General features: G+C 60.8%; 55 protein-coding genes and 1 pseudogene (1 of these 56 only partly in view). 34 read left to right on the forward strand and 22 right to left on the reverse strand.

Annotated elements, in window-relative coordinates; genetic code table 11:
* The 8 genes and pseudogenes from C1X29_RS23470 to C1X29_RS23505 all read left to right on the forward strand — a co-directional run.
* Positions 1-430: pseudogene (locus tag C1X29_RS23470) on the forward strand (terpene utilization protein AtuA); the annotation flags it as partial.
* A 12-nt stretch (positions 431-442) separates the two neighbouring features.
* Positions 443-1,312 carry an SDR family oxidoreductase gene (locus tag C1X29_RS23475; RefSeq protein WP_102718488.1) on the forward strand — a complete coding sequence of 290 codons (870 nt, stop codon included), beginning with the start codon at positions 443-445 and terminating at the stop codon, positions 1,310-1,312.
* Between the two features lie 3 nt (positions 1,313-1,315).
* Positions 1,316-2,932: a geranyl-CoA carboxylase subunit beta gene (atuC, locus tag C1X29_RS23480; RefSeq protein ID WP_102718489.1), complete on the forward strand. Its 1,617-nt coding sequence runs from the start codon at positions 1,316-1,318 to the stop codon at positions 2,930-2,932.
* Between the two features lie 29 nt (positions 2,933-2,961).
* Positions 2,962-4,119 (forward strand): citronellyl-CoA dehydrogenase, encoded by a 1,158-nt coding sequence (atuD, locus tag C1X29_RS23485; RefSeq protein ID WP_102718490.1) that lies wholly within the window; start codon positions 2,962-2,964, stop codon positions 4,117-4,119.
* On the forward strand, positions 4,116-4,913 hold the full coding sequence (locus tag C1X29_RS23490) for an enoyl-CoA hydratase/isomerase family protein (protein ID WP_102718491.1): 798 nt from the start codon (positions 4,116-4,118) through the stop codon (positions 4,911-4,913). Before atuD ends, C1X29_RS23490 begins: the two co-directional genes overlap by 4 nt.
* Positions 4,914-5,029: 116 nt before the next feature.
* The gene (locus tag C1X29_RS23495; RefSeq protein ID WP_102718492.1) at positions 5,030-6,991 is read left to right on the forward strand and encodes an acetyl/propionyl/methylcrotonyl-CoA carboxylase subunit alpha; all 1,962 of its coding nucleotides are present in this window, start codon (positions 5,030-5,032) and stop codon (positions 6,989-6,991) included.
* Between the two features lie 69 nt (positions 6,992-7,060).
* Positions 7,061-7,603, forward strand: coding sequence for an exonuclease domain-containing protein (locus C1X29_RS23500; RefSeq protein WP_011335265.1), 543 nt, complete (start codon positions 7,061-7,063; stop codon positions 7,601-7,603).
* Between the two features lie 82 nt (positions 7,604-7,685).
* Entirely contained in the window at positions 7,686-7,970 is a 285-nt protein-coding gene (locus C1X29_RS23505) for a pyrimidine/purine nucleoside phosphorylase (RefSeq protein WP_102686447.1), read from the forward strand.
* 71 nt (positions 7,971-8,041) lie between these two features.
* On the opposite strand, the gene C1X29_RS23510 is transcribed toward C1X29_RS23505, so the two are convergent.
* Both C1X29_RS23510 and C1X29_RS23515 read right to left on the reverse strand, forming a co-directional pair.
* Positions 8,042-8,848: an MOSC domain-containing protein gene (locus tag C1X29_RS23510; RefSeq protein ID WP_085744946.1), complete on the reverse strand. Its 807-nt coding sequence runs from the start codon at positions 8,846-8,848 to the stop codon at positions 8,042-8,044.
* 90 nt (positions 8,849-8,938) lie between these two features.
* Positions 8,939-9,874, reverse strand: coding sequence for a chemotaxis protein CheV (locus C1X29_RS23515; RefSeq protein ID WP_034155209.1), 936 nt, complete (start codon positions 9,872-9,874; stop codon positions 8,939-8,941).
* 451 nt (positions 9,875-10,325) lie between these two features.
* On the opposite strand from C1X29_RS23515, the gene C1X29_RS23520 reads away from it, so the two are divergent.
* The 3 genes from C1X29_RS23520 to C1X29_RS23530 all read left to right on the forward strand — a co-directional run bounded on the left by C1X29_RS23520 (position 10,326) and on the right by C1X29_RS23530 (position 12,828).
* Positions 10,326-10,796 carry a hypothetical protein gene (locus tag C1X29_RS23520; RefSeq protein WP_085744947.1) on the forward strand — a complete coding sequence of 157 codons (471 nt, stop codon included), beginning with the start codon at positions 10,326-10,328 and terminating at the stop codon, positions 10,794-10,796.
* Between the two features lie 482 nt (positions 10,797-11,278).
* Entirely contained in the window at positions 11,279-12,172 is an 894-nt protein-coding gene (locus C1X29_RS23525; protein ID WP_102718493.1) for a sensor histidine kinase, read from the forward strand.
* Positions 12,169-12,828 carry a response regulator transcription factor gene (locus C1X29_RS23530; protein WP_007955750.1) on the forward strand — a complete coding sequence of 220 codons (660 nt, stop codon included), beginning with the start codon at positions 12,169-12,171 and terminating at the stop codon, positions 12,826-12,828. The genes C1X29_RS23525 and C1X29_RS23530 overlap by 4 nt, the downstream gene beginning before the upstream one ends.
* Here the strand turns inward: C1X29_RS23530 and yegS are convergent.
* Positions 12,812-13,729, reverse strand: a complete 918-nt coding sequence (gene yegS, locus C1X29_RS23535) for a lipid kinase YegS (protein WP_085744949.1) — start codon at positions 13,727-13,729, stop codon at positions 12,812-12,814. The two genes, C1X29_RS23530 and yegS, sit on opposite strands and share 17 nt — an antisense overlap.
* Positions 13,730-14,043: 314 nt before the next feature.
* Here yegS and C1X29_RS29485 point away from each other — a divergent pair, with 314 nt between their 5' ends.
* Positions 14,044-14,352 carry a hypothetical protein gene (locus tag C1X29_RS29485; RefSeq protein WP_173892738.1) on the forward strand — a complete coding sequence of 103 codons (309 nt, stop codon included), beginning with the start codon at positions 14,044-14,046 and terminating at the stop codon, positions 14,350-14,352.
* Between the two features lie 56 nt (positions 14,353-14,408).
* Here the strand turns inward: C1X29_RS29485 and glp are convergent, their stop codons facing one another.
* On the reverse strand, positions 14,409-15,635 hold the full coding sequence (glp, locus tag C1X29_RS23545; RefSeq protein WP_102718494.1) for a gephyrin-like molybdotransferase Glp: 1,227 nt from the start codon (positions 15,633-15,635) through the stop codon (positions 14,409-14,411).
* Complete coding sequence (gene moaB / locus C1X29_RS23550) at positions 15,619-16,158, reverse strand: molybdenum cofactor biosynthesis protein B (protein ID WP_085744951.1); 540 nt, start codon at positions 16,156-16,158, stop codon at positions 15,619-15,621. The genes glp and moaB overlap by 17 nt, the downstream gene beginning before the upstream one ends.
* Positions 16,159-16,239: 81 nt before the next feature.
* Here moaB and mobA point away from each other — a divergent pair, with 81 nt between their 5' ends.
* Both mobA and C1X29_RS23560 read left to right on the forward strand, forming a co-directional pair.
* Positions 16,240-16,842, forward strand: a complete 603-nt coding sequence (gene mobA, locus C1X29_RS23555) for a molybdenum cofactor guanylyltransferase MobA (RefSeq protein WP_085744952.1) — start codon at positions 16,240-16,242, stop codon at positions 16,840-16,842.
* 78 nt (positions 16,843-16,920) lie between these two features.
* Positions 16,921-17,142, forward strand: a complete 222-nt coding sequence (locus tag C1X29_RS23560) for a YgdI/YgdR family lipoprotein (protein WP_039770418.1) — start codon at positions 16,921-16,923, stop codon at positions 17,140-17,142.
* 83 nt (positions 17,143-17,225) lie between these two features.
* Here the strand turns inward: C1X29_RS23560 and C1X29_RS23565 are convergent, their stop codons facing one another.
* The 3 genes from C1X29_RS23565 to C1X29_RS23575 form a co-directional block, all read right to left on the reverse strand.
* Positions 17,226-18,119 carry a pseudouridine synthase gene (locus C1X29_RS23565; RefSeq protein ID WP_102686453.1) on the reverse strand — a complete coding sequence of 298 codons (894 nt, stop codon included), beginning with the start codon at positions 18,117-18,119 and terminating at the stop codon, positions 17,226-17,228.
* Between the two features lie 68 nt (positions 18,120-18,187).
* Positions 18,188-18,505, reverse strand: coding sequence for a hypothetical protein (locus C1X29_RS23570; protein ID WP_064598282.1), 318 nt, complete (start codon positions 18,503-18,505; stop codon positions 18,188-18,190).
* Positions 18,506-18,669: 164 nt separating this feature from the next.
* Positions 18,670-18,906 (reverse strand): glutaredoxin family protein, encoded by a 237-nt coding sequence (locus C1X29_RS23575; RefSeq protein WP_007955734.1) that lies wholly within the window; start codon positions 18,904-18,906, stop codon positions 18,670-18,672.
* Between the two features lie 190 nt (positions 18,907-19,096).
* On the opposite strand from C1X29_RS23575, the gene C1X29_RS23580 reads away from it, so the two are divergent.
* Positions 19,097-20,809: a monovalent cation:proton antiporter-2 (CPA2) family protein gene (locus tag C1X29_RS23580; protein ID WP_102686454.1), complete on the forward strand. Its 1,713-nt coding sequence runs from the start codon at positions 19,097-19,099 to the stop codon at positions 20,807-20,809.
* On the opposite strand, the gene C1X29_RS23585 is transcribed toward C1X29_RS23580, so the two are convergent.
* Positions 20,806-22,014, reverse strand: coding sequence for an ammonium transporter (locus tag C1X29_RS23585; RefSeq protein ID WP_102686455.1), 1,209 nt, complete (start codon positions 22,012-22,014; stop codon positions 20,806-20,808). The two genes, C1X29_RS23580 and C1X29_RS23585, sit on opposite strands and share 4 nt — an antisense overlap.
* 317 nt (positions 22,015-22,331) lie before the next feature.
* On the opposite strand from C1X29_RS23585, the gene C1X29_RS23590 reads away from it, so the two are divergent.
* From C1X29_RS23590 to C1X29_RS23625, 8 genes are all read left to right on the forward strand, one after another.
* On the forward strand, positions 22,332-22,646 hold the full coding sequence (locus tag C1X29_RS23590) for a YqjD family protein (protein WP_085744956.1): 315 nt from the start codon (positions 22,332-22,334) through the stop codon (positions 22,644-22,646).
* A gap of 2 nt (positions 22,647-22,648) precedes the next feature.
* On the forward strand, positions 22,649-23,035 hold the full coding sequence (locus tag C1X29_RS23595) for a phage holin family protein (RefSeq protein ID WP_085744957.1): 387 nt from the start codon (positions 22,649-22,651) through the stop codon (positions 23,033-23,035).
* A complete protein-coding gene (locus C1X29_RS23600) occupies positions 23,032-23,370 on the forward strand; it encodes a hypothetical protein (protein ID WP_085744958.1) in 339 nt (112 codons plus the stop codon). The genes C1X29_RS23595 and C1X29_RS23600 overlap by 4 nt, the downstream gene beginning before the upstream one ends.
* Before the next feature lie 124 nt (positions 23,371-23,494).
* The gene (locus tag C1X29_RS23605; protein ID WP_102718495.1) at positions 23,495-24,658 is read left to right on the forward strand and encodes an EAL domain-containing protein; all 1,164 of its coding nucleotides are present in this window, start codon (positions 23,495-23,497) and stop codon (positions 24,656-24,658) included.
* A gap of 68 nt (positions 24,659-24,726) precedes the next feature.
* On the forward strand, positions 24,727-26,055 hold the full coding sequence (locus C1X29_RS23610; protein WP_085744960.1) for a deoxyguanosinetriphosphate triphosphohydrolase: 1,329 nt from the start codon (positions 24,727-24,729) through the stop codon (positions 26,053-26,055).
* A gap of 308 nt (positions 26,056-26,363) precedes the next feature.
* On the forward strand, positions 26,364-26,990 hold the full coding sequence (locus C1X29_RS23615) for a response regulator transcription factor (protein WP_007955724.1): 627 nt from the start codon (positions 26,364-26,366) through the stop codon (positions 26,988-26,990).
* An 8-nt stretch (positions 26,991-26,998) separates the two neighbouring features.
* On the forward strand, positions 26,999-30,643 hold the full coding sequence (locus C1X29_RS23620; RefSeq protein ID WP_085744961.1) for a transporter substrate-binding domain-containing protein: 3,645 nt from the start codon (positions 26,999-27,001) through the stop codon (positions 30,641-30,643).
* 48 nt (positions 30,644-30,691) lie between these two features.
* On the forward strand, positions 30,692-33,634 hold the full coding sequence (locus tag C1X29_RS23625; protein WP_102718496.1) for an HD domain-containing phosphohydrolase: 2,943 nt from the start codon (positions 30,692-30,694) through the stop codon (positions 33,632-33,634).
* Here C1X29_RS23625 and C1X29_RS23630 read toward each other — a convergent pair whose 3' ends face one another.
* Together C1X29_RS23630 and C1X29_RS23635 are read right to left on the reverse strand one after the other, a co-directional pair.
* Complete coding sequence (locus C1X29_RS23630; protein WP_011335287.1) at positions 33,635-34,117, reverse strand: GAF domain-containing protein; 483 nt, start codon at positions 34,115-34,117, stop codon at positions 33,635-33,637.
* Positions 34,114-35,004, reverse strand: a complete 891-nt coding sequence (locus C1X29_RS23635; RefSeq protein WP_007955716.1) for an ATP-binding protein — start codon at positions 35,002-35,004, stop codon at positions 34,114-34,116. The genes C1X29_RS23630 and C1X29_RS23635 overlap by 4 nt, the downstream gene beginning before the upstream one ends.
* Positions 35,005-35,170: 166 nt before the next feature.
* On the opposite strand from C1X29_RS23635, the gene C1X29_RS23640 reads away from it, so the two are divergent.
* Positions 35,171-37,492: a response regulator gene (locus tag C1X29_RS23640; RefSeq protein WP_085744963.1), complete on the forward strand. Its 2,322-nt coding sequence runs from the start codon at positions 35,171-35,173 to the stop codon at positions 37,490-37,492.
* Here the strand turns inward: C1X29_RS23640 and C1X29_RS23645 are convergent.
* The 3 genes from C1X29_RS23645 to msrB form a co-directional block, all read right to left on the reverse strand.
* A complete protein-coding gene (locus C1X29_RS23645) occupies positions 37,476-37,937 on the reverse strand; it encodes a MarR family winged helix-turn-helix transcriptional regulator (protein ID WP_085744964.1) in 462 nt (153 codons plus the stop codon). The two genes, C1X29_RS23640 and C1X29_RS23645, sit on opposite strands and share 17 nt — an antisense overlap.
* Positions 37,934-38,419 carry a glutathione peroxidase gene (locus tag C1X29_RS23650; RefSeq protein WP_085607138.1) on the reverse strand — a complete coding sequence of 162 codons (486 nt, stop codon included), beginning with the start codon at positions 38,417-38,419 and terminating at the stop codon, positions 37,934-37,936. The genes C1X29_RS23645 and C1X29_RS23650 overlap by 4 nt, the downstream gene beginning before the upstream one ends.
* A 102-nt stretch (positions 38,420-38,521) precedes the next feature.
* Positions 38,522-38,917 (reverse strand): peptide-methionine (R)-S-oxide reductase MsrB, encoded by a 396-nt coding sequence (msrB, locus tag C1X29_RS23655; RefSeq protein ID WP_064383288.1) that lies wholly within the window; start codon positions 38,915-38,917, stop codon positions 38,522-38,524.
* A gap of 225 nt (positions 38,918-39,142) precedes the next feature.
* On the opposite strand from msrB, the gene C1X29_RS23660 reads away from it, so the two are divergent.
* Both C1X29_RS23660 and htpX read left to right on the forward strand, forming a co-directional pair.
* Entirely contained in the window at positions 39,143-40,354 is a 1,212-nt protein-coding gene (locus tag C1X29_RS23660) for a pyridoxal phosphate-dependent aminotransferase (protein WP_007955711.1), read from the forward strand.
* A 303-nt stretch (positions 40,355-40,657) separates the two neighbouring features.
* Entirely contained in the window at positions 40,658-41,545 is an 888-nt protein-coding gene (htpX, locus tag C1X29_RS23665; RefSeq protein WP_007955710.1) for a protease HtpX, read from the forward strand.
* Positions 41,546-41,604: 59 nt separating this feature from the next.
* Here htpX and C1X29_RS23670 read toward each other — a convergent pair whose 3' ends face one another.
* A complete protein-coding gene (locus C1X29_RS23670) occupies positions 41,605-42,258 on the reverse strand; it encodes a thiopurine S-methyltransferase (protein ID WP_102718497.1) in 654 nt (217 codons plus the stop codon).
* A 102-nt stretch (positions 42,259-42,360) separates the two neighbouring features.
* Between C1X29_RS23670 and C1X29_RS23675 the strand changes: the two genes are divergently transcribed.
* On the forward strand, positions 42,361-43,128 hold the full coding sequence (locus tag C1X29_RS23675) for a class III extradiol ring-cleavage dioxygenase (protein ID WP_085744966.1): 768 nt from the start codon (positions 42,361-42,363) through the stop codon (positions 43,126-43,128).
* 77 nt (positions 43,129-43,205) lie between these two features.
* Here the strand turns inward: C1X29_RS23675 and C1X29_RS23680 are convergent, their stop codons facing one another.
* Positions 43,206-44,879 (reverse strand): DEAD/DEAH box helicase, encoded by a 1,674-nt coding sequence (locus C1X29_RS23680; RefSeq protein WP_085744967.1) that lies wholly within the window; start codon positions 44,877-44,879, stop codon positions 43,206-43,208.
* Between the two features lie 422 nt (positions 44,880-45,301).
* Between C1X29_RS23680 and C1X29_RS23690 the strand changes: the two genes are divergently transcribed.
* On the forward strand, positions 45,302-46,093 hold the full coding sequence (locus tag C1X29_RS23690; RefSeq protein WP_102718498.1) for a crotonase/enoyl-CoA hydratase family protein: 792 nt from the start codon (positions 45,302-45,304) through the stop codon (positions 46,091-46,093).
* Positions 46,094-46,096: 3 nt separating this feature from the next.
* On the opposite strand, the gene C1X29_RS23695 is transcribed toward C1X29_RS23690, so the two are convergent.
* The gene (locus tag C1X29_RS23695) at positions 46,097-46,852 is read right to left on the reverse strand and encodes a spermidine synthase (protein ID WP_007955705.1); all 756 of its coding nucleotides are present in this window, start codon (positions 46,850-46,852) and stop codon (positions 46,097-46,099) included.
* Positions 46,853-47,002: 150 nt separating this feature from the next.
* Between C1X29_RS23695 and C1X29_RS23700 the strand changes: the two genes are divergently transcribed.
* Entirely contained in the window at positions 47,003-48,349 is a 1,347-nt protein-coding gene (locus tag C1X29_RS23700; RefSeq protein ID WP_007955704.1) for a class II 3-deoxy-7-phosphoheptulonate synthase, read from the forward strand.
* On the opposite strand, the gene C1X29_RS23705 is transcribed toward C1X29_RS23700, so the two are convergent.
* Complete coding sequence (locus tag C1X29_RS23705) at positions 48,346-49,593, reverse strand: winged helix-turn-helix domain-containing protein (RefSeq protein ID WP_102718499.1); 1,248 nt, start codon at positions 49,591-49,593, stop codon at positions 48,346-48,348. The genes C1X29_RS23700 and C1X29_RS23705 overlap by 4 nt on opposite strands.
* 64 nt (positions 49,594-49,657) lie before the next feature.
* Positions 49,658-49,873 (reverse strand): DUF1127 domain-containing protein, encoded by a 216-nt coding sequence (locus C1X29_RS23710; protein ID WP_085744970.1) that lies wholly within the window; start codon positions 49,871-49,873, stop codon positions 49,658-49,660.
* 97 nt (positions 49,874-49,970) lie between these two features.
* Between C1X29_RS23710 and C1X29_RS23715 the strand changes: the two genes are divergently transcribed.
* Complete coding sequence (locus tag C1X29_RS23715) at positions 49,971-50,825, forward strand: LysR substrate-binding domain-containing protein (protein WP_007955701.1); 855 nt, start codon at positions 49,971-49,973, stop codon at positions 50,823-50,825.
* Here the strand turns inward: C1X29_RS23715 and C1X29_RS23720 are convergent.
* Positions 50,815-51,564 carry a sulfite exporter TauE/SafE family protein gene (locus C1X29_RS23720; RefSeq protein WP_102686458.1) on the reverse strand — a complete coding sequence of 250 codons (750 nt, stop codon included), beginning with the start codon at positions 51,562-51,564 and terminating at the stop codon, positions 50,815-50,817. The two genes, C1X29_RS23715 and C1X29_RS23720, sit on opposite strands and share 11 nt — an antisense overlap.
* A 112-nt stretch (positions 51,565-51,676) precedes the next feature.
* Here C1X29_RS23720 and C1X29_RS23725 point away from each other — a divergent pair, with 112 nt between their 5' ends.
* The 4 genes from C1X29_RS23725 (at position 51,677) to C1X29_RS23740 (ending at position 54,921) form a co-directional block, all read left to right on the forward strand.
* Complete coding sequence (locus C1X29_RS23725; RefSeq protein WP_011335300.1) at positions 51,677-52,633, forward strand: LysR family transcriptional regulator; 957 nt, start codon at positions 51,677-51,679, stop codon at positions 52,631-52,633.
* Positions 52,634-52,716: 83 nt separating this feature from the next.
* Positions 52,717-53,181: a MarR family winged helix-turn-helix transcriptional regulator gene (locus C1X29_RS23730; protein WP_085744972.1), complete on the forward strand. Its 465-nt coding sequence runs from the start codon at positions 52,717-52,719 to the stop codon at positions 53,179-53,181.
* 273 nt (positions 53,182-53,454) lie between these two features.
* Positions 53,455-53,874 carry an organic hydroperoxide resistance protein gene (locus C1X29_RS23735; protein ID WP_034155242.1) on the forward strand — a complete coding sequence of 140 codons (420 nt, stop codon included), beginning with the start codon at positions 53,455-53,457 and terminating at the stop codon, positions 53,872-53,874.
* A gap of 33 nt (positions 53,875-53,907) precedes the next feature.
* Positions 53,908-54,921, forward strand: coding sequence for an alpha/beta hydrolase (locus C1X29_RS23740; protein WP_085647565.1), 1,014 nt, complete (start codon positions 53,908-53,910; stop codon positions 54,919-54,921).
* Positions 54,922-54,986: 65 nt separating this feature from the next.
* On the opposite strand, the gene C1X29_RS23745 is transcribed toward C1X29_RS23740, so the two are convergent.
* Positions 54,987-55,556: an elongation factor P gene (locus C1X29_RS23745; RefSeq protein ID WP_007955690.1), complete on the reverse strand. Its 570-nt coding sequence runs from the start codon at positions 55,554-55,556 to the stop codon at positions 54,987-54,989.
* Positions 55,557-55,604: 48 nt separating this feature from the next.
* On the reverse strand, positions 55,605-56,409 hold the 3' portion of the coding sequence (earP, locus tag C1X29_RS23750) for an elongation factor P maturation arginine rhamnosyltransferase EarP (protein ID WP_102718500.1). 338 nt of this gene lie beyond the right edge of the window; only the last 805 of its 1,143 coding nucleotides appear in the window; the start codon falls outside the window, past its right edge; its stop codon occupies positions 55,605-55,607.

A 56,409-nucleotide genomic window follows, 5' to 3' on the forward strand; every position in this document is an offset into this window, starting at 1 on the left:
CACCCTGCCCGCCCCTGCAACACTCGACAGTCAGGATCTGCCCCTGCCCCACGAAACGCCCAAACCCCAGGGCCGCGCCGACGCGAGCGTGCCATTGGTGAAACTGGCCGTGGCGCGCTCCGGCGACAAGGGCAATCACAGCAACATCGGCGTCCTGCCGCGCCGTCCCGAATACCTGCCGTGGATCGCCGAAGCGCTGACCCCGGCGGTGGTCGTCGACTGGATGAGCCATGTCCTCGACCCGATTCACGGCCGGGTCGAGCGCTGGTATCTGCCGGGCACCCACAGCCTCAACTTCCTGCTGGAAAACGCCCTTGGTGGCGGCGGCGTGGCGAGCCTGCGCATCGACCCGCAAGGCAAGGCCTTCGCCCAGCAATTGCTGGAAATCCAGATCCCGGTGCCGCAGAGCATCGCCGAACAGTTCGACTAGAGGATTGGCACCATGGCGTTCGAATCGATTTTCCGGGCTGATCTGTTCAGCGGCCAGACCGTCATCGTCACCGGCGGCGGCAGTGGCATCGGGCGTTGCACCGCCCATGAACTGGCGGCGCTCGGGGCGACCGTGGTGCTGGTCGGACGCAAGCCGGAAAAGCTGCAAACCGTCGCCGCCGAAATTGCCGAGGACGGCGGTCGGGCGCACTGGAAGGCCTGCGATATCCGTGACGAAGAAGCGGTGAAGGCGCTGGTCAGCGAACTGATCCGCGAACACGGGCCGATCCACGGGCTGGTCAACAATGCCGGCGGCCAGTACCCGTCGCCCCTGGCCTCGATCAATCAGAAAGGTTTCGAAACCGTACTGCGGACCAATCTGGTCGGCGGCTTCCTGATGGCCCGGGAAGTGTTCAATCAATCGATGAGCAAACACGGCGGCAACATCGTCAACATGCTCGCCGAAATGTGGGGCGGCATGCCCGGCATGGGCCACTCCGGCGCTGCGCGTTCGGGCATGGACAACTTCACCAAAACGGCGGCGTTCGAATGGGGTTATGCCGGCGTTCGGGTGAATGCGGTGGCGCCGGGCTGGATCGCGTCCAGCGGCATGGACACTTACGAAGGCGCGTTCAAGGCCGTGATCCCGACCTTGCGCGAACACGTGCCGCTCAAGCGCATCGGCACCGAATCGGAGGTCAGCGCAGCGATCGTGTTTCTGCTCAGCCCGGCTGCCGCGTTCATCAGCGGCAGCACCTTGCGCATAGACGGCGCGGCCAGCCTGGGCAGTCGCGCCTGGCCGCTGCACAAGGCGACCCACAGCGAATCCTTCAACGGTTTTCACCGGGCCTATATGCCGGACGTTTTGAAGGACAAGGAGTAAGCCATGCCGCAGATCCAGTCCCAACTCGACCCGCACAGCGAAGCCTTCGCCCGCAACCGCGCAGCCATGCTCGCCGCCATCGAGCAAGTCCAGCAGCTCGAACAGAACCTGCTGAACAAGGCGGCCGAGGCTAAGCCGAAATTCGACAAACGTGGACAACTGTTGCCCCGTGAACGTCTGAATCTGTTGCTCGACCCCGGCGCGCCGTTCCTCGAACTGGCGAGCCTGGCCGGCTACAAACTCCACGACGACAAGGACGGCAGCTCGGCCGGTGGCGGCTTGATCGCCGGCATCGGTTACGTGTCCGGCGTGCGCGCCTTGATCGTGGCGAACAACAGCGCGATCAAGGGCGGGACGATTTCCCCGTCGGGTCTGAAAAAATCCCTGCGCCTGCAACAGATCGCCCAGGAAAACAAACTGCCGGTCATCACCCTCGCCGAAAGCGGCGGCGCCAACCTCAATTACGCGGCGGAGATTTTCGTCGAAGGCGCACGCAGCTTTGCCAATCAGGCGCGGATGTCGGCCATGGGGCTGCCGCAGATCACCGTGGTGCACGGTTCGGCCACCGCCGGTGGCGCGTATCAGCCGGGGCTGTCGGATTACGTGGTGGTGGTGCGCGGCAAGGCCAAGCTGTTTCTTGCCGGCCTGCCGTTGCTTAAAGCAGCGACCGGTGAAGTCGCCACCGACGAAGAACTGGGCGGCGCCGAGATGCACGCGCAAGTCGCCGGCACCGCAGAATACCTGGCCGAAAACGATGCCGACGGCGTGCGTCAGGTGCGGGAAATCGTCAGCCTGCTGAACTGGAACGAGCAAATACCGTGGCTGCCCGAGCCGCAATTCAAAGAGCCGCTGTACCCCATCGACGAACTGCTCGGCCTGATCCCGGACGACCCGAAAAAGCCCTACGACGTGCGCGAAATCATTGCGCGGATCGCCGACGAATCGCGCTTCCTGGAGTTCAAGGGCGAGTTCGATCAGCAGACCGTTTGCGGGCACCTGAAAATCCAGGGGCGCGCCTGCGGTTTCATCGGCAACAACGGCCCGATCACGCCCAACGGCGCGAGCAAAGCGGCGCAATTCATTCAACTCTGCGATCAGAGCCAGACACCGCTGCTGTTTTTCCACAACACCACCGGGTTCATGGTCGGCACCGAATCGGAACAGCACGGCGTGATCAAGCACGGCTCGAAACTGATCCAGGCCGTTGCCAATGCGCGGGTGCCGAAACTGACGATCGTGGTCGGCGGCTCCTACGGCGCGGGCAACTACGCGATGTGCGGACGCGGGCTTGATCCGCGCTTCATCTTCGCCTGGCCCAACAGCCGCACCGCCGTGATGGGTGGCGCCCAGGCCGGCAAGGTGTTGCGCATCGTCACCGAAGCCAAACAGCTCAAGGACGGCCTGGTGCCCGACCCGAAAATGCTCGACATGCTGGAGCAGGTCACCGCGCAGAAACTCGACAGCCAGTCCACTGCCCTCTACGGCAGCGCCAACCTGTGGGACGACGGGCTGATCGATCCGCGTGACACCCGCACCCTGCTCGGTTACCTGCTGGACATCTGCCACGAAGCCGACATCCGCACGCTGCAACCCAACAGCTTCGGCGTCAGCCGGTTCTGATCGCCACGGATTAAAGGAGAACAATAAAAATGATCTTCACCCCGGAACACGAAGCACTGCGCCGTACCGTCCGCCAGTTCGTCGAGCACGAGATCAATCCGCACGTCGATGAGTGGGAACAGGCCGGGCGTTTTCCGATCCACGAGATTTTCCGCAAGGCCGGCGACCTCGGTCTGCTGGGGATTTCCAAACCGGAAAAATTCGGCGGCATGGGCCTGGATTACAGCTATTCGATCGTCGCCGCCGAAGAGTTCGGCACCATCCATTGCGGCGGCATTCCGATGTCGATCGGCGTGCAGACCGACATGTGCACCCCGGCCCTCGCCCGCTTCGGTTCCGATGAATTGCGCGAAGAGTTTCTGCGCCCAGCCATCACTGGCGAGCAGGTCGGCTGCATCGGTGTCTCGGAAGTCGGCGCCGGCTCCGATGTCGCCGGGCTCAAGACCACCGCGCGCAAGGATGGCGACGACTACGTGATCAACGGCAGCAAAATGTGGATCACCAACTCGCCGAGCGCCGACTTCATCTGCCTGCTGGCCAACACTTCGGACGACAAACCGCACGTCAACAAGTCGCTGATCATGGTGCCGATGAACACGCCGGGCATCAGCCTCAGTTCGCACCTCGACAAGCTCGGCATGCGCAGTTCGGAAACCGCCCAGGTGTTTTTCGACAACGTGCGCGTGCCCCAGCGCAATCGCATCGGCCACGAAGGCGCCGGGTTCATGATGCAGATGCTGCAGTTCCAGGAGGAACGCCTGTTCGGCGCGGCGAACATGATCAAAGGCCTGGAATACTGCGTCGACAGCACCATCGAGTACTGCAAGGAACGCAAGACTTTCGGCAATGCGCTGATCGACAACCAGGTGATCCACTTCCGCCTCGCCGAATTGCAGACCGAAATCGAATGCCTGCGGGCGCTGGTCTATCAGGCCACCGAGCAATACGTGAAAGGCCAGGACGTCACCCGACTGGCCTCGATGGCCAAGCTCAAGGCCGGGCGTCTTGGCCGCGAAGTCAGTGACAGCTGCCTGCAATACTGGGGCGGCATGGGCTTCATGTGGGACAACCCGGTGGCCCGCGCCTACCGCGACGTGCGGCTGGTGTCGATTGGCGGCGGCGCCGACGAAATCATGCTGGGGATCATCTGCAAACTGATGGGCATCCTGCCGGGGAAAAAGAAATGAGCGCCCTGCCCGATTGCCAGACGCTGCTGCTGGAACGGCACAACGGCGTGTTGCACATCACCCTCAATCGCCCGGAAAGCCGCAATGCCATGAGCCTGCAAATGGTCGCCGAGTTGCGCGCCGTGCTGGCAGAGGTGCGCGATGACCGCAGCGTTCGCGCGCTGGTGCTCAGCGGTGCCGGCGGGCATTTCTGCGCCGGCGGCGATATCAAGGACATGGCCAACGCCCGCGCTCAGGGCAGCGATGCCTATCGCGAGTTGAACCGTGCCTTCGGGTCGTTGCTGGAAGAAGCGCAGCACACGCCGCAAGTGCTGATCACCGTGTTGCAGGGCGCGGTGCTCGGGGGCGGGTTCGGGCTGGCGTGTGTCAGCGATATCGCCATCGCCGATCATCAGGCGCAATTCGGTTTGCCGGAAACCAGCCTCGGCCTGCTGCCGGCACAGATCGCGCCGTTTGTTGTGCAGCGCATCGGCCTGACCGAGGCCCGCCGCCTGGCCCTGACCGCCGCCCGCTTCGACGGCCATCAGGCCCGACGTCTGGGGCTGGTGCATTTTGTCGAGCAGGATCCACAGGCGCTCGCCGAGCGACTGGATGAAGTGCTCGACCATGTCCTGTGCTGCGCCCCCGAAGCGAATGCCGTGACGAAAAAATTGCTGCTGGCCAGCGCCGGCCAGCCGTCGAGTGAACTGCTGGACGAAGCCGCGCAGTGGTTCAGCGCAGCGGTGACCGGTGCCGAAGGCATCGAAGGCACGATGGCGTTTGTGCAAAAGCGCAAACCGAGGTGGGCCCCTTAGAAGCATCGCGGGCAAGCCCGCTCCCACAGTTTTTGTGAGCACCACTGAATCCTGTGGGAGCGGGCTTCCCCGCGATGAGGCCCTTCAATCCACCGCCAACATTCAGGAAAACCACCATGCCCGCCCTCCACAAAATCCTGATCGCCAACCGCGGTGAAATCGCCTGCCGCATCCAGCGCACCGCCCAGGCGCTTGGCTATCGCACGGTCGCGGTGTTCAGCGACGCCGACGCCGACGCACTGCACGTGCAAATGGCCGATCAAGCGGTGAACATCGGCCCGGCGCCGGTGCAGCAGTCCTACCTGAACATCACGGCGATCCTCGACGCCGCCCGGCGCAGCGGTGCCGACGCGATCCATCCCGGCTACGGCTTTCTCTCGGAAAATGCCGAATTCGCCCGCGCCTGCGAACAGGCCGGCCTGACCTTCATCGGCCCCAGCGTCGAAGCCATCGAACTGATGGGCAGCAAACGACAGTCGAAAATCGCCATGCTCGCCGCCGGCGTCCCGTGCATCGCCGGCTATCAAGGCGCCGAGCAGGACGACGTGACGCTGACCCGCGAAGCCGAGCGCATCGGTTACCCGTTGATGATCAAGGCCAGCGCCGGCGGTGGCGGGCGCGGCATGCGTCTGGTGCACAGCGTCGAGGAATTGCCAGCGCAATTGCGCACGGCGCGCTCCGAAGCCTTGAACGGTTTCGGCAGCGACGAACTGATCCTCGAACAAGCGTTGATCGAACCGCGCCATGTCGAAGTGCAGCTGTTCGGCGATCATCACGGCAACCTGATCTACCTCGGGGAACGCGACTGTTCGATTCAGCGTCGGCACCAGAAAGTCATCGAAGAAGCACCCTGCCCGGTGATGACCGAAGAACTGCGCCAGGCAATGGGCGAAGCGGCGCTCAAGGCCGGGCGTGCGGTGAACTATGTCGGCGCCGGCACCGTGGAGTTTTTGCTAGATGCCGATGGCCGGTTCTACTTTCTGGAAATGAACACCCGGTTGCAGGTCGAGCACCCGGTGACTGAACTGATCACTGGGCTGGATCTGGTGGCGTGGCAGCTTTTGGTTGCCGAGGGCCAGCCTCTGCCGCTGTCGCAAGCGCAGGTCAAACTCGATGGCCACGCGATGGAAGTACGCCTCTACGCCGAAGATCCAGCCCAGGGTTTTCTTCCGCAGACCGGGCGTGTCGAAGCCTGGGCGCCGGCACTGAATCGCGGTGCGCGAATTGATCACGGCATGATCGAAGGCCAGTCGGTCTCACCGTTCTACGACCCGATGCTCGGCAAACTGATCGCCCACGGCGCGACCCGTGAAGAGGCCCGGCGCAAACTGTTGTGTGCGGTTCAGGACAGCGTGTTGCTGGGCGTGCATAGCAATCAGCGATTGCTCGCCAGCCTGTTGCAGCATCCGCAGTTCATCAGCGGAGAATTCGGCACTGGCTTCATCCCGCAGTTCTTCGCCGATCACGACTGCCTTCGCGCCTATTCGCCCAGTGCCGAAGAGCTGGCCGTGGCGGCGGTGCTGTTTTACCAATCTGTCGCACAGCAACACCGCGCCCCCTTGTCCGGATGGCGCAACAATGCCGGTGCGCCGTTGCTTTATCGCATCGGCCTCGACGCCCGCGACTGGAACGTGCAACTGCGCGCCAGTCCGGACAACACGTTTGCAGTGCAGGTCGCGGAGCGCGTCATCGAACTCAAACTCATCGAACACACCGTCGGGGCCGTGACACTGGAAATCGACGGCCTGCGACAGCGCCATGCCTATCGCCTGCGCGACGACCAGCTCTGGCTGTTCACCCACCCCGGCAGCCTGCACCTGGTGGATCGAACTCATGCTGTGATCGACAGTCAGACCAGCGTCAGTTCCGGCACGTTGAAAGCCCCGATGGATGGCGCCATCATCGATGTGCTTGTCAGCGAAGGCAGCCCGGTCAGCAAGGGCCAGCTGCTGGTGGTGCTGGAAGCGATGAAAATGGAGCACCCGCTCAAGGCCGGCATCGACGGCGTGCTCAAGCGGGTGCAGGTCAAGATCGGCGATCAGGTAAAAAATCGTCAGGTTCTGTTGCAGGTCGAGTAGTCGCCGCGCGCATCCGCAAGGTTTGACTACGCTCTGAATAATCAGGACGCGGAAATCAGGAACCCTGCGATGCCCCATTGGCTGGTCATAGATCTGGAAGCCACCACCGATGAGGGTGGCTGGCCGGTTACGGAAATGGAGATCATCGAGATCGGCGCGACCCTGGTTGATCGCGCCGGTCGCGAGCAGGATCACTTCCAGCGCTTCGTCAAACCGACGCGGCGTCCCTTGCTGACGCCGTTTTGCCGCGAACTCACGCACATCACCCAGGCCAACATCGACGCGGCCCAGCCGTTGAGTGAAGTGTGGCCTGCGTTCGAGCGCTGGCTCGGTCAGCACCAGACACGCCTTGAAGGCTGGGCGAGCTGGGGCGATTACGACCGCAAACAGTTGCTTCAGGAATGGCAGCGCCTGCAACTCGACAGCGCGCTGAGTCGGGTGCCGCACATGAACCTCAAACAGCGCTTTGCCAAGGCCCGACGCCTCGAACGGCCACTGGGCCTCAATGGCGCGTTGCAACTGGCGGGCATGCAATTCACCGGTCAACAACACCGGGCGCTGGAAGATGCGCGCAATACCGCCCGATTATTGCCGTTGGTGCTGCCGCTCTAGCGCAGGTGACGGCGCCATGAGCCTTGTGCATACTGGCCGACCCTTTTTGACCCTTTTAAGCCCTTTTCGAGAGGAATCGCCCATGTTTAAAGTCAACGAGTACTTCGACGGCACCGTCAAGTCGATCGCTTTTGGCACCGCTGAAGGCCCTGCGACCATCGGCGTCATGGCCCCGGGCGAATACGAATTCGGCACCAGCCAGCGTGAAATCATGCACGTGGTTTCGGGCGCACTGACCGTCAAACTGCCGGACAGCAGCGACTGGGAAACCTTCGCCGCCGGCAGCCAGTTCAACGTGCCAGCCAACAGCAAGTTCCAGCTGAAAGTGACCGTCGACACCGCTTACCTGTGCGAATACCGCGGCTGAAACCCCGGTTTCCTACGGCAATAAAAAATGCCCGTGTCCAAGGACACGGGCATTTTTCGTTTCAGAGCGGGTTATTCGAGAATTTCCACCGGCATGCCGACTTCAAGCCGGCCGTTGCCGTCGTTGACCAGGTTCTGGCCAAACATCGCGCCGTCGGCCTGGGCGCGAGTCTTCTGCAAGGTCGCCAGCGGTTCACGGTCAGCGCTGCGCTCACCTGTCTGCGGATCGATCGTGGTGAGAATGCACCGCGAGCAGGACTTGACCACGCGGAACTCGACATCGCCGATTCGAATCCGCTTCCAGCCATCCTCGGCGTAAGCATCACTGCCTTCGATCACCAGATTCGGCCGGAACCGCAGCATTTCCAGCGGACGCCCGACTTCCTGCGACAGGTGTTGCAGCGAGGCCTCACCAATCAGCAGCAGCGGGAAACCATCGGCGAATGCCACTTGATCGTCATCGTTGCCGTACCCGGCCTGGGTCGTCCGGGCACGATCCAGCGGCACTTGCACCAGTCGGGTCGGCTTGCCGATGAAATCGCTGACCCAGCGGGCCGCCTCTTCACCGGCATCCGGCACACGCAGGGTGTCACGCCAGATGGTTACGCCGCGCAGGTCATCGTCGCTGCCGGGCAGGGCGACATCGATTGCCGAATGCCCCGGCGCGCTGAGCGTCAGACCGCCGCTGGCATTCCACAATGCCGACAACTGGCTCATCTTCGCTTCGGCACGCTGGGTCAGGAACCGCCCGCTGGCCTCGTCCACCAGCATCCAGCGTCGGTCGCCCTCAAGCCCCAGTTTGTCCAGGCCGATCCCTTGCAGGACCTCGCCCTTGGCGGATTTCAACGGGTAACGATAAAGCGCGCTCAGACGCAGCATGGCCAGCTCCCTGGTGGGTCAAAAACGCCACCCTATACGAGCTTTGTCAGCGAATCAAAGGCTGACGCAGGGTCAGCCTCGACACGTTGATCAGGCCGGCACTTCGTCGAGCATCAGACGCTGGCGCACCACATCGACCAGCTTGTCCGGCTGGAACTTGGAGAGGAAGTTGTCGCAGCCGACCTTCTTCACCATCGAGTCGTTGAAACTGCCGGACAGCGAGGTGTGCAGCACCACATACAGGCCACGCAGGCGCGGGTCGTTGCGGATTTCGGTGGTCAGGCGATAGCCGTCCATTTCAGGCATTTCGGCGTCAGTGAAGATCATCAACAGCTTGTCGGTCATGTTCACCCCGGTGTCCGCCCAGGCCTTGAGCATGTTCAGGGCTTTCAGGCCGTCGCTGGCGATATGCATCTTCACGCCCAACTGACCTAGGGTGTCACGCAATTGCGAGAGCGCCACGTTGGAGTCGTCCACCAGCAACACTTCGCGACCGCGGGCGCGTTCCAGAACCGGATCGTCCAGTTTGTCGCGGGAGACCTTGGCGTTGTAAGGCACGATTTCGGCGAGGACTTTCTCGACGTCGATGATTTCCACCAGTTGATCGTCGACCTTGCTGATGGCCGTCAGGTAATGCTGACGACCGGCGCTGGTCGGCGGTGGCAGGATGGCTTCCCAGTTCATGTTGACGATGCGGTCCACGCCACCGACGAGGAACGCCTGTACCGAACGATTGTATTCAGTGACGATGATCGTGCTGTTCGGGCCAGGCACCAATGGCCGCATGCCGATCGCCTGGGACAGGTCGATCACCGGCAGCGTCTGCCCACGCAGGTTGACCACACCGCAGACAAACGGGTGACGCTGGGGCATCAGGGTCAGTTTCGGTAACTGCAGGACTTCCTGCACCTTGAACACGTTGATCGCGAACAATTGGCGTCCGGCCAGTCGAAACATGAGAATTTCCAGGCGATTCTCACCCACCAGTTGCGTGCGTTGGTCTACCGTGTCGAGAATGCCGGCCATCAATGACTCCTGGGCTTGTTCTGATGAATTCATTTGGGGGGTTATCGGCTGAATCTGACGGATCTTGATCCCGTCACAAATCACCAACAAAATGCCATGAGCAGGCATTGATGTCACATTAACATCATGCTTTACTGGCCCGGTGAAATCATCTGCTACATTCTCTTCGGCGCGACCTCGATTTGCGCGACAGGTTCCCGTGCCTAAGGGAATCCCCTAGTAACAATCAGGCCCAACCTGATATTCGCGATATCCAATAGCCATTAATGTGACGCCATTCTCATTGCATGAACGGAGTCAGGCTATTGTGTGCGATCGCAATTCAGTGGAAACACATCCTCTTGAAATCCCAGGTCTGTGCCAATGCACACCGGGGCGCGGTCTCGCGACGGTTCATGATCGTCGACACACACGGCATTCCCTCATCAGACATGACGTGGTGGAGATAAGCATGCCGAACGACCGTAGTGACTGGGCGCAGCGGTTCCCCGAATTTCTTGTCGAGGCTGAAACGCTCCTGGCCAAGTCTGAAGAATGCCTCAGTCACTTGCAGCTGATCAGCAATGACAAGGACGCCATCGACTGCATGCTCAGCACCCTCCTCAAACTGGCGAACAAGGCTGATGCCCTGGCGTTGGGGGCGGTGTCCGAATTCTCCCTGCACCTGCATGGCCTGCTCACCCAGGTTCAGGATCACGTGGATTTGCATGCGCAGGCCCTGGAAGCACTGAAAGACTGCTTCACCCTGATGGCCTGGCAACTGGAGCTGGTTGACCCAAGCACCGGCCAATTGGGCCTCGATGAAAGCGAGCAGGCGTCGCTGATTGAAGCCTTTGCCTGCCAGGTCGGACAGACTCACTTTCAAATGCCGCTCAATGGCAAGCCGATGTCCCTCGTCTCCTGGACGGAGCGCCAAGCGTAACCGAGCATACAGTGGGCTGTTCGGGCCCGTCAGTTCTCGCCGTCGAATGTCGCAATTGAATAGTTCATGCCTGCCTGCGACACCTCCCAATAAATAATTACGTGCGATGAATGCAGACTATCCTCTGCGGATGTCAGGGTTTTCCTGTGTAAAAGAAAACTTGTGGTGCATCGATAATTATCGAGTCGGGTACTTCAACTTTTCCATTATGGAACCCTCGTCCAACATGGCCTGTTTCCTGACTCTTTGGACATATAGCGCAAACGCGACCAACGGTATGTTAAGTGGTATTATGCCGCCCGTTAGTTGTTTCAGTTAATGGCATTGTGACTTCTATGAGCAGTCTCCACCGAAGTTGGCGCTCAATTATCGATCACTGAACCGTTTTGAAATCAACAACCTGAATGACAGTTTTCCAGACAGAGACCGCCAGCCCTTCTGACCGGTCTGCCCGCAGCGAACATCCATTGGCTCCATCCGCTATGTACGCCAGCCTCAAGTCAATCACCACATGGCCTCCCTCCCGAGAAAATGCCCGCAGGTTCACACTCCTGCTGTGCACGGCTTCGGCCTTGGGCAGTCTGTTGAGCTATGGCATCTCTGCGCCGTTGTCACTCGGCCTGCTGCTGATCAACGTGGCGGCTGCCGGTTGCGTCTGGACCCAACATCGTCTGTCGCGCAAATCCATCAAGTTCCAGCCTCAGGAACTCGCCGACCGTTTGCTGGAAGTCCAGGAAAACGAGCGCCATCGCCTGAGCCGTGAACTGCATGACGATATCGGCCAACTGCTGACCGCCGCCAAGCTGCAAAGCGAATGGCTCAAGCGTCGCTTGCCCGCGGACATGCAGGAACACTGTTCAGTACTTTGCGAGACGCTCGAAGAAACCCTTAACAAGGTTCGCGACGTTTCGGCCATTCTCAACCCGCGGCAACTGACCAGCCTTGGTCTGGAAGCGAGCCTGCGTGCGCACCTGCTCAAGGTGTTGACCAACACTTCGGTGCACTGGAGTCTGGACTGCCAGCAGCGCCTGAACGGAATCCCCGAAGAAATGGCCGTGGCCGCCTTTCGTATCACTCAGGAAGCGGTGACCAACATCCTTCGCCATGCGCAGGCCAAAAACCTGTTGATCCGCGTGCAACGCCTGCCGCAGGGCTTGACCCTGCTGATCAGCGATGATGGCCTGGGCTTTTCCCCGGCAGCGAATCCGGGTCGCGAAGGACAGCGGGGCATGGCCGGGATGGCCGAACGGATCGAGCAACTGGGCGGCACACTGAGCGTGACCAGCGAGCCGGGCAAAGGTACTCAAATCGAAGCACTATTCCCCTGGGCGCCCCGTGCACTCGAGCGGGCCAGTACGAATAAGGTTATGCGTTGACTTGTAACTTACTTCTGGTGGATGACCACTCGCTGATCAGGGCCGGCGTGCGCGCCCTGGTGCTGGATATTCCCGGTTATGCGGTCATCGGCGAGGCCAATGATGGCTCGCAGCTGCTCGAGATGGTCGAGCTGCTGTCTCCCGATATCGTATTGCTGGACATTTCCATGAAGGAAACCGGCGGCCTGGAAGCCTTGCAGCGGCTCAGACGGGTACGCCCGCACGCCAAAGTGCTGATCCTGTCGATGCACACCGACCCCGCGCTCATCATGCAGGCGCTGGAGTCCGGTGCGCACGGTTACCTGCTCAAGGACACCACGGCCACCGAGCTCGAACATGCACTGGAAGCGCTGCGCAACAACGAGCGCTACCTGAGTCCTGCCATCGCCCATACCGTGATCAATCAGGCGCTGACCCGCAATCTGAAGCAGCAGCCGGAAGTCGCCGAGTCGCACAACCTCACGGCACGCCAGCTGGAAATCCTGCGTTTGATCGTGCGCGGCAAATCCACGCGAGAAATCGCCAATGGCCTGGGCTTGAGCATCAAGACGGTCGAAACCCACCGGTCGCAGATCATGAAACGCCTGCAAATCTACGATGTGGCGGGCCTGGTGCTGTTCGCCGTGCGCGAACAGATCATCAGTCTGGACGACTGACCCGGGGCGTTGCGCCCAACAGCGGCGAGTCCTTGGGCAAATGCAAACGCAACGCCCCCGGGCGCGCCGCAAACCGCAGGCTGTCGCCCTCCAGTGGCTCACCGTCGAGATTGATGCAAAGCCCTTCGGCAACCTTGATTTCAACCCACGGCAAACGGGTACGCACGAACATGTTATCGATGCCAAATCCGTCGCTGAGCAGATTTTTCAGCGTGCCGACCAGCTCCTGTGGCGCTGGCAGAATGCTGATATCCAGAAGACCGTCGTCCACCAACGCTTCCGGGCACAACACATGCCCGCCGCCGGCCTGACGACCGTTGCCGATCCCCAGCGCCAGCAACTCGCCCTGCCAGTGAAAATCCGGCCCCTGCAATTCGCCGTAAGCGGCATGCAGCTCACTGAACCGCGATAAACCGGTGAACAGATAGGCCGCGCCGCCCAGCACTTTTTTCAGATCTTCCGAAGTGTTGGCGGTCACCTGGCTGCCGAACCCGCCGGTGGCCATGTTCAGGAAAATCTGCCCGCCGACCTCGCCCAGATCAATGTCATGGGCGGGTGCCTCAAGCAATTCGAGCGCCTCGGCCGGCTCCAGCGGAATGGCCGCCGCGCGGGAAAAATCGTTGGCGGTTCCCAGCGGCAACAGCACCAGGCTGGCCTTGCCCGGCTGCGCCGCCATTGCTTCGGCGATATCGCGCAGGGTGCCATCTCCGCCACCGGCAATGATCTGACTGTATCCCGCCGCCAGCGCCTCCTCCACCAGTCGCTGGGCATCGCCGGCCTCCCAGGTCAGGCGCACAGCCAGTTCCCAGCCCTGCTTGCGTTTGTTCTCGACAGCGGCACGAACCGCCTCGTTGAGTGCCTGCTTGCCATGCAGAATCAACAATGCCTTGCGTTCACTCATTGCTGTTACTCCCGGAATTGAATCAGTACGGGACATCTTGACCACCAACGCAGGTAAAAAAGTCACACGCCTTCTGATTAATTCCTGAGGCTCACACTGATCGTCCTACATGCCGGTACATTTTCGTACAGAACGTAAGGAATCGGCTCAATTGACCCAGCCCGGTCCTTGGTACAACGTGTGTCGGCGTCAGCAATCTTCAATTCAATTACACAAGGATGTGCATGTAATGAGTGCATACAGTTTCAGGTCTTACGAAAATTTGCATTCCGGCATTTGCCGACAGAACCCCATCGCATCAGGCGGGTGTTTCCATGCAAAGCCATGAAGCAAGATTATCCGTGAGTCCGGTTGCCTCTCTCTCCGAAAGTCGCGCCAGTCTTAAAGACGAATTCAAATGCAGCGCCAGAAGTACTGGAGAAAACGAAATGGAACCGCGCGTCACCGAGCTGGAAACTCACCTCAAGTACATTCGACGTGACATGGACGAAGTCAGAGGAGACGTCAAAGCCATCAAACATCGTCTTGCCTATTCGGCAGGCGCGACAGCGATGGTGCTCGGACTGTTGGGCTGGATTGCCAACAGCCGGTTCGATCAGCTCGTCACACTGCTCAGCCGTTGAACGGCTGAAAGGCACGCATCGTTTTGCGACGATGCCTGCCTTTCAAATGCCTGCAATCAACCGAGAAGCTCGCTGAGTGGAATGAATGGCACCTGGTCACCCTTGGCCAGGACTCGGCCTTCCTGCACCTCCACCAGACCCTCGGCCCAGGCAGCGCTGCGCAGAACGCCCGAACTCTGGTTGCGGTAGATAATCGCTTGCCCCTGCTCCAGACGTCCGCGCAGAAATTCACGGCGGTTACCGGCCTGAGGCCAGACAAATCCTGCGGGCACCGAAAACTTCAGCGGCTCGACATCCTGCACGCCTTGGCGACGCAACAGATAAGGTCGGGTCAACAAAGCAAAGGTCACCAGTGTCGAGGCCGGATTACCCGGTAACCCAATCACCGGGACACCGCGAAAATGCCCGACCGTCAGCGGCTTGCCGGGTTTGATCGCCAGCTTCCAGAGTGTCAGTTCGCCCTCTTCCCTCAATGCGATTCCGAGGAAATCCGCTTCCCCTACCGATACGCCACCGGTCGACAGGATCAGGTCTACATCCTGGAGCTCCCCAAGTCGCGTACGGGTGGTGGGCAAGTCATCAGGAAGAATACCGGCATCCACCACTTCACATCCCAGGCGCTGCAACCAGCTGCACAACAACACCCGGTTACTGTTGTAGATCTGTCCCGGCCCCAGTGTCGTGCCCGGCTCGACCAACTCGTCCCCCGTGGACAGCACCGCCACACGGACCTGGCGAATCACCTCGAGCCCAGCGCAACCCAGTGACGCGGCCAACCCCTGCTCGATCGGACCGAGCCGGGTTCCGGCAGGCAAGACCAGCTCGCCAACAGTCGTTTCCTGGCCTCGCGGGCGAATGTTTTGCCCGGTCACAATCGTCTCGATGAAACTCACACGTTCGTCGGCATGAATCTCGGCGTTTTCCTGCATCTCGACACAGTCGGCACCGGCAGGCACCGGCGCGCCGGTAAAGATCCGCGCACAGGTGCCTGGTTCCAAAGGCTTGGGCGCCTGTCCGGCGAAGATCTTCTGACTGACCGGCAACGGTTCGCCGGTCCAGTCGGCCAGATTCAACGCGTAACCGTCCATGGCGCTGTTCGGCCACGGCGGCAGATCCAGTGTCGAAATCAGATCCTGCGCCAGCACCCGCCCCTGAACATGCGCCAGTGGCAAAAACTCACTCTCGACAATCCGCGAGCTCTCGGCCATTTCCAGCAATCGCGCGAATGCCTCTTCGACGGGCATCAGGCTGCCGGTCTTGCCCGGCTTACCCACGGGATTCACAAGGCGCCGCCTGTTTCAAATGAGTGACGAAATTGCACGGGCGGTGGCGTGAGTCCAGTTGCTCGGCGAGGATGCCATCCCAACCGGTGCGCACTGCGTTGGTCGAGCCTGGCAGGCAGCAGACCAGCGTGCCATTGGCCAGTCCCGCCAAAGCCCGGGATTGCACGGTGGAGGTGCCGATGTCGGCCACCGAGATCTGGCGGAACAGCTCACCAAAGCCATCGACCTGTTTGTCCAGCAGGCAAGCGACCGCTTCCGGAGTGCTGTCACGGCCAGTAAAACCGGTGCCTCCGGTGATCAGCACGACTTGCACGACGTCTTCGGCAATCCAGTGGGCGACTTGCGCACGGATCTTGTACAGGTCATCTTTGAGCAGCACTCGCTGCGCCAGATAATGGCCGGCGGCCGTCAGCCGGTCGACGAAGACCTGGCCGGAGGTATCGGTTTCCAGGGTTCGGGTATCGCTGACCGTCAACACCGCGATATTAAGCGGCACGAAAGGTACATCAGCCTTGGCTTTCATAGGCTCGTCCAGTTGTAGAAGAAACAGCCCGGTGTTATATCACAGCGCCCCCTTTTTTCGCCGCCCCTGCAGAGAGCTGCCATGACTTCGAACTCGCCACTACCACCCTGCTCCATTCTGTTGCTGGCAGGTGGACGCGGCCAGCGGATGGGCGGCCAGGACAAGGGACTTGTGGAGTGGCACGGTGAACCACTGATCGCACATCTGCATCGCAAGGTTCGGCCGTTGACGGATGACCTGATCATCTCCTGCAACCGCAATCGTGAACGCTATGCGCCGTTCGCCGACCAATTGGTAAGCGATGACGAGGAGGACTTTCCCGGACCATTGGCCGGTATACGCGCCGGCTTGAAAGCCGCGCGCCACACCCACCTGCTGGTTCTGCCCTGTGATGTTCCGCGCATCGATATTGCGCTTCTGCACAGCATGCGCGAGGCGGCCAGTCTGAATTCTGAAAAACCTTTAATGTTGCGCCATGACGATCACTGGGAACCGCTACTTTGCGTGATCCCGGTGGCACTCCTGCCGGCATTCGAAAACGCCTGGAGCGCAGGAGAACGCAGCCCCGGCCGAGTGATGCGCAATCTTGATGCCCAGGCCCTGGTTTGCCCTGACAACGATCCACGCCTGGCCAATCTCAACACCCCTGAACTGTTGAGTTCGCACAACACTGTGTCAGACTGACAGCATTCAAGGAACTTGCACGCCTTGTATACGTCTCAAGCTCAGTAACCAAAAGAATTTCCCTTCGGAGACACACTCATGACTCAACGGACCCTCGCCACTTTCATGCTCGCACTGGGCCTCGCCACCCTCGCCGGTTGCGCTTCGCCAACAGTGATCACCTTGAATGACGGTCGCGAAATCCAGGCTGTCGACGCCCCTAAGTATGATGAAGATTCGGGCTTCTACGAGTTCGAACAACTGGACGGCAAGCACACTCGCATCAACAAGGATCAGGTCCGCACAGTCAAAGAGCTGTAAGTCTTCAGTTCGACAGCGGATACAGAAAAGCCCGCAATATGCGGGCTTTTTCGTGTCTGGCAGAAAAGGGTCGATACCCGGAATCACCAGTCCAGCGTGATTCGGCTTTCAAATTCGCGCACCTGCCCCGTGACCGGATCGATGAATCGCAATCCCTGCGCCAGCAGTTTGAGCGGATTGGCGTAGTCATCTTCAACGTCCTTGAGCACTTCAGGGTAGAACGGATCATTGCAGATGCTCGCCCCCAGCGCCGTCATGTGCACCCGTAGCTGATGCTTCTTGCCAGTTACCGGGTACAGGCCGTAGCGCCAGAGTTCGCCGTTCTTTTCACGAACCTCCACCGCCGTTTCGGTGTTACTCACACCCGGTCCTTCCTGCATGCGGAAAAACGGTTCGCCGTCGACCATGCGACTCTTGTGCACCAACGGAAAGTCCAACTCGGGCAGCGCGGCCGCAATGGCTTCATAGCGTTTTTCGATCTGCCGAGTCGGGAACAGTGACTGATACGCCGACCGCGTCTGTGGGTTGGCCGAAAAAATCACCAGCCCGGCCGTGTGCCGGTCAATCCGGTGCAGCGGCACCAGATGGGGATTGTCCAGGCGCCGGATCAATCGGCGAAGCAACGTCTGTTCCACGTACTCGCCTGCCGGGGTCACCGGCAGGAAATGCGGCTTGTCCGCCACCACCAGATGGTCATCCGCATACAGGATCGACTCGACCACCGGGATCGGCTTTTCATCCGGCACTTCACGGAAATAGTGAATGCGCAGCCCTTCCTTGTAGGGCAAGTCCAACGCAATCGGCTGACCCTGACCGTCGAGCACCCGGCCCCGGGCGATCCGATCCAGCCATTGATCGCGCCCGATGGCATTGAAATGCTCACACAGGCAGTCGAGCACTGTCCGCCAGCTACCGGGGGGCAGATACAGCGTGCTGGCCTGATTCTGTGCGGCGGAAAACGTTGATGTGCTGGACATACGAAAACTCTAACCTTCAAAGCAGAGCGGCATTATCCAACACCGGACGCAGCAGACCTAGCGCGGAATCAGGCGGGGATCGATTTGAGCGCTGCTGCCTCGGTGAATTCCTTCAGCCAGCGAAGTACATCAACGGCTTCCCAGCGACCTGGGTCATACAAAGCGTACAAAAGCCCCTGATAACCGACCACATCCAGTTGCTTGTGATAGCCGGCGCGCTGGAACAACGCCTCGATCTCGGCAAAGCAGGTGTTGAAATGCAGCTTGTTGAAGGGAGTCTTGCCTTCCGTGACCAGACCGTCCAGGCGCAATTCGTGGACGGCCTCGCGCACCACGTCAACCGACATCCCGTTCACGCTGCTTTTCAACTGTTCGACATTGACCACGGTGGCTCCCTCTGACATCCAGTTTGCCCTGACAAATGCCCGAAAACGGCAAAGCAGGCCAACCCAATTACTGTATGCACATACAGTAACCGAATAACCCGAAAAGTGCCAAGCCGTGATTAGCGAAGGTGACGAACGCCATCAACGCAAACGAGAAAAAGTCATTAACGCAGGAATGCCACCACCTGATCGGCGCTGAACGGCCACCCCAGTTCCGCGCCGGTATCGACCCTGCGCAAGACCGGGATCCGCAGGCTGTAAGCCTCGAACCATGATTCATCGTCAGCAATATCCACCAGCTCCACCAGCAGACCATGCTCGACAAAAGGCATCAGTTCGGCCTCCGCGACTTCACACAAATGGCACCCCAGGGTGCCGAACAACTGGCATTCAGGAAGCATGTGCGCTCAACCCCAAAAATCGAGTGATCATTCTAGGCCTGCCCGCAAAGCCCGTCGACCCACCCACCGGGTTCGATCCCGTCCCTTGTAAAACCCTGATGTAAATCAGCCCACAAAATCGCCATTTACGCGATGCTCCGGTGTTTTTTACCTCTACGCTTGAAGAGCCTGACCTGTCCCGGAGTGCCTTGTGTTTGCCAATCTGCTGATCATTCTGGCGTCGTCCCTGGTGATGATTGCCCTGTTCCGTCGCCTGCGCCTGCCGCCTGTGCTGGGCTACCTGTGCGTGGGCTTGATGGTCGGGCCTAAGGCATTCGACTGGATCAATGAAAGCGAACATCTGCCGGATCTTGCCGAACTGGGCGTGGTGTTTCTGCTGTTTTCCCTGGGGCTGGAGTTCTCGCTGTCGAAAATGATTGCCCTGCGCCAGGTGGTTTTCCGACTGGGCAGCCAGCAGGTGCTGATCACCACATTCCTGCTGGGAGGCGTGCTGATGCTGTTGGGCATGCCTGCTACACCGGCCTTGCTGCTGGGCGCTGGCCTGTCGTTGTCATCCACTGCAATCGTAACCAAAGAGCTGGGCAGTCTCGGCGAAATCTTCAGCAGCCATGGCCAGAACGCGGTGGGTGTCCTGTTGTTCCAGGACGTGGTGGCCGTGTTGCTGCTAACGCTGGTGCCGGTGTTCGCCGGCAGCAGTGATCAGGCCTGGTACTGGGCGTTGCCCCTGACCTTGTTGAAGACCGTCTTGCTGTTCTTCGGTTTGTTGCTGGCCAGCCGCTGGCTACTGCCCCGCCTGTTTCAGGAAGTCGCGGCGTCCCGCTCAGCAGAGTTGTTCGTGCTGCTGGCACTGGTGATCGTGTTGCTGACGGCCTGGCTGACCCACCTGCTGGGCCTGTCTCCGGCCCTCGGCGCGTTCCTCGCGGGCATGCTGCTGGGCGAGAGCCATTACCGGCATCAGATCGAGGCCGATATCCGGCCGTTTCGCGACATTCTGCTGGGACTGTTTTTCGTCAGCATCGGCATGCTGATCGACCTGCAACTGTTCGCCAGCCACAGCCTGCTGATTATCGGGATGACCCTGGGTTTGCTGGTGATCAAAGGCCTGGTGGTGGCGCTATTGGTGAAATGGCGCGGCAGCGACAGTGAAACGGCCTGGCGCAGCGGTCTCGCCCTCGCCCAGGGCGGTGAATTCTGCTTCGCCCTGATGGCGCAGATGCAGCAGAGCCGGTTGCTCCCCGCCGAGATCGGCGCCCTGCTGCTCGCCGCCACCTTCTGCTCGATGCTGCTGACGCCCCTGCTGTTACGCGCCGCACCGCGAATCGCCGCCGCCCTGCACCGCAAACCCAATCAGGAAGCGCAGATCGAGGAAATCAGCGCCCTCAATGCCGGGTTCGACGGGCATGTGGTGATCTGTGGCTACGGCCGTGTCGGTCAGTCGATCGGACGCTTCATGCGCAATGCCGGGCAATCCTACGTCGCGCTGGACAACGATCCGGTGCGGATTCAGGAAGCCGCCACCGCCGAACGCGACGTCCACTACGGCGATTCAACCCGCGGCGATCTGTTGATCGCCGTTGGTTTGCTGCGCGCCAGATTGCTGGTGATTGCCGTGGATCAGGCCGATGTGGCCTTGCGGGTTCTCAAGGAGGCCCGACGCCTCAACCCGACAGTGCCGATCCTGGTGCGCACCCGGGACGACAGCCAGTCGGCCGAGTTGAAAGCAGCCGGCGCCAGCGAAGTGGTGCCGGAACTGCTGGAGTCGAGCCTGATGCTCGGTTCCCATGCACTGATCCTGCTGGGGTTTCCTGCGCACCGGGTGCAGGAGAAAGTCGATCAGGTGCGCATCGATCGTTATCGCCTGCTTCACGGCTTTTACCCCGGAGCCGACGATGAGGAGATCTAGTCCTGGCTCACCGCGCCGATCTTGTGCAGCGACAGGTCGGCGCCGTAGTACTCCTGTTCCTGGCTCAGGCGCAGACCATGCAGTGCCTTGATCGAACCATAGACGGCGAAACCGCCGATCAGCGCCACTGCCACACCAAGGGCGGTGCCGATCAACTGGCTGGTCAGGCTGACGCCGCCGAGTCCGCCCAGCGCGGTCGAGCCGAAGATCCCGCAGGCAATGCCGCCCCACACGCCACACAGACCGTGCAAGGGCCAGACACCCAGCACGTCATCGATGCGCCATTTGACCTGCGCCGCCGTGAAGCACCAGACAAACAGGGCGCCGGCAATTGCGCCAGTCACCAGCGCGCCGACCGGGTGCATCAGGTCGGAACCGGCACACACCGCCACCAGCCCGGCCAGCGGACCGTTGTGCAGGAAGCCCGGATCGTTGCGCCCGACGATCAACGCCGCCACCGTGCCGCCGACCATCGCCATCAGCGAGTTGACTGCCACCAGTCCGCTGACCCCTTGCAGGGTCTGCGCGCTCATTACGTTGAAGCCAAACCAGCCGACGATCAGGATCCACGAACCCAACGCCAGAAAAGGAATGCTCGACGGCGCGAACGCCACCAGCCTGCCATCGCGATAGCGCCCGTTACGCGGCCCGAGCAGCAACACCGCCGCCAGCGCCAGCCAGCCGCCCATGGCATGCACTACCACCGAACCCGCGAAGTCATGGAAAGGGGCACCGAACTGCGCGGTCAGCCAGGCTTGCAGACCGTAGTTGCCGTTCCAGATCATGCCTTCGAAAAACGGGTAGATGAACGCTACGATCAGCGCCGTGGCGCACAGTTGCGGCACAAACCGCGCCCGTTCCGCGATACCGCCGGAGATGATTGCCGGGATCGCCGCCGCAAAGGTCAGCAGGAAGAAAAACTTCACCAGCCCATAACCATGATCGGCACTGAGCACCGCCGCCGGCTGCAGGAAGGTCACCCCGTACGAAAGCCAGTAGCCTATAAAGAAATAGGCCAGGGTCGACACCGCAAAGTCGCTGAGAATTTTCGACAGGGCGTTGACCTGGTTTTTCTGGCGAACCGTTCCGACCTCCAGAAACGCGAAACCGGCGTGCATGGCAAGTACCATGACCGCACCGATCAGAATGAACAACGTGTTGGAACTGTGAACCAGCGTGTCCACAGCGCTTTGCAGATTTTCCATGAGGAGGCAGACCCAAGGCAGAAAAAGGCACCAAAGCGGTTCATGCGCGCATTTCATGCACCAAGTTGCGACTGCACGATCACTGATCCGGTGGTTCGGTGAACCGCTTTGGCGCACAAGGTCGATGGGCTGACATGAACCTTCATCATCCGGGCCTTGCTCTGCCCGGCTTCGCGCCCGGCACAGCGCACTGCCACCGATCGACGCACCACGACACAGCAAAAGTTGTACCAGCCATTTGCACTGAACCTTCACACTTGGCTCATACTCGAACGCTTCAGAACACCGCTTCAGAACGCCACTTACGGAGATCCCTCATGGCCAGCATCAAGGCAAAGACTGCTCAAGAAATCCTGATGAACGACTTCCAGACTCTGGTCAGCGACACTGAGCGGTTGCTGGAACACACCGCCACGCTGGCCGGTGATCAGGCTGACGAGCTGCGCGAACAGATCCACGAAAGCCTGCTTCGCGCGCGGGAAACCCTGAAGCTGACCGAAGAAACCCTACGCGAGCGCGGTCAGGCGGCGGTCACCGCCACCGAGGATTACGTGTCGGCCAACCCTTGGCAATCGGTGGGCATCGCCGCCGGCGTCGGCTTTCTGATCGGCCTGCTGGCCACGCGGCGCTGATCATGTCGATCGGTGAATCCGGCCCGAATGCGGGCACCGCCTCTTCCACGCGTCGCCTGGGGGCTGCCGTTCTCGGTCTGCTGCACAGCCACGTCGAACTGTTCGGCATCGAACTGCAGGAACAGAAATCACGCACCGTCAGCCTGTTGCTGTTCGCCGGTCTGGCGCTGGTGTTTGCGCTGCTGTTGCTGGTCGGCCTGTCGACGCTTGTCCTGATCGTGTTCTGGGACACGTATCGCCTGGCCGCAATTATTGGTCTGTGCGTGTTCTACACCTTGGCGGCAATCTTTTGCGCGCTGCGTCTCAAAGCCGCGATCTTCGATGAATCCTCGCCCTTCCACGGCACGCTGGAAGAACTGGCCAATGATCGGGAGCGCCTGCTGCCATGAGCCTGCCTGAACTTCCGCACAACAGCTCACGCCGGGAAATGCGCAAGGCACTGATCCGCCTGCGCATGGAAATGCATCGACAGGAGATCCGCCATGAAACCGGCCAGGTCTTGCAACCTCTGCATCGTATGCGTGGCATGACGCAGAACCTGCAGGGCGGTTTCGGCATCAAGCACGCGCCGTTGTGGGGCGTGGCGGCTGTGACGCTGCTGGGTTTCATCACGGGTAAAGGGGCCAAAAGCGGTGGCGTCGGCGGCTTGACCCGACTGATCCGCCTGGGCACCAGCCTCGCTCCGCTGATCAAGCTGGTCATGCAGAGTTCAAGCAAGCGCTGATCCCCACGCATCTGGCTGCATTCTTGCAACACCGGCGGGATTGAATCTCTTATCCGGAGATTCAATCCCGCTTGCCTATCCGGCCGGCAAAATCTGATCAGAACAAGAACGACAAGGAGGCCCCGTGATCGACGGGCAACCGCTCGCCTGCTTTCAACCTTTCATCGATACCGCCACCGGACGCATTGCAGGCGTCGAGGCACTGGGTCGTCTGCGCCAGGCCGATGGCCAACTGGCATCGGTCGGACCGCTGTTCGCCGACCCGCGCACCCCGGCCATCGCGCTGCGCCGAATGGACCGGCAGATTCGCGACAACGCGCTGAGTCGACTGCACGAGGCGCCGCCGGACTGGTTTCTCAGCCTGAACATGTCACCGCGCTGGATCAGCCGCTTGCGTGCCGACCAAGCACTGCCCAGCCTGAAGCAACTCGCGCGGCACGGTATCGACCCGCAACGGATTGTTTTCGAGATCACTGAACTGGGCGGTAACAGCCAGCGCCTGACCGAAGTCGTGGCGCGCTATCGCGATGCCGGCGCCCGGATTGCCATCGATGATTTCGGCGCGGGGTATTCACAGCTTGATCGCGTGCTGGCGCTGCAACCGGACATTCTCAAACTCGACATGCGCCTGTTCCAGGCCGCCGCACTTGGCGGACCGAGCAGTGACGTGGTCAAGGCCCTCGCGCAAATGGCCGAAAAGACCGGCTGCTGGATCATCGCCGAAGGCGTGGAAACCGCAGCGCAACTGAATTTTGCGCTGGAGTGCGGATCGCGTTACGTGCAGGGATTTCTGTTCGCCCGGGCGCAGGAGGCGCTTTTCGGTACGAATGACTTCGTGGAGCGCTTTGCCGAGCTGCGCCAGTCTTACGTGCGTCAGAAGCTGTCCGAGCGCAGCAAGCTGATGTTCATGCGCCAGCAGCTCAGCGAACTCATGACCATCCTGCAAACCTGGGCCCAGGCCCGCGCGCCGCTCAGTGCACTGCCACAGCTCGACGCGTTCCCCTGGCTGCTGCGCTTTTACCAATGCGACCGTCACGGCACCCAGCTGACGCCGAACCTGGAATGGCGACAGAGCGGCTGGGTGGCCGACGACCGCTACCTGGGCCACAACTGGTCGTGGCGCCCCTACTTCTATCACCTGCTGGCCGAAGGCTGGGAGGAACGGCGACTGACCCTTTCCAACACCTATCGCGACGCCACCAGCAACCAGTATTGCCTGACCGCCGGGCAGTTTTTCGATAACGGCGAGCGTCTGTTGCTGATCGACATTGATGCGGCGGGGCTGTAGTTGCGCTTGCAGATGCCAGCCTGAACCGGGAAGCTAGGGAATCAGTCACCAGACGGAGAGAATCAGCCTTGGATTGGCATACCCTGCTCAACCGCGAACGTCTCGGCAAACCGTTGCACAGCCCGCAGGAACTTGGCCGCAGCCCGTTCCATAAAGACCATGACCGCATCATCTTCTCCGGCGCCTTCCGCCGCCTGGGGCGCAAGACCCAGGTGCATCCGGTGTCGAGCAACGACCATATTCATACGCGCCTGACCCACTCGCTGGAAGTCAGTTGCGTCGGCCGCTCGCTGGGCATGCGCGTTGGCGAGACCCTGCGCCGCGCCCTGCCTGAATGGTGCGAACCGAGCGATCTGGGCATGGTGGTCCAGTCGGCCTGCCTGGCGCACGACATCGGCAACCCGCCGTTCGGCCATTCCGGCGAAGACGCGATCCGTCACTGGTTCCAGCAGGCTGCCGGGCGTGGCTGGCTGGATGCGATGAGCGACGCCGAGCGCGGTGACTTCCTGAACTTCGAAGGCAATGCGCAGGGCTTCCGGGTCCTCACGCAACTGGAGTATCACCAGTTCGACGGCGGCACCCGGCTGACCTACGCCACCCTCGGCACTTACCTGAAGTACCCGTGGACCGCCCGTCACGCCGACTCCCTCGGCTACAAAAAGCACAAGTTCGGTTGCTACCAAAGCGAGTTGCCGTTGCTGGAGCAGATCGCCCACAAGCTGGGTCTGCCACAACTGGAAGAGCAGCGTTGGGCGCGCCATCCGCTGGTGTATCTGATGGAGGCGGCGGACGATATCTGCTACGCCTTGATCGATCTGGAAGATGGCCTGGAAATGGAGCTGCTGGAATACGCCGAAGTCGAGTCGCTGCTGCTCGGCCTGGTCGGCGATGATCTGCCGGAAACCTATCGCCAGCTCGGTCCCCAGGATTCGCGCCGGCGCAAACTGGCGATCCTGCGCGGCAAGGCCATCGAGCACCTGACCAACGCCGCTGCCCGGGCATTCGTCGAACAACAGGACGCGCTGCTGGCCGGTACGCTGCCGGGGGATCTGGTGGAACACATGCACGGACCGGCCAAACGCTGTGTGTTGAACGCCAAGGACATCGCCCGCAAGAAAATCTTCCAGGACAAGCGCAAGACCCTGCATGAGATCGGCGCCTACACGACCCTGGAGATTCTGCTCAACGCCTTCTGCGGTGCTGCCCTGGAACAGCACAACGGCCGCACGCCGTCGTTCAAGAGCCGCCGAATTCTCGATCTGCTGGGCAATAATGCGCCGAACCCGCACGGCCCGCTGCATGCATCGTTCCTGCGCATGATCGACTTCATCGCCGGCATGACCGACAGCTACGCCAGTGACATGGCACTGGAAATGACCGGACGTTCCAGCCATTGACGCCTGCTTCCCGACCGATCTGCAATGGATTGGTCGGGAGGGCCGAAGATAATGTCTTAAATAAACAAAGAACAATCATCGAAGGTCTTTTCCCGATAAACTTTCTCTGCGCACTTAAACTTATATCAAGCCCCGTCACTGGACATCTCACGCATCTACCTACGGCAAACCTAGTTAACACGTAGTCTGATTCCTCTTTATTTGTAGGACTTATCCTAGATTGCCGCTAACACTCCGTCAGTTCATGCGACCGCTCATTCATCTGAGCTAAGGTGCGCCCTTTATTCGCGCTCGTATGGGATTTGATTATGAACTCCGTTTTTATTGTCGACGATCACCCGGTCATCCGCCTCGCCGTTCGAATGCTGCTGGAGCATGAAGGTTATAAAGTCGTCGGAGAAACCGATAACGGTGTCGATGCCATGCAGATGGTTCGCGAATGCATGCCCGACCTGATCATTCTCGACATCAGCATTCCCAAACTCGACGGTCTGGAGGTCTTGGCCCGCTTCAACTCCATGAGTTCGCCGTTCAAGACCCTGGTGCTGACCGCACAATGCCCGACCCTGTTCGGCATTCGCTGCATGCAGTCAGGTGCGTCGGGGTATGTATGCAAACAGGAAGACCTGAGTGAACTGGTCAGTGCAATCAAAGCCGTACTGTCCGGTTATAACTACTTTCCCAGCCAGGCCTTGAATCCGGTTCGTCACGATGATGTGCGCTATGTAGAACTTGAACTTTTCAAGTCCGTCAATGATCGGGAACTCATGGTCCTGCAACTATTTGCCCAAGGCCGCACCAACAAGGAAATTGCCAAAGGCATGTTTCTCAGCAATAAAACCGTCAGCACTTATAAAAAACGCCTGATGCAAAAACTCAAAGCCAAGTCCCTTGTAGAACTTATCGAAATGGCCAAACGTAACGCACTCGTGTGAGAGCCAACATGCCCAGTCGCTTAAAGAGTTTTCTGATTGCATTGAGTGCATGCCTGAGTCTCAGCGCGCCTGTCACAGTTGCATCGTCAACCTTCCAGGACCTTGCCCTGCTCGCGCGTTCGACCGACAGATCAATTCCGGTCCTGTTCGAGCCATCGCAAGAGGCGTGGCTGCACACTCGCAATGAGTTGATTCTGGGAGCATCCGCTCCGGACTACCCCCCTTTCGACATGACAACCAGCGGACACGACTACGAAGGTTTCACAGCGGACTACGCCGGGCTGGTGGGACAGGCGACGGGGCTACCGGTCAAGGTCAGGCGCTTCGCCTCGCGCGAGGCCGCGATCCGCGCATTGATCGAGGGCAGCATCGACATGCTCGGTACGTCCAACGGGTTCGAAGCGGAGAACGCCAACATCATGCTGTCCAGGCCCTACGCAGTCGATCAACCGGTCCTGGTCACACGCGAAGGCGAAACCCGCTCTCTGACCGAAGGCCTGGCCAGTCTGCGGCTGAGCATGCTCTATCACTACCTGCCGCTGGAGGAGGTCAAGGCGATGTATCCCAAAGCCCTCATCACCTCCTATCCGTCCTACCAGAACGCGATCAATGCCGTCGCGTTCGATCAGGCGGACGTGTTTCTCGGCGACACCATCTCCACTCACTACATGATCAGCAAGGGCTATCTGAACAACATCCGCATGGCCAACTTCGGCAAGCACGAAGCCCACGGCTTCAGCTTCGCCGTGCATCGCAACAATACGCAATTGACCGGCATCATCGACGCGGTGCTCAAGGCGGTTCCGGGCAGCGAGCGCGAAAACATCGCCAAACGCTGGAGTGTCGGCAGCGACACACTGCTCACCGACCAGAAGTTGCAACTGACCAAGCGTGAAGAACAATGGCTGAAAAGGAATCCGGTGGTAAGTGTCGTCGTCAACGAGGCCTTCGCACCGCTGACGTTCTTCGACAGTGATGGCAACTTTCGCGGCATCAGTGCCGACCTGCTCGAGCTTATTCGCCTGCGCACCGGTCTGCGATTCGAGATACGCCGCAGTCGCAGCGATGCCGAGATGATCAGGCAGATTGAAAATCACCAGGCCGACCTGATTGCCGCCCTGCTACCCACCGCTCAGCGCGAGGAAACCCTGACCTTCAGCCGTCCCTACTTGGAAAACTCCTACGTTCTGTTGACCCGAAAAGCGGCCGACAGCCCGACGCACCTGGGCCAGCTCAAACGCAAACGTCTGGCGATCGCGCAGGGCAATCCGATGATCGAATACCTGCGCACCGAATTTCCACGTATCCAGCTGATCGAAACGCCGGACACCTTCAGCGCCGTAGCGTTGCTCGACGAAGGCCAGGTCGAGGGCGCAGTGAACTCGCTGGTCATCGCCAACTACTTCATCTCCTCCCGCATTTTCGAACAGCCACTGCAGATCACCACCACCATCGGCACACGTCAGGCGGCGTTCTCGCTGGCAACTGCCAGGGACAGCACGGAACTGGGCTCGATCATCGACAAGACCCTGATGAGCATTACCCCCGAAGAACTGGGCATCATCAATGGCCGCTGGCGGGGTTACTCAAGTGTTTCGCAAGGCACCTGGCGTCAATACCAGCGCTTTTTCTATCAGGCGATCGGCGGGGCCTGCCTGCTGTTGCTGCTGTCGCTGTTCTGGAATGCCTACATGCGCCGCCAGATCAATCAACGCAAGGCAGCCGAACGGGCGTTGAACGACCAGCTGGAGTTCATGGGTTCACTGGTCAACGGCACGCCCCATCCAATCTATGTGCGTGACCGACAGGGACTTCTGCAAAGCTGCAATGACAGCTATCTCCATGCGTTCAATGCCCGGCGTGAAGACGTCATCGGCAAAAGCGTGATGCAGGGTGCATTGAATAATGCTTTCGAGGCACAGACTTTTCAGGCCGACTACCAGCGGGTGGTGGCCGAGGGCAGGCCGCTGGTGCTCGACCGGCCGCTGCAGATCGGCAACCGGCGCCTGACGATCTATCACTGGATCCTGCCGTACCGGGACTCCAGTGGTGAAGTGCGGGGGATCATCGGCGGCTGGATCGACATCAGTGAGCGTCGCGAGCTGCTCGACGAACTGCGCTCGGCCAAGGAACGGGCGGACGATGCCAATCGCGCCAAAAGTACGTTCCTGGCGACCATGAGCCACGAGATCCGCACCCCGATGAACGCAGTGATCGGCATGCTCGAATTGACGCTCAAGCGCATGGATCAGGCTCACCCGGATCGCTCCGGAATCGAAACGGCCTACCATTCGGCCAAGGATCTGCTGGGCCTGATCGGCGACATACTGGACATTGCCCGCATCGAATCCGGGCGATTGAGCCTGCACCCCGAGCGAATCAACCTGATTGATACCATAGGCTCAGTGGTCAGGATCTTCGAAGGCCTCGCCCGACAGAAACAGCTCTCACTGGAAGTTAGCGTCACTCCTGCCGAATTGAATGTCGATGTGCACCTCGACCCCCTGCGCTTCAAGCAAGTGCTGTCGAACCTGATCAGCAATGCCATCAAGTTCACCGAAGAAGGACACATCAGGATCACGCTGGATGTTCTACCCACGAATGATCCCGAACGCTCGATGGTGCAGTTGACCGTACAGGACAGCGGCATCGGGATCACGACGCAGGATCAGTCGCGTCTGTTCGAACCCTTTGCCCAGGCCGGTAATGGCGGACAGAGAACCGTCAGCGGTGCAGGACTGGGATTGGTCATCAGCCGTAACCTGTGCGAGATGATGGGTGGAAAACTGCGGTTGAGCAGCCTGCCCGGAGTCGGCACCCAGGTCAGTCTGTCGCTGCCACTGACGATTTTTCCAGCGAGAGTGACAAAAGCTGAGGACGAGCCGCAGATTCACGCGTCTCTCACCCCGCTGACGGTTCTGGTGGTCGATGACCATCCGGCCAACCGGTTGCTGATGTGCCAGCAGCTGGAATACCTCGGCCATCGTTTCTGTATCGCCGAAGACGGCCTGCGCGGACTGGAAGAATGGAAGAGCGGTGAGTTCGATCTGGTCATCGCCGATTGCAACATGCCCGTCATGAACGGCTACGAGCTGACCCGCGCGATTCGTCAGCACGAAAAGCTGACCCACCGCCCGGCTTGCACCGTGTTGGGGTTCACCGCCAATGCCCAGCCCGAAGAGATCCTGCGCTGCAAGCAGGCAGGCATGAACGAATGCCTGTTCAAACCCCTGAGCCTCAACAGCCTGAGCCAATGGGTCAACAGCGTTCAGCCGCTGTTCCGCGCGCCGGCGTTCAACCTGCAGGGGCTCACACTGCTGACCGGCGGCAACCCTTCCCAGACTCACCGCCTGCTGGCAGAACTGCTCAACAGCAGCCGCGTTGACCGACAGGAATTGCAGGCACTGTCCCTTACTCGAGATCCCCCTGCGCTGGCCGTCATCGCCCACAAGATCAAGGGCGCAGCCCGAATTGCCCAGGCCTCGCGCCTGATCGACAGCTGCGATGCGCTTGAGCAGGCGTGCCTGCAAGCGCTGCCGGGGGATGAGATCGAGCGTCGCTGTCAGGCCAGCCGTCTCGCCATCCTGGAACTGGAGCAGGCACTGGAACAGCAACTCGCCCGGATCCACCAGAGCAAAGTGACCGGGGCTTAACTATGCTTGGACGCTGAGCAGTGTGCTTACCTATACGGAGAGTCCGCAATGCCCAGCCCACTGCACCCGGAACAACGCCGGTTTCCGCTGCATGTGCACATCAGCGTCATGTTCACTTTTCTGCTGTTGCTCACCGGGGTGGTGCTGGGTCTGTTCAACTATCGGCAGACCACGCAGATCATCCTGTCGAGCAGCGAAAAACTGTTCAACCGCATCGAACAGGACGTGCGCCTTGATCTGCAGGCCACTTATGAACCGATTCGACACCTGCTGAGCCTGCTGGCGGACACCCCCGCCGCCCGCTCTTCCGGCCTCGAACCGCGTCTGGCGCTGCTCAAGCCGTTCAGCCAGTCACTGACGGACAACCCGGACCTGGCCTCGCTGTACCTGGGTTATGGCAACGGCGATTTTTTCATGGTCCGTCCTTTGCGCACACCCGCGCTGAAAACCCTGCTCAAGGCACCCGACGCCGCGGCATTTCAGGTCTGGAGCATCGAACATGACGCCAGCGGTCAGGCGCATTCGCAGTCGCTGTTCTTCGACCAGGCCCTGTCCCCGGTCGGCCGGCAGGACAATCCCGACGATCCTTATGATCCCCGCAGCCGGGCGTGGTACATCAACGCACGGCAGCAGACTGAACAGATCACCACCGAACCCTACGTCTTTTTCTCCACCCACAACGTCGGCACAACACTGGCCCGGCGCAGCGGTGATGACGCGGTAATCGGCGCCGACCTGACCCTCGACGCACTCTCCGCAACCCTGATCAAACACGTGGTGACACCGGCCACGGAAATCGTCCTGTTCGACGCCGAAGGCAACGCCGTGGCCTATCCCGACAGCAGCCGGCTGATCGTCGATGACCGAACGGCGCGTCTGGCCAAGGCTGCCGACTTGAGCCCCGCCCTGCATGCCTTGTTGTCCGGTCACCAGGGCAACCGGCTCAAGGCCGACGGCCGGCAATGGATTGTCGCCCGCAGCCAGTTGCAGGAAGGCGGGCCGAAAGGTTTGCAGATGGCGTTGCTGGTGCCGGAGGACGAGTTGCTGGTCGATGCCTATCGCATGCGCTGGCAAGGCGCGCTGATCACGCTGGCTACTCTGCTGCTGTGCCTGCCGCTCGGGTGGCTGATCTCGCGAATTCTGGTCAAGCCGCTGCATGCGCTGGTCAAGGAAGCCGATGCGATCCGCAGCTTCGATTTCAATTTTCCCGTGACCCGTCGATCACCGGTGCTGGAGGTCGACCAGCTGAGTCTGTCGATGGCCCGCATGAAGGACACCCTGGCCAGCTTCTTTCGGATCACCGACAGCCTGACTGCTGAAACCCGCTTCGAACCGCTGCTGCAACGGGCGCTGTTCGAGACCGTGCAGATCGCCCAGGCTCAGGCGGGCCTGATTTATCTGCGCGAAAACGACGGCAATCGCATGGAGCCCTACGGGCTGGTGGTCGATGGCGCGTCCCAAGCTCTGGCCGCGTTCGATATTCAGGGGCGCAATCTTGACGCCACTCAAAGCCCCGAATGGTTCCGGCAACTGGCGAACGCCAACACGGTGGTGAGCAATCTGGGCTTCGAACAGGCCACCGATCTGCAGAAAGTGCTGCTGGCCATGGCGTCGCCAAGGGTGCACCTGATCGGTATCCGCCTGCATAACCGGCACAACGAGACCGTCGGCCTGCTGGTGCTGTTGATCAATGACAGCGGCACGGCGAGTGATCTGGAAAAGCTGCGGCCCGACCGCATTGCCTTCCTGCAAGCGGTGTCCGGGGCAGCGGCGGTGAGTATCGAAAGCCAGCGCCTGCAAGCCCGGCAGAAGCAACTGCTGGATGCGTTCATTCAACTGCTGGCCGGCGCGATCGATGCCAAGAGCCCTTATACCGGCGGGCATTGCCAGCGTGTGCCGGAGCTGACCCTGATGCTCGCCCACGCCGCCGCGGCCAGTCAGGCACCGGAATTCAGCGATTACCAGCCGAACGAAGACGAATGGGAGGCCCTGCACATCGCCGCATGGCTGCACGATTGCGGCAAGGTCACGACCCCGGAATACGTGGTCGACAAAGCCACCAAACTGGAAACCCTGAACGATCGCCTGCATGAAATCCGCACCCGCTTCGAAGTGCTCAAGCGCGATGCCTGGGTCAGCTACTGGCAAGCCCTGGCCATGGGCGGCGAAGAGCGGCAACTGGCCGAGCTGCGCGACGCAACCCTGACAGCACTGGATGATGATTTTGCATTCGTCGCCCACTGCAATCTGGGCAGTGAAGCGATGGCCGAGGCCGACCTGCAACGCCTGCAAGGCATCGCGAAACGCCCATGGACGCGCACGCTGGATGATCGGCTGGGCCTGTCATGGGAAGAGAACCGGCGTCAGTCACGCACCCCGGCACCGACCTTGCCGGCCACCGAACCGTTGCTGGCAGACAAGCCCGAACATCTGCTGAAACGCGCCGAGGGCGAGCTCATTCCAGAGGACAATCCGTGGGGCTTCAAGCTCGACGTCCCGCCGTACAAATACAATCGCGGCGAGCTGTACAACCTGAGCATCCCCCGGGGCACCCTGACCCGCGAAGAACGCTACATCATCAACCACCACATGGTGCAGACGATCCTGATGCTCAGCCACCTGCCCTTCCCCGGGCATCTGAACAGCGTGGCGGAAATCGCCGGCGGGCATCACGAAAAGATGGACGGCACCGGTTATCCCAAGCGCCTGAAACGCGAAGACATGAGCCTGCCGGCGCGCATGATGGCGATTGCCGATATTTTCGAAGCCCTGACCGCCGCCGACCGCCCGTACAAAAAGGCCAAGTCCCTCAGTGAAGCGCTGGGGATCATGGCCACCATGTGCCGCGAGGCGCACATCGATGCGGAGTTGTTCGGGCTGTTCATCCGCGATGGCGTGTACTTGCAGTACGCCACGCGGTTTCTCGATCCACGGCAGATCGATGCCGTGGACCCGGCGGCCGTGCTGCTCAAGGCAGGCCTGTCGGCGTGATCAGCAGTCGGTCAGGCGCAGGAAGATCGCCGCCAGTTGTTCGATCCCGGCCTGATCGTCGGCACCGAAACGCGCGAGCTTCGGACTGTCGAGGTCGAGCACGCCGATCAGACGGCCGTCCTTGACCAACGGCACGACCAGTTCGCTGTTCGACGCACTGTCGCAGGCGATATGGCCGGGGAACGCGTGAACGTCTTCAACCCGTTGCGTTTGCAAGCTGGCAGCCGCCGCGCCGCACACACCGCGTCCGAACGGAATGCGCACGCAGGCGATCTGGCCCTGGAACGGACCGAGCACCAGCTCTTCGTTGCGATTGAGGTAGAAACCGGCCCAGTTCAGGTCATCGAGCTGGTTGAACAGAAACGCCGAAAACTGCGCGGCGTTGGCGATGAAATCGCGCTCGTCCGCCAGCAGCGATTCCAGTTGCGCGGCCAACATGCCATAGCCTTCGAGGCCCTGGCCGCTCTGTTGCAAATCAATCATGCCTTGTGCTCCAACAATTTCAGTCCCACCCAGTAACGGGCGAATTGGTACGCGCAACGTCCGTTGCGGTTGCCACGGCCGGTTGCCCAGCGCACGGCGAGAATGTCCAGCTGTTCGTCGCGCTCCCAGCTCAGGCCGGCCTTGGCGGCCAACTGGCCGATCCAGTGCTCGACGACGTTGAGGAAATGTTCCTGGGTAAACGGATAGAACGACAGCCACAGGCCGAAACGATCCGACAGCGCGATCTTGTCTTCTACCGCCTCGCTCGGATGCAGCTCGCCATCGACGCGCTTCCAGTTTTCGTTGTCGCTTTCCTTTTCCGGCACCAGATGACGACGGTTGGAAGTGGCGTACAGCAACACGTTGTCAGGTGCCTGTTCGAGCGAGCCGTCCAGCACGCTTTTCAGCACGCGGTAGTCGCCTTCACCGGACTCGAACGACAAGTCGTCGCAGAACAGCACAAAGCGTTGCGGCAGCTTGGCGATCTGCTCCACCACCCGTGGCAGGTCCGCCAGGTGATCGCGCTCGATTTCGATCAAACGCAAACCGGCCTTGGCGTGTTCAGCCAACAGCGCCCGCACCAGCGACGATTTACCGGTACCGCGCGAACCCCACAGCAGCGCGTGGTTGGCCGGCATGCCGTCGAGAAATTGCTGAGTGTTGCGGCCCAGTTGCTCCAGCTGGCGGTCGACGCCGATCAGGTCCGACAAGCGCATGTCGAGGCTGACTTCCAGCGGCAGCAGATAACCGCTGCGACCGTCACGCTGCCAGCGTGCGGCGAGGCAGGTGCCCCAGTCGATGACCGGGCGTGGAGCCGGCAGCAGTGGTTCGATCCGCGCCAGAACCGACTCGGCGCGCTCAAGAAAAGCATTCAATCGGGAATCCACGTCTTCTCCTCGGGCTCGTTCACAGTGATGATGGCGGTGCAGCGACGACACACAGCGTTCGAAACCAGTCCCGGCCCTTGTTACAAGGCGCTTCGGGAACCCCGGAATCCATGCATGATCGACTATGCTTGAGCAGCGAAGGGAAACGGAAGTGGTTCAACACCCCATGGATATCAAATTCACCCACCGGCTGTCGTACAAACAGGCCCGGCTTACCGTGCTGGTCGGGTTCATTCTGGGCACGCTGCTCAGCCTGCTGCAAATCGGCATCGATTATGCCAGTGAAGACGCGTCCATCAACCGTGAAATCCTGTCTTTGCTGGAAATCAGCCACAACCCGGCCTCGCGCATCGCCTATAACATCGATGCCGAACTGGCGCAGGAACTGACCCTGGGCCTGCTGCGCTCGCCGGCGATCATTTCCGCACAACTGACCGACAACAATCAGACGGTGCTGGCCAACGTCAAACGCCCGGAGCTGCAAAGCGGCTACCGGATGATCAGCGACTTCCTGTTCGGCGCCAAACGCCAGTTCGAAGACCGCCTCTACCTCGATCACCTGCCCAACGAATCCCTCGGCACCTTGAAACTGGAAGTCGACACCTACGCGTTCGGCAGCCGCTTCCTGCGCCGGGCCGAGGTCACGCTGCTCAACGGGTTTGCCCGCAGCCTGATTCTCACCGGGATTCTGCTCGCGCTGTTCTACGTGATGCTGACCAAACCGCTGGTGCGGGTGATCCGCGAACTCAGCGGCCGCGACCCGCGCAGCGCCGAGCCGACGACCCTGGAATGTCCGGGCGGGCACGCCAACGACGAGATCGGCGTGCTGGTCAAGGTTGCCAACCAGCAGTTCGAAAACATCGCCACCGAAATCCAGCAGCGGCGCAATGCGGAAAACCGCCTCACCGACTACCTCGCGCAACTCGAAGACATCGTGTCGGCGCGTACCGCCGAGCTCAAGGCGATCAACGCGCGGCTCAGCCAGTCCAACCAGGAACTGGAAGTGGCCCGCAGCACGGCACTGGACATGGCCGAGGCACGCTCGGCGTTTCTCGCCAACATGAGCCACGAGATCCGCACTCCGCTCAACGGCCTGCTGGGGATGATCGCCCTGTCGCTCGACGGCCCGCTCAACGCCGAACAACAGCAACAACTGTCGATCGCCCACGACTCGGGCAAGGTATTGGTGGAGCTGCTCAACGATATTCTCGACCTGTCGAAATTCGATGCCGGGCAACTGGAGCTCGAACACATTCCATTCGATCTTGGCTCGCTGATCGAAGACACCGCCAACCTGCTGTCGCAGAACGCGGCGCCGAGTGTCGAACTGACCTGCCTGATCGATCCGTACTTTCCGGCGCTGGTGCTCGGCGATCCGACCCGGGTCAGGCAGATCGTCAGCAACCTGTTGTCCAACGCCCTGAAATTCACCCGCTTCGGTCGGGTCGATGTGCGCTTGTCCACCTGGAAAGACGGCGTCCGGATCGAAGTCTGCGACACCGGTATCGGCATCGCCCAGGAAGCGCAGGTGAAGATTTTCCAGCCGTTCACCCAGGCGGGTGCCGGCATCACCCGCCAGTACGGCGGCACCGGGTTGGGCCTGGCACTGACCTACAACCTGTGCGAAGCCATGCAGGGGCGCCTGACCATCAGTTCCGAAGTGGGTTTCGGTAGTCAGTTCTGCGCCGAACTGCCACTGCCCTGCCACACCCGAGCGGTGATTCCGCCACCGTTGCACGGCAAGGTGCTGGCAATCACCAACGCGGTCAGCGGGCTGGCGGAACTGCTGGAAAGTCTGCTGCCGGTCTGGGGACTGACCTACGAGCAGCGAACCCTCGACGACCCGCTGCTCGGTCTGTCCCCCGACGTCATCATCACCGACTGCCCGGAATGCCTGTTCGGCCTGCGCCCGGCGATGACGGCACCGATTCTGCTGGTGACTGCCTACGGCAGTTTCATGCCGGGTGAAGAAGCCGCCGCCCTCGCCCCGTTGCAGCAGCAGGCGCGACCGCTGGCTCGCAACGCGCTGTATCAGAATCTGCGCCGGACGCTGTTGCCGGATCTCACCACCATCGACCGCGCACGCCTCGAAAGCGTGCCGTCGCAGCGGCGCGGTCGGGTGCTGCTGGTGGAGGACAACCCGGTCAACCAGTTGGTGGCCAAGGGCATGCTGGGCAAACTCGGTTGCGACGTTGTAGTCGCCGCCCATGGCGTGGAAGCGCTGGATCAGCTGGAACACGACGAATTCGATCTGGTGCTGATGGACTGCAACATGCCGGTGATGGACGGCTACGAAGCCAGCCGCCAGATCCGTCAGAGCGGGCGCTGGCCGCATCTGCCGATTGTCGCCCTGACCGCCAACGCCATGTCCGAGGAGCGCGAACGTTGCCGGGCAGCGGGCATGAGCGACTATCTGGCCAAGCCGTTCCGTCGGGAAGAACTGGCGGCGCTGCTGGACCAGTGGATTCCGACTACGACAGTGCTTTGATCTGCCCCAGCAAGTGATCGAGACCGTCGCGCAAGTCATTGAGCCGGTCCAGATCCACCCCGCTGTCGCACAACAGCCGCGCCTTCAACGGCCCGACCTGTTCACGCAGCGCCTGCCCCTGCGGCGTGAGGCTCAGATGAACCTCGCGTTCGTCCCGGGCCGAGCGCTGACGCTGGACCAGTTGCAGTTGCTCCAGACGTTTGAGCAGCGGCGTCAGCGTGCCGGAATCCAGTGCCAGACGTTCACCCAGCGCCTTGACCGTCGGCTGCTCCGGCGCGGATTGCTGCCACTCCCACAACACCAGCATCGCCAGGTATTGCGGGTAGGTCAGGCCAAGCTGATCGAGCATCGGTTTGTAGGCACGGATCACCGCCCGCGATGCGGCATACAACTTGAAGCACAGCTGACTGTCGAGCTTCAGCGAATCGGCGGACAGGCTGTTCATTTGAGCAGGGCTTCGATCTCGCGGCTCAGATCCTGCGGCTTGGTGGCCGGGGCGAAGCGCTTGACCAACTGGCCGTCCTTGCCGATCAGGAACTTGGTGAAATTCCACTTGATGCCCTGAGAGCCCAGCACGCCTGGCGCGCGTTTCTTCAACTGCACGAACAGTGGATGCGCGCCGTTACCATTGACTTCGATCTTCTTGAACAGCGGGAAGCTGACACCGTAGTTCAGCTCGCAGAACTCGCTGATGGCGCCCTCGTTGCCCGGCTCCTGCTTGCCGAACTGATTGCACGGGAAGCCCAGCACCACCAGGCCCTGATCCTTGTAGGTCTGCCACAGTTCTTCAAGGCCTTTGTACTGCGGCGTGAAACCGCATTTGCTGGCGGTGTTGACCACCAGCACTGCCTTGCCGGCGAAATCGGCGAGGGTCTTCTGCTCGCCTTTGATGGTGGTGCACGGAATGTTCAGCAGGTTATCGCTCATGGTGCGCACTCTTGAAAAATGGGTAGACGGCAAAAATAGCGAGCAATTGAATTGTGTGCAATTTAATTATTCGAAAGGCGACCCATGGATCGCCCGTATCGGTTACTCGCGCGGCACCAGGTCCAGGCACACCGAGTTGATGCAGTAACGCAGGCCGGTCGGCGGCGGACCGTCAGGGAATACGTGGCCCAGGTGCGCATCGCACTTGGCGCATTTCACTTCGGTGCGGATCATGCCGTGGCTGGTGTCACGGATTTCGGTCATGGCGCTCTCGCCGATCGGCGCGTAGAAGCTTGGCCAGCCGCAACCGGAATCGAATTTGGTCTTGGAATCAAACAATGGCTCGTTGCAGCAGACGCAGTGATAGACACCGTCAGTCTTGGTGGCGTTGTATTTACCGGAGAACGGTCGCTCGGTAGCACTGAGACGGCACACGTTGTATTGCTCGGGGTCGAGCATCGCCCGCCATTCTTCCAGGGTCTTTTCAATCTTTTCCATCATCACACCTCAGCGGCTGAAAAAGCCCGATCTGTACCTTTTCCACGGATCGGGCGGCACGTATGATTGCGCCTCGTCACACGCCAGTCTGGCAGCGGGTTCCTGCGCATTCAAACGGATTGTTGGAAACCGCCGCTCGAGACACTTGCCTGTGTGAAGACGCAGGATTCCCAGCACGGTTGTCCACCCGCCGCCTGGATCGTTCATTTTCGGGATCACATCGCCATGCAGTTCAGCAAATCGAACAAGCTCGCCAACGTCTGCTACGACATTCGCGGCCCGGTGCTCAAGCACGCCAAACGCCTGGAAGAGGAAGGCCATCGCATCCTCAAGCTGAACATCGGCAACCCGGCGCCCTTTGGTTTCGAAGCGCCGGACGAAATTCTCCAGGATGTGATCCGCAACCTGCCGACCGCCCAGGGCTACAGCGATTCCAAAGGCCTGTTCAGCGCGCGCAAGGCGGTGATGCAGTACTACCAGCAGAAGCAGGTCGAAGGTGTCGGCATCGAGGACATCTACCTGGGCAACGGCGTGTCCGAGCTGATCGTGATGTCGCTGCAGGCGCTGCTCAACAACGGCGACGAAGTGCTGGTGCCGGCGCCGGACTACCCACTGTGGACCGCAGCCGTGAGCCTGGCCGGCGGTAACGCGGTGCATTACCTGTGCGACGAGGGCGCCGACTGGTTCCCGGACCTGGCCGACATCAAGGCCAAGATCACCCCGAACACCAAGGCGATGGTGATCATCAACCCGAACAACCCGACCGGCGCGGTGTATTCGAAAGAAGTGCTGCTGGGCATGCTCGAGCTGGCCCGTCAGCACAACCTGGTGGTGTTCTCCGACGAGATCTACGACAAGATCCTCTACGACGACGCCGTGCACATCTGCACCGCTTCGCTGGCCCCGGACCTGCTGTGCCTGACCTTCAACGGTCTGTCCAAGTCGTATCGCGTGGCGGGTTTCCGTTCCGGCTGGATCGCCATTTCCGGGCCGAAACACAACGCTCACAGCTACATCGAAGGCATCGACATGCTGGCCAACATGCGTCTGTGCGCCAACGTGCCGAGCCAGCATGCAATTCAGACCGCACTCGGCGGCTACCAGAGCATCAACGATCTGGTGCTGCCACAAGGTCGCCTGCTGGAACAGCGCAACCGTACCTGGGAATTGCTCAACGACATTCCCGGCGTGAGCTGCGTGAAGCCGATGGGCGCACTGTACGCGTTCCCGAAGATCGACCCGAAAGTCTGCCCGATCCACAACGACGAGAAATTCGTGCTCGATCTGCTGCTCTCCGAGAAGCTGCTGGTAGTGCAAGGCACGGCGTTCAACTGGCCGTGGCCTGACCACTTCCGCGTGGTCACCCTGCCGCGGGTCGATGACCTGGACATGGCCATCGGTCGCATCGGCAACTTCCTCAAGTCCTACCGCCAGTAACCGGCGCTCAGTGCGCAACGGCCCGAACGTTGCGCACTGTCTGATTCAGCAACACTTCTGCTCCGCCCCTCCTCCAGCACCTTCTACACTTGCGACTCATACGAATCATGCGTGCCTGACGCAATGAGACCGGGTGCCGTGTGCCTGTCATCCATACCGGATTCAGCAGTGGGAAATATCCCATGCCCGACAAATCCGGTGTAGGACACAGTTTGAAATAGTCACTCGGTTGAATCGCCAGGTGCCGCGCCTTATATACCCCGCAGTACGCTACATCTTTAGCTTGAGGAGATTTCTACAACCATGATGCGCATCCTGCTGTTTTTGGCCACTAACCTGGCGGTCGTGCTGATAGCCAGCATCACCCTGAGCCTTTTTGGCTTCAACGGGTTCATGGCGGCCAACGGGGTTGATCTCAACCTCAGTCAGCTGCTGGTTTTCTGTGCAGTCTTTGGTTTCGCCGGGTCCCTGTTCTCGCTGTTCATCTCCAAGTGGATGGCGAAGATGAGCACCAGCACCCAGATCATCACCCAGCCACGCACCCGCCACGAACAATGGCTGCTGCAAACCGTCGAGCAACTGTCCCGGGAAGCCGGGATCAAGATGCCCGAGGTGGGGATTTTCCCGGCCTATGAAGCCAACGCCTTCGCCACCGGCTGGAACAAGAACGACGCACTGGTCGCAGTCAGCCAGGGTTTGCTTGAGCGTTTCAAGGAAGATGAAGTGCGGGCCGTGCTGGCTCACGAGATCGGTCACGTGGCCAATGGCGACATGGTCACCCTGGCGCTGATCCAGGGCGTGGTGAACACCTTCGTGATGTTCTTCGCGCGAATCATCGGCAACTTCGTCGACAAGGTGATCTTCAAGAACGAAGAAGGCCAAGGCATGGCCTACTACATCGCGACCATCTTCGCCGAGCTGGTGCTGGGCATTCTGGCCAGCGCCATCGTGATGTGGTTCTCGCGTAAACGCGAGTTCCGTGCCGACGATGCAGGTGCCCGCCTGGCCGGTACCGGCGCGATGATCAACGCCTTGCAACGCCTGCGCGCCGAACAAGGCCTGCCGGTGCACATGCCGGACACCCTGAACGCCTTTGGCATCAACGGTGGCATCAAGCAAGGGTTCGCCCGCATGTTCATGAGCCACCCGCCGCTGGAAGAGCGTATCGACGCCCTGCGTCGTCGCGGCTGATCAAACCGGCGCACCAACGAAAAGGCCCGCAGTGATGCGGGCCTTTTTTTGCCTGTCGATTACGCCCCGGAAATCCGGTAGACCCGCTCTTCCAGCCGAGTTACGCCGGCTTGCACGAACTTCCAGCTGTCACCGAGCACATCCTGCTCCTCCAGCATCTCGACACGCCAGACACTGCCCAGCAAACGCTGCACTTCGGCATCGTCTACGGAAAATGGCGGCCCGGGCATCTGCGACTGGTCATAATCCAGCGTCACCAACAGCCCTCGGCATGTCGGCAAAAGACCCTGCAAGTGCGCCGCATAACGCTCGCGCATCGCGGGCGGCAAGGCGATCACCGCCGCCCTGTCATACAGTGCGGTGCAACCGGCAACATCATCTGCCGTCAGCGAGAAGAAATCCCCGCACCACAACTCGATCGCGCCCGCGCGATAAACCTTGAAACCGCCTTGCTCGCTCACCCGCGGCTGCAATTGCTGCTCAATAAAGAAGTCTTCCACGGCCTTCTCCGACAGCTCGACACCAAGCACCTGATGACCTCGGCCGGCGAGCCACAGCAGATCCAGGCTTTTACCGCACAACGGCACCAGCACACGCGCCTGCGCCGGGATGGCCAGCTCGGGCCAGTGCCGCTGCAAATACGGGTTCACCTCAGGCTGATGAAAGCCGATCTGGTTCAATTCCCATTTCTTGTGCCAAAACTCCGGCTGCATGCATCCTCCTAAGAATTCGATCAAAAGACGTTAAAACTTATATTGGAATTAGATCAATGAACTGACTGAAGATGGGTCATCTTAACGCTCAGGAATCCTTCCATGTTTCCCAGCCTGTTTATCTCTCACGGCTCGCCCATGCTGGCGCTGGAGCCCGGTGCCAGCGGTCCGGCCCTGGCGCGACTGGCAGCCGAACTGCCACGCCCGAAAGCCATCGTCATCGTTTCCGCCCATTGGGAAAGCCACGAGCTGCTGGTCAGCAGCCATGCGCAACCGGAAACCTGGCACGACTTCGGCGGTTTCCCCCGCGCGCTGTATGAAGTGCAGTATCCGGCACCGGGCAATCCGCAAATGGCCCGCGAGGTTGCCGATCTGCTGACCGCCAACAACCTGCCGGCGCGTCTCGACCCGCAACGACCGTTCGATCACGGCGTGTGGGTGCCGCTCTCGCTGATGTACCCGCAAGCCGACATCCCGGTGGTTCAGGTTTCCCTGCCCAGCCGTGGCGGCCCGGCGTTGCAGAACCGCGTCGGTCAAGCGCTGGCCAGTCTGCGCGAACAGGGCATTCTGTTGATCGGCTCCGGCAGCATCACCCACAACCTGCGGGAACTGGACTGGCACGCCGGCCCGGAAAGCGTCGAGCCATGGGCCCGGGATTTCCGCGACTGGATTGTCGACAAGCTCGCCGCCAACGACGAAGCCGCCCTGCACGATTACCGCCAGCAGGCACCGAACGCCGTGCGCAGCCATCCGAGTGACGAGCATCTGCTGCCGCTGTACTTCGCCCGAGGTGCCGGTGGTGATTTCAGCATTGCCCATCAAGGTTTCACCATGGGTGCACTGGGTATGGACATCTACCGCTTCGGCTGATGCCTAAATCGCAGGCAAAAAAAATCCCCGAACCAGTCGGGGATTTTTTATGTTCGATCAATCAGCCCAGAGGCGGATCAATCTTCGCGGTAGCGACGCAGTTTCAGCTGCTTGCCGGCAACGCGAGTGTCCTTCAGTTTGGTCAGGAGCTTGTCCAGACCATCTTCCGGCAGCTCGACGAGGCTGAAGCTGTCACGCACCTGGATGCGACCGATGGCTTCACGTGCCAGACCACCTTCGTTGAGGATGGCGCCCAGCAGGTTTTTCGCCGCGATACCGTCACGCGCGCCCAGCGCGGTACGGCAACGGGCACGGCCTTCGCCCAAAGGCATTGGCGCACGACGCTCGCGGTCACCACGTTCCGGACGATCACCGGAACGCTCAGGACGGTCGCCACGCGGTGCGCTGTTTGGCACCAGTGGACGTTCCTTCTCGATCGCTGCCAGGTTCAGCGCCTGACCATTGGTGGCCTTGCGCAGCAGAGCGGCAGCCAGGGCACGCGGGGTGCAACCGATGTCGGCGGTCAGGCGATCCAGCAGATCACCGTGAGTCGATTCGGCGTCAGCCACCAGCGGCGACAGGCTGTTGGTCAGTTTCTTGATGCGGGCATCGAGAACGGCCTGGGCGTCCGGCAGACGCACTTCGGCAACTTTCTGACCGGTCACACGCTCGATCACTTGCAGCATGCGGCGCTCACGCGGAGTCACCAGCAGCAGCGCGCGGCCTTCGCGACCGGCACGGCCGGTACGGCCGATACGGTGCACGTAGGATTCCGGATCGTACGGCATGTCCACGTTGAAAACGTGGGTGATGCGCGGAACGTCCAGACCACGGGCGGCAACGTCGGTCGCTACAACGATGTCCAGACGGCCATCTTTCAGCGAGTCGATGACGCGCTCACGCTGGTTCTGGGCGATGTCGCCGTTCAACGCGGCGGCTTTGTAGCCTTTGGCGTCGAGGGCGCTGGCCAGATCCAGGGTCGCTTGCTTGGTGCGCACGAACATGATCAGAGCGTCGAAATCTTCCACTTCCAGCAAGCTGAGAACGGCAGAAGTCTTCTGGTCAGCGTGAACCAACAGGTGAGCCTGTTCGATCGCGGTAACGGTCTGGGTCTTGCTCTGGATCTTCACGTGCTTTGGATCGCGCAGGTGACGCTCGGCGATGGCACGGATCGATTGCGGCAGGGTCGCCGAGAACAATACGGTCTGACGGGTTTCCGGCATGGCCTTGAAGATGACTTCGAGGTCGTCCATGAAGCCCAGTTTGAGCATTTCGTCTGCTTCGTCGAGAACCAGGTGGTTCACGGTCTGCAGCACTTTTTCGTCGCGACGCAGGTGGTCGCACAGACGGCCCGGAGTGGCGACAACGATCTGTGCACCATTACGGATTGCTTTCAATTGTGGGCCCATCGGCGCGCCGCCGTAGACAGCCACAACAGTCACGCCCGGCATTTGCTTGGCGTAGGTTTCGAAAGCGGTTGCAACTTGTAGCGCCAACTCACGAGTTGGGGCCAGGATCAGAGCTTGCGGCTCGCGCTTGGACGGATCGATGCGGTGCAGGATAGGCAGGGCAAAGGCAGCGGTTTTACCGGTACCGGTTTGCGCCTGACCAATCATATCGTGACCGGCGAGGATGATCGGGATCGACTGCTGCTGAATGGCCGAAGGCTCTTCATAGCCGGTAGCGACTACTGCAGCGACAATATTGGGATGAAGTTCAAGAGCGGCGAAGCCGCCGATTTCCTGGGTCATGGGTCTGCCTCTAAGTGCATCCGCAAAGACCCATGCTCCAAAGCTGCACATGCCGTGTTGAGACTCAAGAGTCGCCCTGGCAGCTTTGTCGGCGGGGATTTGCGAAAACGAATGAATGAAAAAGAATCGTCAAGGAAGAGCCCGCAGTGCGGACGTGCAGCCGAAGCTGACTTCGGGGAATTGCGCTACCTAAACGCGGCCCGGTTAAAGGCCGGCGCGCACTATACCGGAATTTGCCCAAAAAGGGAGCTTTTTTTATCGGCGAAATACAGTTGTCACCGCTGTGTAACGGGGTTTTGCGGATAATCGGGCAAAGGTCTATTTTTCAAAGACCCCGGCCCTGCGGGCGATGGCGCTTAAACGATTCACCGACGTGCGGCATCTGGTCGCTGCACCTTTTCTTCCCCTGCGAGGAAACACCCATGAATCAGCCCTGCCCCGGCCGCGTGAGCCGTGCGCGCCACGGTCACGTGCATTTGATCGGCCTGGACCGCGCCGCCAAGCGCAATGCCTTCGACCTCGACCTGCTCAACGACCTGGCCCTGGCCTACGGTGAATTCGAGGCCGACAGCGACGCACGGGTGGCGGTGGTGTTCGGGCATGGCGAGCACTTCACCGCCGGGCTCGATCTGGTCAACGCCAGTTCCGCCCTCGCCCAGGGCTGGCAGGTGCCGCCCGGTGGTTGCGATCCATGGGGCGTGTTCGTCGGGCCACGGGTCAGCAAACCGGTGATCGTCGCGGCGCAGGGTTATTGCCTGACCATCGGCATCGAATTGATGCTCGCCGCCGACATCAACCTGTGCGCGAGCAACACTCGGTTCGCCCAGATGGAAGTGCAGCGCGGGATCTTTCCGTTCGGCGGCGCGACGTTACGCTTTCATCAGGTCGCCGGCTGGGGCAATGCGATGCGCTGGCTGCTGACCGGCGACGAGTTTGATGCCCATGATGCGTTGCGCCTGGGTCTGGTGCAGGAAGTCATGGCCAGCGAAGACTTGCTGCCACGCGCCATCGAATTGGCCGAGCGAATCGCCCGACAGGCGCCGTTGGGCGTGCAGGCAACGTTGATGTCGGCACGCCAGGCGCGCTATGAAGGCGAGACCGCAGCGGCTAAAAGCTTGCCGCCGCTGGTGAAGAAGTTGCTGGCCACTGAAGACGCCAAGGAAGGTGTGCGCTCGCTGGTGGAGCGCAGGCCCGGCGTTTTCAAAGGCCTTTGAAGATCAGGTCGCCGGACGGATGCAGTTGATCAACGTCTGCAACGAGTAACCCAGCTTCGGCGCCAGCGCTTCAGCCCGGGCGGTCAGCGCCTGCATATCCAGCACCTGATCAAGATCCGCCGGCACGATCAGAATGACGTTGCCCTCCTTCACCGGCAGTTCCCAGTAATGCCGGTGATAGAGCCCGCGCAGCAGCGCCGCGCCCAAGGGTTTGCCGTCATCGGTGGCCCATTGGTTGATCACCAGCCAGCCGCCAGGATTCAGACGCTTCTGACAGTCACCGAGGAAATTCCACGCAAGGTGCCCGGCGCCGGGACCGACATCGGTGTACAGGTCGACGAAGATCAGATCCGCAGGTTCAGCGGTCGGCAGCAGTTCGAGGGCATCGCCGACGCGGATGTACAGCCGTGGATCGTCATCCAGCCCGAGGTATTCGATGGCCAGACGCGGCACGTCCGGGCGCAACTCGATGGCTTCGACATCTTCCAGCGGCAGGAACTTGAGGCAGGCCTGAGTCAGCGTTCCCGCGCCCAAACCGAGAAACAGCGCGCTCTCCGGTTGCTCGTGGCACAGCGCGCCGATCAGCATCGCCCGGGTGTAGTCGTACTCCAGCCAGCTCGGGTCGGCGGTAAACACGCAGCTTTGCTCGATCGCATCGCCGAACTCCAGAAAGCGGTAGTCGGCCACTTCCAGCACGCGAATCACGCCGAACTCATCCTGTACCTCGGCGAGCAACAGCTCGACGCGCTCCTCAGTCATTTCGTCTCCTGGTGGTCACCGGGCGCGGTGACGCGATGGCACCGATCTGGCGCCGTGGCAAAGCGGCGATTGTCGGCGAAGCGGCGGGAGCAGGTCACGCACTAATTGCTGCTAACATGGCCGTCCGTGCGTAGAACCTTAGAGACCGTGATGAGCCAACCCTGGAGCCCTGACAGCTGGCGCGCCCTGCCGATCCAGCAACAACCCCAATACCCCGACGCCGCACATCTGCGCCAGGTCGAGCAGACGCTGGCCAGCTACCCGCCGCTGGTGTTTGCCGGCGAAGCGCGCGAGCTGCGTCGTCAGTTTGCCGAAGTCACCCAGGGCCGGGCGTTCCTGCTGCAGGGCGGCGACTGCGCGGAAAGCTTCGCCGAGTTCTCCGCCGCGAAGATCCGCGACACCTTTAAAGTGTTGCTGCAGATGGCAATCGTCATGACCTTCGCCGCCGGCTGCCCGGTGGTCAAAGTCGGGCGCATGGCCGGCCAGTTCGCCAAGCCGCGCTCGGCCAACGACGAGACCATCGACGGCGTGACCCTGCCGGCCTACCGTGGCGACATCGTCAACGGTATCGGTTTCGACTCGGCGAGCCGCGTGCCGGATCCGGAGCGTCTGCTGCAGTCCTATCACCAGTCCACCGCCACCCTCAACCTGCTGCGCGCTTTCGCCCAGGGCGGTTTTGCCGACCTGCATCAGGTGCACAAGTGGAACCTCGATTTCATCGCCAACTCGGCGCTGGCCGAAAAATACAGCCACCTCGCCGACCGTATCGATGAAACCCTGGCGTTCATGCGCGCCTGCGGCATGGACAGCTCGCCGCAACTGCGCGAAACCAGTTTCTTCACCGCCCACGAAGCGCTGCTGCTGAACTACGAAGAAGCCTTCGTGCGCCGCGACAGCCTGACCAACGATTACTACGATTGCTCGGCGCACATGCTGTGGATCGGCGACCGCACCCGTCAGCTCGACGGCGCCCACGTCGAATTCCTGCGCGGGGTGAACAACCCGATCGGGGTGAAAGTCGGCCCGAGCATGAACCCCGACGACCTGATCCGCCTGATCGACGTGCTCAACCCGGACAACGATCCGGGCCGCCTCAACCTGATCGCACGGATGGGTGCGAACAAGGTCGGCGATCACCTGCCGGCGCTGATCCGCGCGGTGCAGCGCGAAGGCAAGCAGGTGCTGTGGAGTTCCGACCCGATGCACGGCAACACCATCAAGGCCAGCAGCGGCTACAAGACCCGCGACTTCGCGCAGATTCTTGGCGAGGTGAAGCAGTTCTTCCAGGTTCACGAAGCGGAGGGCAGCTACGCCGGCGGTATCCACATCGAAATGACCGGGCAGAACGTTACCGAGTGCATCGGTGGCGCGCGGCCAATCACTGAAGACGGCTTGTCGGATCGCTATCACACTCACTGCGACCCACGGATGAATGCCGATCAGTCGCTGGAACTGGCATTCTTGATTGCCGAGACGCTGAAACAGGTCAAACGCTAAATCGCGATGACGTTGGCTCGGTCGTTTTCGACTTGAGCCAACGCCACCCGCAATCGCCCCGCACTTTCCCGCTGACAATTGAGCTGCACGTGCTCAAGTCCCAACCAGTCCGCCATGCGCCGCAAATTCAGCGCCAGCGCCAGCATCCCCGCGTCATCCAGTCCGGGTTCTTCCTCGTGCACCGCATGCACTGCCAACCGCCCCGCCGCCCGTTCAGCACGCAGATCGACCCGCGCGGCAATCCGTTCATTGTGCAGGAACGGCAGCACGTAATAGCCGTAGACCCGCTTGTCCTGCGGCGTGTAGATCTCCAGCCGATAGCGAAAATCGAACAGCCGCTCGGTCCGGCTGCGCTCCCAGATCAGTGAGTCGAACGGCGACAGCAATGCACTGGCCTCGACCTTGCGCGGGATTTTCGGCTCGGGCAGACAATAAGCAATCTGGCGCCAACCGGCGACTTCGCAGGTCAGCAGCTGCCCGTCCTCGACCAGTTCGGCCAGACGCGGGCGGGCATCGGAAGGATTCAGGCGGAAGTAATCACGCAGGTCTTTTTCCGTGCCGACACCCAGCGCCTGCGCTGCATGCAATAACAAACCGCGCTGCGCCTCGGCCTCATCGGGCAATGGCCGCTGCAGCACGGAAGCCGGAATCACCCGCTCGGGCAAGTCATACAAACGCTCGAAACCACGGCGTCCGGCGACGGTGACTTCGCCAGCGGCAAAAAGCCATTCCAAGGCGTGCTTTTCCGCGCTCCAGTCCCACCATGGCCCGGCCTTTTCCTTGCGGGTCGACAGGCTGCCGGCGCCCAGTGCGCCCTGCTCTTCGACCGACGCCAGCACCCGGCGAATGGTATCCTGCTGCTCGCGACCGAATCGCGCCAGTTGCTGATAGATGTCTTCACCACGTCTGGCCCGCTGCATACGCCAGCCCATCAGCGGGTACATCGACAGCGGCAGCAACGACGCCTCATGGCCCCAGTATTCGAACAGCGAACGACGACGCCCCGAACTCCAGGCAGCCTGGTCGAGCAAGTCAGCAGAGTAGGAACCAAGACGGGAGAACAGCGGCAGGTAGTGCGAGTGCACCACGGCATTGACGGAGTCGATCTGCAACAGGCCGAGGCGTTCGATCAGCCGGTTGACGTGCATCGCCTTGACAGCCGGCGGCTGGCGCCCGTGAAACCCTTGGGCAGCCAGTGCCAGACGTCGAGCCTGTTTAAGGGAAAAGGACAATGTCGCGGGCATGTGTTCCTCCATGTCTGCTCGCAACCTACCTCACCTGAAAGTGGTTTGTGTAGCAATGGCCTCATCATTTATGCATCGGATCATCCCAGAACGGCCGCACCGACTCATGTTCGACATCGGCACGGCTGACCCCGATGTCCTTCAACGCTTCGTCGCTCAGACTGGCAAGCAACTCGCGTTCGCGGTGAAGTTCGTACCAGCGACTAAACTTGTGCAGCAAATCGGTAATCAGATGGACCGGCACTCTGTCATCGCTCACATAGACTTTTTGACCTTTCATCGTGTTGCCCTCCTTTAGGGATGGCTCAAGTCTCGCGCCGGCGCTACGATCAATCCAACGAATGTTTCTGATGGCATGCATCACGGAGATTCATCAATTGTCGGCATATCCCAGTATCGATACCGATGTCCTGCGCACCTTTGTCGCGATTGCCGATCAGGGCGGTTTTACCCGTGCCGGCGAAATGGTCAACCGCACCCAATCGGCGGTGAGCATGCAGATGAAGCGTCTGGAAGAGGACGTGTTGCAGCGCCAGTTGTTCGAGCGCGACGGGCGTCAGGTGCGCCTCACCGCCGAAGGCCAGGTGTTGCTCGGCTACGCGCGGCGCATCCTGAAATTGCACAGTGAAGTTTTCAACACCCTGCGCGAGCCGCACATGGTCGGCACGGTGCGGATCGGTACGCCGGACGATTACGTGATGCGGTTTCTGCCGGGGATCCTGTCGCGCTTCGCCCAGTTCTATCCGTTGATCCAGATCGAAGTGCATTGCGAGTCGACCAAACAATTGCTGCAGCGCACGGATCTGGATCTTTCGATCGTCACCCGCGAGCCGGGCAACGAGATTGGCCAGTTGCTGCGCAAGGAGCGCTTCGTCTGGGCCGAGGCGCAGAATTTCAGCGCCCACGAACAGACGCCGTTGCCGCTGGCGATGTTCAATAGTGATTGCTTTTGCCGCCTGTGGGCCTGTAACGCGCTGGACGCGATGGGCCGCGAGTACCGGATTGCCTACAACAGCACCAGCCTGTCGGCGTTGATGGCAGTGGTGAGCGCGGGTCTGGCGATCACCGCGCAACTGGAAAGCCTGATCACCCCGGATCTGCGCATTCTCGGCGCCGCCGAAGATCTGCCGCTGTTGCCCGAGGCCAGCATCATGCTGATCCGCAACCTCAACAATCCCTCGCCGATCACCGAATGCCTGGCCGAGCACATCGTCGAAGGCTTCAAACTTTAAAGGCGAGCATCACCGCGCACAGCACCAGGAACCCGCAGAACAGCCCGCGCAGGAGTTTTTCCGGCATCGCGTGGGCCACTTTCACGCCCCAGCTGATGCTGGCCAGACCGCCAATGGCCAGCGGCAGGCCGATCATCCAGTCCACTTCGTGGTGCACCGCGTACGTCACCAGCGTGACGCCGGTGCTCGGCAACGCCAGCGCCAGCGACAGGCCTTGGGCAACCACCTGAGTGGTGCCGAACAGGCTGGTCAGCACCGGCGTCGCCACCACCGCCCCACCGACACCGAACAAGCCGCCCATGGTGCCCGACGCCGCGCCGAGCACGCCCAGCCACGGCCATGAATAACGCATCTCGGAAGTCGCTGCCGGACGCGCGCCAAACATGCGCACCAGGTTGTAGGCCGACAACGCCACGAGGAACGCGACAAAGCCGATGCGCATGGTTTGCGCGTCGATGCCCACGGCCCAGATCGAGCCGATCCACGCGAAACAGAATCCCATCACCGCCAACGGCATTGCATGCCGGAGCTCAATGCGATTGCGCTGATGATAACGCCACAGCGCCAGCATCACGTTCGGCACCACCATCACCAGCGCCGTGCCTTGGGCGATCTGCTGATCGAGCCCGAACCACACGCCCAGCAGCGGAATGGCGATCAAGCCACCACCGATGCCGAAGATCCCACCCAGCGTGCCGAGGGCGGCGCCAAACAACAGGTACAGCAAAAACTCGATCACAGCAGAATTCCTCAAACGTCAGGCGACTCATCCTACGCAGTCGACGCTGGCACGGAAACGCACAGCAACGCACAATGGCTGTGCCAAATCCGCATAGGCACTGAACTGATTCATGAATCCCAATCAATTGACCGAACAACTCGGGCTGTTTCTCGATGTGCTGGAAAGTGGCAGTTTCTCCGCCGCCTCACGCCGACATCCGCTGACGCCGTCCGCCGTTGCCCGGCGTATCGACAGTCTGGAAAGCGCTGTCGGCAGCCAGTTGTTCATCCGCAGCACTCACGCGGTGCGCGCCACGCCGGCGGGTCTGGCGTTTGCCGAACGGGCGCGACGGATCGTTGCCGAGCTGCAACTGGCCCGGGCGGAAGCGGTGTCCCTGAGCAGCGCGCCGGAGGGTCTGATTCGGGTGGATGCGCCGGCGGCATTCGGGCGCCGGCATCTGGCGCCAGTGATTGCCGATTTTCTGGTGCTGTATCCGGGGCTCGACGTGCAGCTGCATCTGATCGACAGCTTCGTGGACATGGACGGTTCGAACCTGGGCAAGGTCGATCTGGTATTGCGCGCCGGGCAGATGGCCGACACCCGGCTGGTCGCCACACCGTTGGCGAGCATGGTGCGCATCGCCTGCGCCAGCCCCGATTATCTCAAGCGCCGAGGCGTGCCGAGCGAGCCAGCGCAATTGAGTGAACATGACGGTCTGGATTGGGACGGTCTTGCCCCGCCCTTCGCCTGGCGCTTCGAACAGGACGGGCAGATGCAATTGCATCGTCCGGCGCGGGTGCGCATGAGCGCCAACAACGCCGAGGCGCTGGTTTGCGGTGCGCTCGCGGGACTCGGGATCGCGCATCTGCCGACCTGGCTGGCCAGCGAATACCTGCTGCGCGGCGAGTTGCTGCCGCTGTTCTGTGAAAACGGCCTGCCAAAACCGGAGAGCACCGGCATCTACGCGCTGCGGCTGGAGCAACAGGCCAGCTCCCGCAGTCGCTTGCTGCTGGAATACCTCAAGACCCGGTTCAGCCCCGTGCCGCCGTGGGATCTGGCCCTGCAGCGGGAACTGGGCCGGCACTGACCGATTCGCCACCGGGCACAATTGTCTGGCGCATTAAAGATTCGAGCGCTAGATTCAACTGCATCACCGTTCAAGGCACTGACATGACCACCGACCGCGACACCTCCGATCACTGCGAAGAGCTGCTGCTCGACAATCAGGCCTGCTTCGCCCTGCATTCCACTTCGCTGATGATGACCAAGGTCTACAAGCCGCTGCTGCAAGCGCTTGGCCTGACGTATCCGCAATACCTGGCGATGATGGTGCTGTGGGAGAAGGATGGTTTAACCGTCGGAGAAATCAGCACGCGCCTGCTGACCGATCCGGGTTCGCTGACCCCGCTGCTCAAACGTCTGGAAGGTGAAGGCTTGCTCAGCCGAACCCGCAGCCGGGAAGATGAGCGCGTGGTGATCGTTGAACTGACTGCCCAGGGACACGCCTTGAAAGACAAGGCCCGAACCGTTCCGCAGTGCATTCTGGGGGCCAGCGGCTTCACCCTGGAACGTCTGCAAAATCTGCAAGCCGAGTTGCAGGCCTTGCGTGGTCATTTGCAGGACAGTCTCGCTTAAAACTCCCCCTTTCCTGTGGGCGCAGCCTTGCGCCTGCAGGCTAATCGCACCTTCCCCGCTGATCCCCGAAAATTTTTTTCCTCTCGTTTCACACTAAAAAAACCTTCTATATCAAAAGCTTGGGATCACGACCCTACCCGATCCAAGTGACCATTCGCGCGTTCTTCAAAAAAATTATCTTGCGCGCTAAATATTAGCGAAGTACATTTACTTCGCACCTAGTTAGCGCGCAAACAATTAGCGCAACGAACCACACTCAATGAGGCTCACACTATGCAAACTCTCTACACCGCAATCGCAACCTCCACTGGCGGCCGTGACGGTCGTGCGATCTCCAGCGACAACATCCTCGACGTCAAACTCGCCACCCCGAAAGAACTCGGCGGTGCCGGCGGCGCAGCTACCAACCCTGAGCAACTGTTCGCCGCCGGCTACTCGGCCTGCTTCATCGGTGCCCTGAAATTCGTCGCCAGCCAGACCAAACGCAAAATTCCGGACGACGCCTCGATCACCGCTCACGTCGGCATCGGCCAGATTCCTGGCGGTTTCGGTCTGGACATCGACCTGCACATCAGTCTGCCAGGCCTGGAACAGGCAGACGCACAAAGCCTGGTCGACGCTGCCCACCAGGTCTGCCCGTACTCCAACGCCACTCGCGGCAACGTTGATGTGCGTCTGCACGTCACCGTGTAATCACTGACACTCAGGCCCGTACAGGAAATGAACATGAACACTTTCAGCAAAGTCTTGACCGGTACCCTTCTCGCCCTGTCCATCCACAGCGCATTTGCCGGGGAGGTTGAACACAACACCCAGGCGTTTCTCGATGTGCTGAATGCCGGCACCGGCAAACCGATGGAACAGATGACGCCCAAGGATGCCCGCGCCGTGCTGACGGGCGCGCAGTCCGGGGTCAAACTGACGCTGCCCAAAGCGGACGTCAGCGAGAAGACCATCCAGGTCGATGGCCAACCGTTGAGCCTGACCATCGTCCGGCCGGCCGGGGTCAAGGGCGAGCTGCCGGTGTTCATGTTCTTCCACGGCGGCGGCTGGGTACTGGGGGATTTCCCGACCCACGAACGTCTGGTGCGGGATCTGGTGGTCGGCTCGGGTGCGGCGGCGGTGTTCGTCAACTACACCCCTTCGCCGGAAGCGCATTACCCGGTGGCGATCAACCAGGCTTACGCCGCGACCAAATGGGTGGCCGAACACGGTAAAGAGATCAACGTCGACGGCAAGCGTCTGGCGGTGGCGGGCAACAGCGTTGGCGGCAACATGGCGGCAGTCGTCGCCCTGATGGCCAAAGACAAAGGCACTCCGGCAATCAAATTCCAAGTGCTGCTGTGGCCGGTGACCGATGCCAATTTCGACACCGGTTCGTATAACCAGTACGCCGAGGGGCACTTCCTCACTCGCAACATGATGAAGTGGTTCTGGGACAACTACACCACCGACGCCAACCAGCGGAACGAGATCTACGCCTCGCCGCTGCGGGCCACCACCGCGCAATTGAAGGGTCTGCCGCCAGCGCTGGTGCAGACCGCCGGAGCCGACGTGCTGCGTGACGAAGGTGAAGCCTACGCCCGCAAACTCGACGAAGCCGGCGTGCCGGTGACCTCTGTACGCTACAACGGCATGATCCACGACTACGGTTTGCTCAACGTGGTCAGCCAGGTGCCGGCGGTGCGTTCGGCGATGCTGCAGGCCTCGGAGGAGCTGAAACAGCACCTGAAGAAGTAATTTTCATCAGGCACAAAAAAGCCCGACTCAATGGTCGGGCTTTTTCTTTCCGCAAAAAGCAGTGCTTATTTGGCACGGCCTTTGTAGGAACCGCCTTCGCGGGTATCGATCTCGATCATGTCGCCGATTTCGATGAAGTCAGCAACCGACAGCTCGGTACCGTTCTTCAGTTTGGCAGGCTTCATCACCTTGCCGGAAGTGTCGCCGCGAGCGGAACCTTCGGTGTAGTCAACCTGACGCACGATGGTGGTCGGCAGCTCTACGGAAACCAGACGGCCTTCGAAGAATACGGCTTCGCAAACGTCGGTCATGCCTTCTTCCACGAATGGCAGAACGCTTTCGATGTCTTCGGCGTTCAGCTCGTACATGGTGTAGTCGGTGGTGTCCATGAACGTGTAGGAGTCACCGCTGATGAAGGACAGGGTCGCTTCTTTGCGATCCAGGATCACGTCGTCCAGTTTGTCGTCCGCACCGTAAACGGTTTCGGTCTTGTAACCGGTCAGCAGGTTCTTCAGCTTGGTCTTCATGATCGCGCTGTTACGGCCCGATTTGGTGAATTCAGCTTTCTGAACCAGCCAAGGATCGTTGTCGATACGGATCACGGTACCGGGTTTGAGTTCTTTACCAGTTTTCATTGCGAATATCCGAATTTGGATGGGATTTACAAAAATCTAGGCCGCGTATCATATCCAATTTCGGTAAAACTGTACCAGCGCCGTCGCAAGATCCGCCTGCAAGGCCTGTTCCAGACACCACTCGCGGGCATTTTCCTGCAGTTCGGGCCAGTGTTTGCGGGCCTCAAGCCAGTGGTCGCCGATAGGCTGCCCGGCACTCCAGGCACGCCAGAGACCGTTCATCGCCTCGGCGGCAACGGGCGAAAGACCTTTTGTGTAGAGCGCAAGGAAGGCGTCGAGCTTGTCGAGATGGATGTCTTCGTCCTGCTGATAGATGTGCCACAACATCGGCCGCCCCGCCCATTGCGCACGGACAAACGAGTCCTCGCCGCGCACCGCGTTGAAATCGCAGCACCAGAGCAATTGATCGTATTGATCCTGACGGACGAACGGCAGCACCTGCACGGTCAGCGCTTGACGAACATGCTTCGCCCCGACCGCCAGCGACTCGAACCCGAGCCAACGGGCGACATCGCCGAGAATCCGTCCTTCCGGCACCAGCAGATGAGTGGGCATCGAGTCAGCGGCGAGCACATCCAGCCAACTGGCGAGTCCCGCATTCTCGTAGGCAAACAGCGAAATCAGTTGCGCACCGGGCGCAGGAATGATCCCCAGACCTTGCAGGAATTGTCGCTGCGCCTCGGGGACCTGCTGAAACTGCTGACGTCGCTCCAGCAAACCGCTTTCACGCAACAGGCCGCCGGTGCCCGGCTGGAATCCCGGAAAGAAAAAGTACTTCTGCACCGACTTGTATTTCACCGACGGCAGTCCGTGGCAACCGACCACCCAGTCTTCGGCGCTGAGATAGTCGAGG

The sequence above is a fragment of the Pseudomonas sp. GW456-12-10-14-LB2 genome (genome assembly GCF_002884345.1).
GTDB classification, from domain to species: domain Bacteria; phylum Pseudomonadota; class Gammaproteobacteria; order Pseudomonadales; family Pseudomonadaceae; genus Aquipseudomonas; species Aquipseudomonas paraglycinae.

Bases quoted from the DNA above. Each gene is read 5' to 3' on its own strand.
- C1X29_RS23740 (WP_085647565.1), top strand. From the start codon at position 53,908: ATGAACACTTTCAGCAAAGTCTTGACCGGTACCCTTCTCGCCCTGTCC.
- C1X29_RS23565 (WP_102686453.1), bottom strand. From the start codon at position 18,119: ATGTCCAGCACATCAACGTTTTCCGCCGCACAGAATCAGGCCAGCACG.
- C1X29_RS23660 (WP_007955711.1), top strand. From the start codon at position 39,143: ATGCAGTTCAGCAAATCGAACAAGCTCGCCAACGTCTGCTACGACATT.
- C1X29_RS23595 (WP_085744957.1), top strand. From the start codon at position 22,649: ATGTCGATCGGTGAATCCGGCCCGAATGCGGGCACCGCCTCTTCCACG.
- C1X29_RS23745 (WP_007955690.1), bottom strand. From the start codon at position 55,556: ATGAAAACTGGTAAAGAACTCAAACCCGGTACCGTGATCCGTATCGAC.
- atuC (WP_102718489.1), top strand. From the start codon at position 1,316: ATGCCGCAGATCCAGTCCCAACTCGACCCGCACAGCGAAGCCTTCGCC.
- C1X29_RS23670 (WP_102718497.1), bottom strand. From the start codon at position 42,258: ATGCAGCCGGAGTTTTGGCACAAGAAATGGGAATTGAACCAGATCGGC.
- C1X29_RS23510 (WP_085744946.1), bottom strand. From the start codon at position 8,848: ATGCTGCGTCTGAGCGCGCTTTATCGTTACCCGTTGAAATCCGCCAAG.
- C1X29_RS23500 (WP_011335265.1), top strand. From the start codon at position 7,061: ATGCCCCATTGGCTGGTCATAGATCTGGAAGCCACCACCGATGAGGGT.
- C1X29_RS23675 (WP_085744966.1), top strand. From the start codon at position 42,361: ATGTTTCCCAGCCTGTTTATCTCTCACGGCTCGCCCATGCTGGCGCTG.
- C1X29_RS29485 (WP_173892738.1), top strand. From the start codon at position 14,044: ATGCAAAGCCATGAAGCAAGATTATCCGTGAGTCCGGTTGCCTCTCTC.
- C1X29_RS23495 (WP_102718492.1), top strand. From the start codon at position 5,030: ATGCCCGCCCTCCACAAAATCCTGATCGCCAACCGCGGTGAAATCGCC.
- C1X29_RS23710 (WP_085744970.1), bottom strand. From the start codon at position 49,873: ATGAAAGGTCAAAAAGTCTATGTGAGCGATGACAGAGTGCCGGTCCAT.
- mobA (WP_085744952.1), top strand. From the start codon at position 16,240: ATGACTTCGAACTCGCCACTACCACCCTGCTCCATTCTGTTGCTGGCA.
- C1X29_RS23690 (WP_102718498.1), top strand. From the start codon at position 45,302: ATGAATCAGCCCTGCCCCGGCCGCGTGAGCCGTGCGCGCCACGGTCAC.
- atuD (WP_102718490.1), top strand. From the start codon at position 2,962: ATGATCTTCACCCCGGAACACGAAGCACTGCGCCGTACCGTCCGCCAG.
- C1X29_RS23625 (WP_102718496.1), top strand. From the start codon at position 30,692: ATGCCCAGCCCACTGCACCCGGAACAACGCCGGTTTCCGCTGCATGTG.
- C1X29_RS23735 (WP_034155242.1), top strand. From the start codon at position 53,455: ATGCAAACTCTCTACACCGCAATCGCAACCTCCACTGGCGGCCGTGAC.
- htpX (WP_007955710.1), top strand. From the start codon at position 40,658: ATGATGCGCATCCTGCTGTTTTTGGCCACTAACCTGGCGGTCGTGCTG.
- C1X29_RS23560 (WP_039770418.1), top strand. From the start codon at position 16,921: ATGACTCAACGGACCCTCGCCACTTTCATGCTCGCACTGGGCCTCGCC.
- C1X29_RS23680 (WP_085744967.1), bottom strand. From the start codon at position 44,879: ATGACCCAGGAAATCGGCGGCTTCGCCGCTCTTGAACTTCATCCCAAT.
- C1X29_RS23615 (WP_007955724.1), top strand. From the start codon at position 26,364: ATGAACTCCGTTTTTATTGTCGACGATCACCCGGTCATCCGCCTCGCC.
- C1X29_RS23650 (WP_085607138.1), bottom strand. From the start codon at position 38,419: ATGAGCGATAACCTGCTGAACATTCCGTGCACCACCATCAAAGGCGAG.
- C1X29_RS23590 (WP_085744956.1), top strand. From the start codon at position 22,332: ATGGCCAGCATCAAGGCAAAGACTGCTCAAGAAATCCTGATGAACGAC.
- C1X29_RS23630 (WP_011335287.1), bottom strand. From the start codon at position 34,117: ATGATTGATTTGCAACAGAGCGGCCAGGGCCTCGAAGGCTATGGCATG.
- C1X29_RS23525 (WP_102718493.1), top strand. From the start codon at position 11,279: ATGTACGCCAGCCTCAAGTCAATCACCACATGGCCTCCCTCCCGAGAA.
- C1X29_RS23640 (WP_085744963.1), top strand. From the start codon at position 35,171: ATGGATATCAAATTCACCCACCGGCTGTCGTACAAACAGGCCCGGCTT.
- C1X29_RS23520 (WP_085744947.1), top strand. From the start codon at position 10,326: ATGCCGAACGACCGTAGTGACTGGGCGCAGCGGTTCCCCGAATTTCTT.
- C1X29_RS23620 (WP_085744961.1), top strand. From the start codon at position 26,999: ATGCCCAGTCGCTTAAAGAGTTTTCTGATTGCATTGAGTGCATGCCTG.
- C1X29_RS23730 (WP_085744972.1), top strand. From the start codon at position 52,717: ATGACCACCGACCGCGACACCTCCGATCACTGCGAAGAGCTGCTGCTC.
- C1X29_RS23645 (WP_085744964.1), bottom strand. From the start codon at position 37,937: ATGAACAGCCTGTCCGCCGATTCGCTGAAGCTCGACAGTCAGCTGTGC.
- C1X29_RS23725 (WP_011335300.1), top strand. From the start codon at position 51,677: ATGAATCCCAATCAATTGACCGAACAACTCGGGCTGTTTCTCGATGTG.
- C1X29_RS23600 (WP_085744958.1), top strand. From the start codon at position 23,032: ATGAGCCTGCCTGAACTTCCGCACAACAGCTCACGCCGGGAAATGCGC.
- C1X29_RS23490 (WP_102718491.1), top strand. From the start codon at position 4,116: ATGAGCGCCCTGCCCGATTGCCAGACGCTGCTGCTGGAACGGCACAAC.
- msrB (WP_064383288.1), bottom strand. From the start codon at position 38,917: ATGGAAAAGATTGAAAAGACCCTGGAAGAATGGCGGGCGATGCTCGAC.
- C1X29_RS23475 (WP_102718488.1), top strand. From the start codon at position 443: ATGGCGTTCGAATCGATTTTCCGGGCTGATCTGTTCAGCGGCCAGACC.
- C1X29_RS23575 (WP_007955734.1), bottom strand. From the start codon at position 18,906: ATGCTTCCTGAATGCCAGTTGTTCGGCACCCTGGGGTGCCATTTGTGT.
- C1X29_RS23585 (WP_102686455.1), bottom strand. From the start codon at position 22,014: ATGGAAAATCTGCAAAGCGCTGTGGACACGCTGGTTCACAGTTCCAAC.
- C1X29_RS23505 (WP_102686447.1), top strand. From the start codon at position 7,686: ATGTTTAAAGTCAACGAGTACTTCGACGGCACCGTCAAGTCGATCGCT.
- yegS (WP_085744949.1), bottom strand. From the start codon at position 13,729: ATGAGTGAACGCAAGGCATTGTTGATTCTGCATGGCAAGCAGGCACTC.
- moaB (WP_085744951.1), bottom strand. From the start codon at position 16,158: ATGAAAGCCAAGGCTGATGTACCTTTCGTGCCGCTTAATATCGCGGTG.
- C1X29_RS23695 (WP_007955705.1), bottom strand. From the start codon at position 46,852: ATGACTGAGGAGCGCGTCGAGCTGTTGCTCGCCGAGGTACAGGATGAG.
- C1X29_RS23705 (WP_102718499.1), bottom strand. From the start codon at position 49,593: ATGCCCGCGACATTGTCCTTTTCCCTTAAACAGGCTCGACGTCTGGCA.
- C1X29_RS23700 (WP_007955704.1), top strand. From the start codon at position 47,003: ATGAGCCAACCCTGGAGCCCTGACAGCTGGCGCGCCCTGCCGATCCAG.
- C1X29_RS23515 (WP_034155209.1), bottom strand. From the start codon at position 9,874: ATGGCCGGCATTCTCGACACGGTAGACCAACGCACGCAACTGGTGGGT.